This is a genomic window from Curtobacterium sp. CFBP9011 (assembly GCF_034045095.1).
Lineage (GTDB): Bacteria > Actinomycetota > Actinomycetes > Actinomycetales > Microbacteriaceae > Curtobacterium.
In genome coordinates, this window is the sequence record NZ_JAXCWN010000002.1 from 115344 (window position 1) to 171933 (window position 56590).

At 72.8% G+C, this 56590-nt stretch carries 54 protein-coding genes and 1 tRNA gene (2 of these 55 only partly in view); 25 read left to right on the forward strand and 30 right to left on the reverse strand.

What is annotated here, in order from left to right:
* Positions 1 to 784 carry the 3' portion of a glycosyltransferase family 87 protein gene (locus tag SOM35_RS04805; RefSeq protein WP_320514583.1) on the forward strand. 482 nt of this gene lie to the left of the window's left edge, so only the last 784 of its 1266 coding nucleotides appear in the window; the start codon falls outside the window, past its left edge; its stop codon occupies positions 782 to 784.
* Between the two features lie 40 nt (positions 785 to 824).
* Entirely contained in the window at positions 825 to 1133 is a 309-nt protein-coding gene (locus SOM35_RS04810; RefSeq protein WP_111075542.1) for a thiamine-binding protein, read from the forward strand.
* 11 nt (positions 1134 to 1144) lie between these two features.
* On the opposite strand, the gene SOM35_RS04815 is transcribed toward SOM35_RS04810, so the two are convergent.
* A complete protein-coding gene (locus tag SOM35_RS04815) occupies positions 1145 to 1711 on the reverse strand; it encodes a hypothetical protein (RefSeq protein WP_320514584.1) in 567 nt (188 codons plus the stop codon).
* Positions 1712 to 1739: 28 nt separating this feature from the next.
* A complete protein-coding gene (locus SOM35_RS04820; RefSeq protein WP_320514585.1) occupies positions 1740 to 2054 on the reverse strand; it encodes a hypothetical protein in 315 nt (104 codons plus the stop codon).
* 866 nt (positions 2055 to 2920) lie between these two features.
* Here SOM35_RS04820 and SOM35_RS04825 point away from each other — a divergent pair.
* Positions 2921 to 4189, forward strand: coding sequence for an MFS transporter (locus SOM35_RS04825; protein ID WP_320514586.1), 1269 nt, complete (start codon positions 2921 to 2923; stop codon positions 4187 to 4189).
* A 201-nt stretch (positions 4190 to 4390) separates the two neighbouring features.
* Here the strand turns inward: SOM35_RS04825 and SOM35_RS04830 are convergent, their stop codons facing one another.
* From SOM35_RS04830 to SOM35_RS04850, 5 genes are all read right to left on the reverse strand, one after another.
* The gene (locus SOM35_RS04830; protein ID WP_166778742.1) at positions 4391 to 5062 is read right to left on the reverse strand and encodes a response regulator transcription factor; all 672 of its coding nucleotides are present in this window, start codon (positions 5060 to 5062) and stop codon (positions 4391 to 4393) included.
* Between the two features lie 143 nt (positions 5063 to 5205).
* Positions 5206 to 6522, reverse strand: coding sequence for a hypothetical protein (locus SOM35_RS04835; RefSeq protein WP_111073669.1), 1317 nt, complete (start codon positions 6520 to 6522; stop codon positions 5206 to 5208).
* Positions 6519 to 7676: a sensor histidine kinase gene (locus SOM35_RS04840; RefSeq protein WP_320514587.1), complete on the reverse strand. Its 1158-nt coding sequence runs from the start codon at positions 7674 to 7676 to the stop codon at positions 6519 to 6521. Before SOM35_RS04840 ends, SOM35_RS04835 begins: the two co-directional genes overlap by 4 nt.
* 182 nt (positions 7677 to 7858) lie before the next feature.
* Complete coding sequence (gene metX, locus SOM35_RS04845; protein WP_320514588.1) at positions 7859 to 9058, reverse strand: homoserine O-acetyltransferase MetX; 1200 nt, start codon at positions 9056 to 9058, stop codon at positions 7859 to 7861.
* A gap of 172 nt (positions 9059 to 9230) precedes the next feature.
* A complete protein-coding gene (locus SOM35_RS04850; RefSeq protein WP_320514589.1) occupies positions 9231 to 10562 on the reverse strand; it encodes a bifunctional o-acetylhomoserine/o-acetylserine sulfhydrylase in 1332 nt (443 codons plus the stop codon).
* A 207-nt stretch (positions 10563 to 10769) separates the two neighbouring features.
* Between SOM35_RS04850 and SOM35_RS17390 the strand changes: the two genes are divergently transcribed.
* Positions 10770 to 11063 (forward strand): DivIVA domain-containing protein, encoded by a 294-nt coding sequence (locus tag SOM35_RS17390; protein WP_414648551.1) that lies wholly within the window; start codon positions 10770 to 10772, stop codon positions 11061 to 11063.
* A 44-nt stretch (positions 11064 to 11107) separates the two neighbouring features.
* Here SOM35_RS17390 and SOM35_RS04865 read toward each other — a convergent pair whose 3' ends face one another.
* On the reverse strand, positions 11108 to 12199 hold the full coding sequence (locus SOM35_RS04865; RefSeq protein ID WP_320514590.1) for an acyltransferase family protein: 1092 nt from the start codon (positions 12197 to 12199) through the stop codon (positions 11108 to 11110).
* A gap of 86 nt (positions 12200 to 12285) precedes the next feature.
* Here SOM35_RS04865 and SOM35_RS04870 point away from each other — a divergent pair, with 86 nt between their 5' ends.
* The 5 genes from SOM35_RS04870 (at position 12286) to SOM35_RS04890 (ending at position 15729) form a co-directional block, all read left to right on the forward strand.
* Positions 12286 to 13062, forward strand: coding sequence for an SDR family oxidoreductase (locus tag SOM35_RS04870; protein WP_320514591.1), 777 nt, complete (start codon positions 12286 to 12288; stop codon positions 13060 to 13062).
* Between the two features lie 99 nt (positions 13063 to 13161).
* Positions 13162 to 13692 carry a phosphoribosyltransferase gene (locus SOM35_RS04875; protein WP_181432864.1) on the forward strand — a complete coding sequence of 177 codons (531 nt, stop codon included), beginning with the start codon at positions 13162 to 13164 and terminating at the stop codon, positions 13690 to 13692.
* Positions 13689 to 14408 carry a Type 1 glutamine amidotransferase-like domain-containing protein gene (locus SOM35_RS04880; RefSeq protein ID WP_320514592.1) on the forward strand — a complete coding sequence of 240 codons (720 nt, stop codon included), beginning with the start codon at positions 13689 to 13691 and terminating at the stop codon, positions 14406 to 14408. Before SOM35_RS04875 ends, SOM35_RS04880 begins: the two co-directional genes overlap by 4 nt.
* A 2-nt stretch (positions 14409 to 14410) precedes the next feature.
* On the forward strand, positions 14411 to 15097 hold the full coding sequence (locus SOM35_RS04885; protein ID WP_320514593.1) for a uracil-DNA glycosylase: 687 nt from the start codon (positions 14411 to 14413) through the stop codon (positions 15095 to 15097).
* 23 nt (positions 15098 to 15120) lie between these two features.
* Positions 15121 to 15729: a GNAT family N-acetyltransferase gene (locus tag SOM35_RS04890; protein ID WP_111073660.1), complete on the forward strand. Its 609-nt coding sequence runs from the start codon at positions 15121 to 15123 to the stop codon at positions 15727 to 15729.
* Positions 15730 to 15753: 24 nt separating this feature from the next.
* On the opposite strand, the gene SOM35_RS04895 is transcribed toward SOM35_RS04890, so the two are convergent.
* Entirely contained in the window at positions 15754 to 16452 is a 699-nt protein-coding gene (locus SOM35_RS04895) for a FadR/GntR family transcriptional regulator (RefSeq protein WP_320514594.1), read from the reverse strand.
* A gap of 218 nt (positions 16453 to 16670) precedes the next feature.
* Here SOM35_RS04895 and SOM35_RS04900 point away from each other — a divergent pair, with 218 nt between their 5' ends.
* Entirely contained in the window at positions 16671 to 18188 is a 1518-nt protein-coding gene (locus SOM35_RS04900; RefSeq protein ID WP_320514595.1) for a GntP family permease, read from the forward strand.
* The gene (locus SOM35_RS04905; RefSeq protein WP_320514596.1) at positions 18185 to 18721 is read left to right on the forward strand and encodes a gluconokinase; all 537 of its coding nucleotides are present in this window, start codon (positions 18185 to 18187) and stop codon (positions 18719 to 18721) included. The genes SOM35_RS04900 and SOM35_RS04905 overlap by 4 nt, the downstream gene beginning before the upstream one ends.
* A gap of 21 nt (positions 18722 to 18742) precedes the next feature.
* Here the strand turns inward: SOM35_RS04905 and SOM35_RS04910 are convergent, their stop codons facing one another.
* From SOM35_RS04910 to SOM35_RS04920, 3 genes are read right to left on the reverse strand one after another with little or no spacing between them, the layout of a single operon-like run.
* Positions 18743 to 19366 (reverse strand): TetR/AcrR family transcriptional regulator, encoded by a 624-nt coding sequence (locus SOM35_RS04910; protein ID WP_320514597.1) that lies wholly within the window; start codon positions 19364 to 19366, stop codon positions 18743 to 18745.
* Positions 19363 to 20118 (reverse strand): DUF998 domain-containing protein, encoded by a 756-nt coding sequence (locus SOM35_RS04915; RefSeq protein WP_320514598.1) that lies wholly within the window; start codon positions 20116 to 20118, stop codon positions 19363 to 19365. Before SOM35_RS04915 ends, SOM35_RS04910 begins: the two co-directional genes overlap by 4 nt.
* Positions 20119 to 20153: 35 nt before the next feature.
* Entirely contained in the window at positions 20154 to 21104 is a 951-nt protein-coding gene (locus SOM35_RS04920; RefSeq protein ID WP_320514599.1) for an alpha/beta hydrolase family protein, read from the reverse strand.
* 105 nt (positions 21105 to 21209) lie between these two features.
* Between SOM35_RS04920 and SOM35_RS04925 the strand changes: the two genes are divergently transcribed.
* Positions 21210 to 21812, forward strand: coding sequence for a TetR/AcrR family transcriptional regulator (locus SOM35_RS04925; RefSeq protein WP_320514600.1), 603 nt, complete (start codon positions 21210 to 21212; stop codon positions 21810 to 21812).
* A gap of 18 nt (positions 21813 to 21830) precedes the next feature.
* Here SOM35_RS04925 and SOM35_RS04930 read toward each other — a convergent pair whose 3' ends face one another.
* Both SOM35_RS04930 and SOM35_RS04935 read right to left on the reverse strand, forming a co-directional pair.
* The gene (locus SOM35_RS04930; RefSeq protein WP_253467915.1) at positions 21831 to 22310 is read right to left on the reverse strand and encodes a tetratricopeptide repeat protein; all 480 of its coding nucleotides are present in this window, start codon (positions 22308 to 22310) and stop codon (positions 21831 to 21833) included.
* Between the two features lie 67 nt (positions 22311 to 22377).
* Positions 22378 to 24042, reverse strand: coding sequence for an ABC-F family ATP-binding cassette domain-containing protein (locus tag SOM35_RS04935; protein WP_320514601.1), 1665 nt, complete (start codon positions 24040 to 24042; stop codon positions 22378 to 22380).
* 102 nt (positions 24043 to 24144) lie between these two features.
* Between SOM35_RS04935 and SOM35_RS04940 the strand changes: the two genes are divergently transcribed.
* On the forward strand, positions 24145 to 25113 hold the full coding sequence (locus SOM35_RS04940) for an NAD-dependent epimerase/dehydratase family protein (protein WP_320514602.1): 969 nt from the start codon (positions 24145 to 24147) through the stop codon (positions 25111 to 25113).
* Here SOM35_RS04940 and SOM35_RS04945 read toward each other — a convergent pair.
* Complete coding sequence (locus tag SOM35_RS04945; protein WP_320514603.1) at positions 25110 to 25871, reverse strand: hypothetical protein; 762 nt, start codon at positions 25869 to 25871, stop codon at positions 25110 to 25112. The two genes, SOM35_RS04940 and SOM35_RS04945, sit on opposite strands and share 4 nt — an antisense overlap.
* Positions 25872 to 25960: 89 nt before the next feature.
* Between SOM35_RS04945 and SOM35_RS04950 the strand changes: the two genes are divergently transcribed.
* From SOM35_RS04950 to SOM35_RS04960, 3 genes are read left to right on the forward strand one after another with little or no spacing between them, the layout of a single operon-like run.
* Complete coding sequence (locus tag SOM35_RS04950) at positions 25961 to 26626, forward strand: hypothetical protein (protein ID WP_320514604.1); 666 nt, start codon at positions 25961 to 25963, stop codon at positions 26624 to 26626.
* Positions 26626 to 26841, forward strand: coding sequence for a helix-turn-helix domain-containing protein (locus SOM35_RS04955; protein ID WP_320514605.1), 216 nt, complete (start codon positions 26626 to 26628; stop codon positions 26839 to 26841). The genes SOM35_RS04950 and SOM35_RS04955 overlap by 1 nt, the downstream gene beginning before the upstream one ends.
* 9 nt (positions 26842 to 26850) lie before the next feature.
* On the forward strand, positions 26851 to 28290 hold the full coding sequence (locus tag SOM35_RS04960) for an amidase (RefSeq protein ID WP_320514606.1): 1440 nt from the start codon (positions 26851 to 26853) through the stop codon (positions 28288 to 28290).
* A 321-nt stretch (positions 28291 to 28611) separates the two neighbouring features.
* Here SOM35_RS04960 and SOM35_RS04965 read toward each other — a convergent pair whose 3' ends face one another.
* The 6 genes from SOM35_RS04965 to SOM35_RS04990 all read right to left on the reverse strand — a co-directional run bounded on the left by SOM35_RS04965 (position 28612) and on the right by SOM35_RS04990 (position 34705).
* Positions 28612 to 29412, reverse strand: coding sequence for an ABC transporter ATP-binding protein (locus SOM35_RS04965; protein WP_320514607.1), 801 nt, complete (start codon positions 29410 to 29412; stop codon positions 28612 to 28614).
* On the reverse strand, positions 29409 to 30209 hold the full coding sequence (locus tag SOM35_RS04970) for an ABC transporter ATP-binding protein (RefSeq protein ID WP_320514608.1): 801 nt from the start codon (positions 30207 to 30209) through the stop codon (positions 29409 to 29411). Before SOM35_RS04970 ends, SOM35_RS04965 begins: the two co-directional genes overlap by 4 nt.
* Positions 30206 to 31162, reverse strand: a complete 957-nt coding sequence (locus SOM35_RS04975) for an ABC transporter permease (RefSeq protein ID WP_320514609.1) — start codon at positions 31160 to 31162, stop codon at positions 30206 to 30208. Before SOM35_RS04975 ends, SOM35_RS04970 begins: the two co-directional genes overlap by 4 nt.
* On the reverse strand, positions 31159 to 32112 hold the full coding sequence (locus SOM35_RS04980) for an ABC transporter permease (RefSeq protein WP_320514610.1): 954 nt from the start codon (positions 32110 to 32112) through the stop codon (positions 31159 to 31161). Before SOM35_RS04980 ends, SOM35_RS04975 begins: the two co-directional genes overlap by 4 nt.
* Before the next feature lie 10 nt (positions 32113 to 32122).
* Entirely contained in the window at positions 32123 to 33622 is a 1500-nt protein-coding gene (locus tag SOM35_RS04985; protein WP_320514611.1) for an ABC transporter substrate-binding protein, read from the reverse strand.
* Between the two features lie 132 nt (positions 33623 to 33754).
* Positions 33755 to 34705, reverse strand: coding sequence for an alpha/beta fold hydrolase (locus SOM35_RS04990; protein WP_221850346.1), 951 nt, complete (start codon positions 34703 to 34705; stop codon positions 33755 to 33757).
* 63 nt (positions 34706 to 34768) lie between these two features.
* Here SOM35_RS04990 and SOM35_RS04995 point away from each other — a divergent pair, with 63 nt between their 5' ends.
* A complete protein-coding gene (locus SOM35_RS04995) occupies positions 34769 to 35680 on the forward strand; it encodes a siderophore-interacting protein (RefSeq protein WP_320514612.1) in 912 nt (303 codons plus the stop codon).
* Positions 35677 to 36492, forward strand: a complete 816-nt coding sequence (locus SOM35_RS05000) for an ABC transporter ATP-binding protein (protein ID WP_320514613.1) — start codon at positions 35677 to 35679, stop codon at positions 36490 to 36492. Before SOM35_RS04995 ends, SOM35_RS05000 begins: the two co-directional genes overlap by 4 nt.
* Positions 36493 to 37071: 579 nt before the next feature.
* On the opposite strand, the gene SOM35_RS05005 is transcribed toward SOM35_RS05000, so the two are convergent.
* The 5 genes from SOM35_RS05005 to SOM35_RS05025 form a co-directional block, all read right to left on the reverse strand.
* The gene (locus SOM35_RS05005; RefSeq protein WP_320514614.1) at positions 37072 to 37428 is read right to left on the reverse strand and encodes a Fe-S oxidoreductase; all 357 of its coding nucleotides are present in this window, start codon (positions 37426 to 37428) and stop codon (positions 37072 to 37074) included.
* A gap of 3 nt (positions 37429 to 37431) precedes the next feature.
* On the reverse strand, positions 37432 to 38832 hold the full coding sequence (locus SOM35_RS05010; protein ID WP_320514615.1) for a dihydrolipoyl dehydrogenase family protein: 1401 nt from the start codon (positions 38830 to 38832) through the stop codon (positions 37432 to 37434).
* Positions 38833 to 38911: 79 nt separating this feature from the next.
* Complete coding sequence (locus SOM35_RS05015; protein ID WP_111073636.1) at positions 38912 to 39733, reverse strand: arginase family protein; 822 nt, start codon at positions 39731 to 39733, stop codon at positions 38912 to 38914.
* 47 nt (positions 39734 to 39780) lie between these two features.
* Complete coding sequence (locus SOM35_RS05020) at positions 39781 to 40503, reverse strand: PspA/IM30 family protein (RefSeq protein WP_111073635.1); 723 nt, start codon at positions 40501 to 40503, stop codon at positions 39781 to 39783.
* A 49-nt stretch (positions 40504 to 40552) separates the two neighbouring features.
* Positions 40553 to 42544 carry a TPM domain-containing protein gene (locus SOM35_RS05025; protein WP_320514616.1) on the reverse strand — a complete coding sequence of 664 codons (1992 nt, stop codon included), beginning with the start codon at positions 42542 to 42544 and terminating at the stop codon, positions 40553 to 40555.
* A gap of 222 nt (positions 42545 to 42766) precedes the next feature.
* On the opposite strand from SOM35_RS05025, the gene SOM35_RS05030 reads away from it, so the two are divergent.
* Both SOM35_RS05030 and SOM35_RS05035 read left to right on the forward strand, forming a co-directional pair.
* The gene (locus SOM35_RS05030; RefSeq protein WP_111043803.1) at positions 42767 to 42970 is read left to right on the forward strand and encodes a hypothetical protein; all 204 of its coding nucleotides are present in this window, start codon (positions 42767 to 42769) and stop codon (positions 42968 to 42970) included.
* An 8-nt stretch (positions 42971 to 42978) separates the two neighbouring features.
* Positions 42979 to 43695 carry a 4'-phosphopantetheinyl transferase family protein gene (locus SOM35_RS05035; RefSeq protein ID WP_320514617.1) on the forward strand — a complete coding sequence of 239 codons (717 nt, stop codon included), beginning with the start codon at positions 42979 to 42981 and terminating at the stop codon, positions 43693 to 43695.
* Here SOM35_RS05035 and SOM35_RS05040 read toward each other — a convergent pair.
* From SOM35_RS05040 to SOM35_RS05055, 4 genes are all read right to left on the reverse strand, one after another.
* Complete coding sequence (locus SOM35_RS05040) at positions 43649 to 44965, reverse strand: M1 family metallopeptidase (RefSeq protein ID WP_320514618.1); 1317 nt, start codon at positions 44963 to 44965, stop codon at positions 43649 to 43651. The two genes, SOM35_RS05035 and SOM35_RS05040, sit on opposite strands and share 47 nt — an antisense overlap.
* 8 nt (positions 44966 to 44973) lie before the next feature.
* Complete coding sequence (locus SOM35_RS05045) at positions 44974 to 48963, reverse strand: Pls/PosA family non-ribosomal peptide synthetase (RefSeq protein WP_320514619.1); 3990 nt, start codon at positions 48961 to 48963, stop codon at positions 44974 to 44976.
* Between the two features lie 323 nt (positions 48964 to 49286).
* Positions 49287 to 49358 (reverse strand) — tRNA-Arg (locus SOM35_RS05050).
* Between the two features lie 198 nt (positions 49359 to 49556).
* The gene (locus SOM35_RS05055; protein WP_320514620.1) at positions 49557 to 50147 is read right to left on the reverse strand and encodes a hypothetical protein; all 591 of its coding nucleotides are present in this window, start codon (positions 50145 to 50147) and stop codon (positions 49557 to 49559) included.
* 73 nt (positions 50148 to 50220) lie between these two features.
* Here SOM35_RS05055 and argS point away from each other — a divergent pair, with 73 nt between their 5' ends.
* The 5 genes from argS to thrC form a co-directional block, all read left to right on the forward strand.
* Positions 50221 to 51891 carry an arginine--tRNA ligase gene (gene argS / locus SOM35_RS05060; protein ID WP_221850338.1) on the forward strand — a complete coding sequence of 557 codons (1671 nt, stop codon included), beginning with the start codon at positions 50221 to 50223 and terminating at the stop codon, positions 51889 to 51891.
* Positions 51892 to 51893: 2 nt separating this feature from the next.
* Entirely contained in the window at positions 51894 to 52664 is a 771-nt protein-coding gene (locus tag SOM35_RS05065) for an LmeA family phospholipid-binding protein (protein ID WP_320514621.1), read from the forward strand.
* An 89-nt stretch (positions 52665 to 52753) separates the two neighbouring features.
* A complete protein-coding gene (gene lysA / locus SOM35_RS05070) occupies positions 52754 to 54175 on the forward strand; it encodes a diaminopimelate decarboxylase (RefSeq protein ID WP_320514622.1) in 1422 nt (473 codons plus the stop codon).
* Positions 54176 to 54203: 28 nt separating this feature from the next.
* Positions 54204 to 55511: a homoserine dehydrogenase gene (locus tag SOM35_RS05075; protein ID WP_320514623.1), complete on the forward strand. Its 1308-nt coding sequence runs from the start codon at positions 54204 to 54206 to the stop codon at positions 55509 to 55511.
* A 107-nt stretch (positions 55512 to 55618) separates the two neighbouring features.
* Positions 55619 to 56590: the 5' portion of a threonine synthase gene (gene thrC / locus SOM35_RS05080; protein ID WP_320514624.1), read on the forward strand. It continues 108 nt past the right edge of the window; only the first 972 of its 1080 coding nucleotides appear in the window; its start codon is at positions 55619 to 55621; the stop codon falls past the right edge of the window.

The window sequence follows — 56590 nt, forward strand, 5'->3', positions numbered from 1 at the left end:
CTGGGTCAAGGTCTGGCCGGCAGCTCTGGTCGGCGTGCTGTTCGTCCTCCGTCGCGGGCGACGCGGCGAGGTCGTCGCCGGCGCCCTCACCGTCACCGGGCTCGTCGTCCTGGTCGACGTGCTGTTCGGCGGCGCAGCGCACCTGCTCTCGTTCATCGGCGAACAGACCGGCCGCGGGCTGCAGATCGAGTCACCCCTCGCCACGCCGTTCCTCTGGGCCGCCGCCGCGCACGTCCCCGGCGCGGCGGTCTTCTACGACCACGAGATCCTGACCTTCGAGGTCTCCGGTGCCGGCACCACCGTCGCCGCCGCACTGTCCACCCCGCTGATGGCGGCCGTCGTGGTCGTCGGCGTCGTCCTCGCCCTGCTCGCCGTCCGGACCGGGGCCCGCCGCACCCAGGTCGCCCCGGTGCTGGCGCTGCTGTTCGTCGCCGCCCTCATCGCCACGAACAAGGTCGGGTCGCCGCAGTACATCGGGTGGTTCGCCGTGCCGGTCGTCTGGGGGCTCGTCGCCGGGCGGGGGAGCGCCTGGCGGTTCCTGCCCGTCGCGGCCGCGATGCTGCCGATGGCGTTCCTCACGCAGCTCGTGTACCCGGGCTACTACGACCAGGTGCTCGCCGTGCAACCGTGGATCCTCGTCGTCCTGTCGGTGCGGAACGCCCTCGAGGTCGCGGTGCTGGTGTGGGCGGTCGTGGTGCTCGTCCGGATCTGGCGACAGGGGATCGCACCACGGGCCTCCCGTCCGGCCGACGACCCGACGCACGCGGACCCCGTCGCGCGCTGAGGCCGTCGCGCGCTCACGCGCAGCGGGGCAGGATGGAGGCATGATCGTCGCCTTCTCCATCGCCCCGTCCGGCGGCCCCGCCGCAACCGAGGACGGCTCCGTCCACGACGCCGTCGCCGCAGCCGTGCGGGTCGTCCGCGAGTCCGGCCTGCCGAACCGCACCTCGTCGATGTTCACCGAGCTCGAGGGGGAGTGGGACGAGGTCTTCGCCGTCGTCAAGGCCGCGACCGAGGCCGTCGCGCCGTTCGGCACCCGGGTCTCGCTCGTGCTCAAGGCCGACATCCGGCCGGGACACACGGGGGAGTTGGACGGCAAGCTCGAGCGACTCGAAGCGGCGCTCGGGGACTGAACGACGACCGGTCAGCGACTTCCCGACGGATCGCGGGTGAAGACGTCGTCCGGGCGGGGCGCATCGAGCGGCTGTGTCTTGGCGAAGAGGTAGTCGGGCTTCGGCTTGTCGATCGACCCGGTGTAGAAGCCGAGGGAGAAGGACTTGCCGAAGAAGCTGTCGAGATTCCGGTATGCCGTGCTGAAACTGAGGCCGTCACTGTCGAGCCACACGGTGCCCTGCTCTTCGTCCGGTATCGACCACGTCCCGGCGGCAGAGACTGTGTCGGGGTTCGAACGGCACGCGTCGATCTCTCGTCCTCCAGTCGACTGTCCGCACACGAGCACGGCCGGGAAGTCATGTGCCTCGAACGTCCCGTTGGGAGACAAGACCAATGAAGACGAGCCGCCATCAGCGCTCCTCGTCCAGGTCCCGATGTACTGATCGCGGAGGTCGCTTCCTCCGTCCCTCTGATCAGCGGTTCCCGAAGTGCAGGCAGCGAGCAACACCGAGATCGCAGCGATGGCGACGATCGCCATCGGTTTCATCCGGATCACCATTCCACTGTCTCCTTCCTTCCACGTGAACTCCTCGGTCACACGCGACGCTGGGCTGTCCTCGCCAGCCTCACGTCCGGCGGAACACGTAGTCGGGTCGTGGCGCCTCCACTGATCGCACGGAGAAACCGAGTTCGTCGCCGTCGCGGATCGCCCTGCGCACGAGGAAGTCGTCGTACTCCAGCCAGAGTTCGCGTGGGTTCCCGTCCGCCAGCCGCCACGTTCCGGCGAAACTCACCGAAGGGCTGCCGTCTCCGCAACCGGGAGGGCTTCCGGCGGCGATCTCGAGCCGACAGGCGAGTGCTCGCGGCAGGTCTTCTGCGGTGTACGTGTGGTCCGCTGCGATGGTGAAGCGCGCTGACGATGACCCGTTCTCGGCCTGCATCTGCCAGGAGCCCACGGAGTCCGTCGGGGCGGACTGGGACTGTGTGGTGCACGCGGTCAGGGACACGATGAGCGACGGGATCAGCGCCACCCACGCCGCTCGACGCCGGTTCACCATTGCACGTCAGCGGCGGAGCCGTCCGTGCGGTCGGGCGATGCGGATGCCGACAGGTCTGTTGGTGCAGTCACCGTTGTGTTCCCCCATGGAAAGCGGCGTGTTCCCCTGAATGTAACGCAGCCGTGACGACACCGTGCCCCGAGGACCGATCCGTGACGGCGAGGAACGGCCCGCCTGCGGCCGGAGTGCACCCGCCCGACACGCCGCCGACGTTCCGACGATGTCGGCGGTCGGGTGTGTGCTGGGTCCATCAGCCGGTGCACGAGCATCGACACCCACGACGGAAGGAGCCCGCTCATGATGCACGACGGATGGTGCCCGGACTGTGACCTCCCCTCGGCCGTGATCGACGTCTCCCACGACGGCCAGCACGCCTGGGCCAGCTGCGCGGAGTGCGGCACCGGATGGGTGCACCGCGACGAACTGCCGGAGGCGCGGACGACGTCCGGCACGTCGGTTCGGCGCCCGCAGCGGACGTCGGAGCAGCGCGCAGCCTGATCGGTGTGCGGCCGACGGCCCGCATCCCGTGGACGCGGCCGTACCGATCGGGAATCCCGGTCGGTACGGCCGCGTTCGTCGTTGTGTCGGCGATGCGCTCGGCGCCAGGTCGAATCGATTCGGCCCGGCCCTTCCACCGCCGTGTTGGAGCGGTCTACACTGATCCGGCACCCGTCCTGCCCGTGCTCGCCGACACCGTGCTGGCACCCACCCCGCCCGTCCCACCGTGCTCCGGCACGAGAACAGGTCCCATGTCCCAGCTCACGCCGGCCCGCCGAACGCTCGCCATCCTCGCCCTCGCGCTGGGTGGCTTCGCCATCGGCACCACCGAGTTCGTCGCGATGGGACTGCTGCCGAACATCGCCGAGGCCCTGCTGCCCGGCCAGTACGCCGCTGACCCCGACGGCGGGGTCGCCCACGCCGGCTGGCTCGTCAGCGCCTACGCCCTCGGTGTCGTCGTCGGCGCTCCGACGATCGCCGCGATGTCGGCGAAGTTCCCGCGCAAGGGCCTGCTCATGGTGCTGCTCGTCGGGTTCGCGGTCGCCACGGTCGCCAGCGCGGTGCTGCCCTCGTTCGGCCTGGTGCTCGTCGCCCGCTTCGTCGCCGGCCTGCCGCACGGTGCCTACTTCGGCATCGCCTCCATCGTCGCCGGCGACATCATGGGGCCGGGCAAGCGCGGCAAGGGCATCGCCCTCGTGCTCCTCGGTCTGTCCGTCGCGAACGTCGTCGGTGTGCCGGCCGTCACCTGGATCGGGCAGGTCGCCAGCTGGCGGATCGCCTACGGGGTCGTCGCCGCGCTGTTCGTCCTGACCTTCTTCGCCGTCTCGTTCTTCGTGCCCCGCAGCGGACGTGACGTGCACGCGACCATCGGCCGAGAGCTCCGCGCCTTCCGGGTGCCGCAGGTCTGGATCGTGATGAGCCTGGGTGCGGTCGGCTTCGGCGGGTTCTTCGCCGTCTACTCGTACATCTCGCCGCTCGTGCAGAACGTCACCGGGCTGTCGGAGTCGGCCGTGCCGCTGGTGCTCGTCGTGGTCGGGCTCGGCATGGTCGTCGGCGGGCTGCTCGGCGGGTTCCTGGCCGACCGCAGCGTCAAGGCCACCATCTTCGTCGGGCTCTTCGCGCTGGTCGGGGCACTGCTCGTGACCGTCCTCACCGCGCAGTGGGTCACCGGGCTCTTCATCGGCGCGTTCCTGCTCGGTGCCACGTCGTCCGCCATCCCGCCGGCCGTGCAGTCCCGCCTGATGGACGTCGCCGGTGACGCCCGGACGATCGCGGCGGCGCTGAACCACTCGGCGTTCAACCTCGGCAACTCCCTCGGCGCGGCCCTCGGTGGCGCGGTCATCGCGGCCGGGTTCGGGTTCGTCGCCCCGGGCTGGCTCGGCATCGGCCTGGCGATGCTCGGTGTCGTCGTCGCGGTGATCAGCTACGCGGTGGAGAACCGCACGAACCGACGCGCAGCGGCGGTCCGGACCGCGAGAGCCAGCACCGGCCCGATCCGCGAGTCCGTGTCCTCGCACTGACACCCGCCTGGCGGACGCGGCCCCGGGCCTCCCGGCCGGCCGACGCGCCCGTCGCACGCTGACCGCACCGTCGGGGCGCCCCCGAGGTCGCGCGACGTGCCGTCGGCGTCACGCCCAGGTCGCAGAACACGCCGCCCAGGTCAGACCTGAGCGGCGTGGTGTGCGACCTCGAGACGGGCTGCCAGCCAGCCAGCCCGGCCCCTACAACCCGTGCGGGGAACCGTCCTGGACGATGATCCCGTCGGTGATCGCACGCTTCCGCAGCGCCACCTTCGTGCCGACGTCGAACCCGGCGACCCGGTACTTCTCGCGGATGCGCTTGAGGTAGCTCTTCGCGGTCTCCTCGGAGATGCCGAGCTGGTAGGCGACGCTCTTCACCGGCTCGCCACCGCCGTACAGCGCCATCACGCGACGCTCCTGCGCGCTGAGCTTCGGCACCCCGCCGACGTCGCCGCTGTTGATGGCCAGGTCGAGTTCGGCAGAAACGTACTGCTCGCCGCGCTGCGCCGCGCGGATCGCCTCGACGATCATGGCCGCGTCCTCGCTCTTGACGAGGTAGCCGAGCGCACCGGCGCCCAGGGCCTCACGGACCACGTTCGGCTCGGAGTAGGTGCTCATCACGACGGTCTTCACGCCGGCGGTCTTCAGCGTCGAGATCTTCAGCGACACCGGGATCGAGTCCTTGAGGTCGAGGTCGAGCAGCACGACGTCGACGGGGAAGGCCGGGCTGGTGAGCAGCTCCGGCCAGGTGGTGACCGCGGTGACCATCGCGATGTCGTCCGCGGCGCCCCGGATCCACTCGGTCAGGGCGCTGAGCAGCATCCGGTGGTCGTCGACGAGTGCGAGTCTGATCGGTTCTGCTGGAGTCGCCATGCGCGAGGGTCCTTTCTGGTGGGTCCGTCCCGGGCCTGCTGATCCTAGGAGGATCGTCGGTCCGGTTCGGGGAGGCTGGCCATGGTGTCCGGTAGCGGCACTCGCGTCCGTCGGGGCGTCGCTGCCGGGAGGCTCGTGGTGCGTCACATCTGCGGGTGCCGGTTGACGACGCAGTGCGCCGTGACGTGCAGCACGCCCTCGCGGACGCTGTCGGTGTACGGGCCGATGCGCTGCAGGGCGGTCCACGCGGCCGGGCCGAGGCGACGGCGGGGGACCCCGCGCGACTCGATGACGACGGGCACGTCCATGGTGTCGTCGGTGACGGGGTGGCCGTCGCTGCCGACGGGGCCGAGGGTGACCGAGACGACGGGCACGCCGGGCTGCTGGGTGCGGCCGTCGCCGACCATCTGCCACAGCGCCTGGAGCAGACCGTCGCGCTGGGCGGGGGTCAGGTGTCCGGCGAGGGCGCTCGGGTCGGTGACGGCGACGGAGCGGCCGAGGTTGTCGGACTCCGTGATCGCGTGGTACAGCCAGGTCTCGCGGCGGCCCTCGATGAGGTGCAGGCGCAGTTCGGTGGCGAGGGACGCGGCGACCGAGGCGGACGCGTCGGACAACGGCAGCGGGTCGGAGCCGTTCGCGACGGCGTCGAGGAGCTTCTCGGCGGCCAGGTCCAGGCGGGCGAGTTCGTCCGAGGCGAGCATCCCGACGGCGAACTGCGGGGCGCCGACGTTGCTCTGTACGAGCACCCGGTCGAGTTCGCGCTGCACGAGCTGCCGGAAGCGGTGCACGACGAACAGGGCCACGGACGGCGGGACGACGGTGACCGCGAGCATCGTGACGATGCCGGGCAGGGTCTCGGTCGTCAGCGGGGTGGAGACCGCGGCGTAGACGACGAACGCCAGGCCCAGGGCGACGATGGCGGCGATCACCTCGCGGGCCGGCCGGAGGGTCGTGATCGGCAGGAGCGCGAAGCCTGCGGCCATCGACGCGGTGGCGAAGTGGCCGACGTCGTGCTCCGGCCAGATGCCGATGAAGTCGAGCGTGACGATGCAGGCGAGGACGACGCAGATCAACCCGAACGCCACACCGGTCAGGCGTTCGCCGTAGGTGAGGACGGTGGCCAGGACGCAGCTCGCGGCGACCACGAACAGCGCCCAGGCGGTGGCCGTCATCCAGGGGTTCGTGTAGTCGTCCCAGTGCACGAGGAAGAAGACGATCCCGCCGAGCGCCTCCAGTCCGGTGAGCACGGCGGCGCCGAGTCCCAGGTGGCCGGCTCCGAGCGAGGCGCCGGGCTGGGCCGCCTGCCGGAGCGAGCGGGCGCCGGTCGAGGTGGAGGGGAGGCCGCGCGCCTGTCGACGTTCGGTGCCCCGGTAGCGTTCGCGGGCCTCCCGGCGGGTGCGCGGTGCGGTCTGCTCGCCGGGGAGGCCGCGGCTCATGGTGTCCTCCGGGACGCCGCTCATCGGGGTGCCTCCAGGACGACGGTGGTGCCGGCACCGGGGGCGGAGAACAGGCGGGCGTCGCCCCCGACCTCGCGGAGGCGGTTCACGACGCTCTCCTTGAAGCCGAGCCGTTCGGCGCTGACGGTGTCGAGTTCGAAGCCGACGCCGGAGTCGGTGACCATCGCGCGGACCATCGCCTCGTCGTGCACGATCGTGACGTGCGCCTCGGGGACTCCGGCGTGGCGGCGGACGTTCTCCAGGCACTCGCCGAGCGCCAGCAGGAATGCGTCGAGCACGTTCTTCGGCAGCAGCACCTGCCCGGTGCCGTGCCAGGCGACCTCGAGGCCCATCCGGCCGAAGCGCTGCTTGACGGACTCGAGCGTCTGGCCGAGCGGCGACTCCTCGGTCCGGGTGAGCGAGTAGTCGCCGGACTGCTGCGGCTGCGGAGTGGCACCGAGGCGGAGGTGGCGGAGCAGCCGGGCGTCTTCGGCGGCCTGCTCCCGCATCGCGTGCTCGGAGACGCCGACGCCGGAGTGGGCCAGCAGGGTGAGGGTGGCGAGCACCGTGTCGTGCAGCAGCCGGGCGCCCTGGCGGCGCTGCGCCTCGGTCTCGCTGGCCTGGCGTTCGGCGCGGTGGGCGGTGCCGATGCTGTAGATGCGGCGGGCGACGCGGGGGATGCTCCGGCTGATCCAGACGGCGATGACCGCGATGAGGACCCAGCCGAGCAGGACGCCGCTGACCGGGGCGGAGAGGACGGTGCCGCTGGCCCAGCTCATCAGCACGAGCGAGACGACCCCGGCGCCGGCGGCCAGGCCGAGTCCGACGCGGTGGCCGCGCTGCGCCATCAGGAGCGAGGCGAGCCCGCCGCCGGCGAGCGGGACGAGGGCGCTGGCGATGACACCGCGGTCGTCGGGGGCGACGGCTGCGGTGAGGACGGTGACGGCGCCGAGTCCGCCGGCGACGGTGACGGCCGTCCACCAGGTGGACCCGTTGGTGCCGAACGCGACGAGGGCGCCGACCATGGCGGCGATGCAGGCGAACCCGGCGATGAGCGGCAGCACGGGCACGGCGAGGGACGTGGCCACGCCCACGACGCTGACGAGCGCGCAGACGATGCCCACGACACGGGTCGTCGACCGGAGGAGGCGGTCGCGTTCCTGTGCGAGGAGTTCCATCGTTGGTCCTGGCTGTTCCTGGTTCGGGAGAGCTGGTTGGTTCTCGGGGAACCGAGCACTGGTCGAGACCGTGCACTCTGCATCATTCCACGGGCGACACCCGTCGTGGGGTCTTCGGCGCGCGGGGGTCGACGGATCGGTCTGCGGTTGTCCCGTCTTCCGGGGACCGGCTTGCCCCCCGCTCAGTCGAGCAGACGCCGCAGGTGCGCCCCGACGGCCTCGTGTTCGATGAGGAAGCCGTCGTGGCCGAACTCGCTCGTGATCACCGCGGCGTGGTCGCCGTCCAGCGTGTCGGGCACCCCGGCGGCGATCCGGTGCTGGTCCTCGACGGGGAACAACCGGTCGCTGGACACCCCGACGACGAGGGTCCGCGCGGTGACCCGGGCCAGCGCGGCAGCCACTCCGCCACGCCCGGCACCGACGTCGTGGGAGTCCATCGCCTGGGTGAGCGCCACGTACGAGGCCGCGTCGAAGCGCCGGGTGAACTTGTTGCCGTGGAAGTCGAGGTAGCTCTCGACCGAGAACCGTCCGTCGTCACCGAGCGGGGACACGTCGCTCTGCCATGAGCGGGCGAACCGGCCGTTGAGCTCGTCCGACGCGCGGTACGTCATCATCGCCATCCGTCGCGCGAGTGCCAGGCCGCGGTGCGGGCCCTCGCCGGGCTCGGCGTCGTGGTGGTCACCGCCGGCGTAGCCCGGGTCCATCTGGATCGCGGCCCGCTGCAGGGAGTTCGCGGCGATCTGGTCGGCGGTGGTCTGCGCGGTGCTCGCCAGCACCGCGAGTCGGGCGACGCGATCCGGGGCGGTGATCGCCGCCTCCAGGGCGTGCATGCCGCCCATCGACCCGCCGACGACGGCGGCGAACCGGTCGATGCCGAGCCGGTCGGCCAGGCGCAGCTGCGTGGCGACCTGGTCGCGGATCGTGACGAACGGGAACCGGGAACCCCACTCGACCCCGTCGGGCGACAGCGAGGACGGACCGGTCGTGCCCTGGCAGCCGCCGAGCATGTTCGGGGCGACGACGAACCACCGGTCGGTGTCGATCGCGCGGCCCGGGCCGACGACGTCGCCCCACCAGCCGGCGGTCCGGTGTCCGGGCCCTGGCGGGCCGGCGACGTGCGAGTCACCGGTCAGGGCGTGGAACACCAACACCGCGTTGTCCGCGGCGGGGGAGAGCGTGCCCCAGGTCTCGTAGGCGACCCGGACGGACGGGATGCGGCCGCCCCGGACGAACTGCTCGCCGAGGGTCTCGAACCGTCGGGCGCCGGGCGGGTCGCCGGGCCGCCAGGCGCCGGTGACGGGCGGCTTGCCGAGGGTGCCGAGTTCGGCGCCGGGCACCATCGTGGACGGCACGGAGTCCTCGGGGGTCGTCTGCCAGTCCATCGTGCGTCCATTCTCGCGGCAGGCGCGCCCTCCCGCCGCCGTGTTACGTCGCCTCCTGCAGGGGGCGCCCCCGCAGAACGCAACCCGGGCGACTCGCCGCAACGGAGTACCGCTGCGAGGAGCCGCCCGGGTTGCGTTCCGCGAGTGCGTCAGCCAGGAGGCGCGTGGCGGGTCAGGCGCGCTGGCCCGCCTGGGCGACGGCGCGGGCCGCGGTGAGCCCGGCCTCGAGGTCGGCCTTGAGGTCCTCGACGTTCTCGATGCCGACCGAGAGGCGCACGAGCCCCGGCGTGACCCCGGTGGTGAGCTGCTGCTCCGGCGTCAGCTGCGAGTGGGTCGTGGAGGCCGGGTGGATCACGAGCGAGCGGACGTCGCCGATGTTCGCCAGGTGCGAGAACAGCTGCAGTTCGTCGACCAGGGCACGGCCGGCGTCGACACCGCCCTTGAGCTCGAAGGACAGCACCGCCCCGACACCACGCGGCGCGTACTTCGTCGCCGCCGGGTACCACGGGCTCGTCGGCAGTCCCGCGTACGCCACCGTGGCGACGTCCGGGTGCCGGTCGAGCCACTCCGCGATCTCCTGCGCGTTCGACACGTGCCGTTCGATCCGGAGGCTCAGCGTCTCGATGCCCTGCAGGAGCGCGAACGCCGTGTCCGGTGAGTTCGACGCACCCAGGTCACGGAGCAGCTGGACCCGGGCCTTCGTGATGTACGCCAGTCCGTCCCCGACGGCCTGCGAGAACACCGCCCCGTGGTACGAGGGGTCCGGTGTGCTGAACTCCGGGAACCGCTCGGCGTGCTCGGACCAGGCGAAGGTGCCGCCGTCGACGATGAGGCCGCCGATGACCGTGCCGTGCCCGCCGAGGAACTTCGTCGCGGAGTGCACCACGATGTCCGCGCCGTGCTCGAACGGCCGGATCAGGTACGGCGTCGCGATCGTGTTGTCGACGACCAGGGGGACCCCGGACTCGTGCGCGATGCCGGCGACGGTCTCGATGTCCAGCACGTTGATGCGCGGGTTGCCGATGGTCTCGGCGAAGAACAGCTTCGTGTTCGGACGGACCGCGCGACGCCACTCCGCCGGGTCGTCCTGGTCCTCGACGAACGTCGTCTCGATGCCGAGCTTCGCCAGCGTGTACTTGAACAGGTTGTACGTGCCGCCGTAGATCGACGACGACGAGACGATGTGGTCGCCGGCCCCCGCGATGTTGAGCACCGCGTAGGTCTCCGCCGCCTGGCCGCTCGACACGAGCAACGCCCCGGTGCCGCCCTCCAGCGCCGCGATGCGCTGCTCCACGACGTCGTTCGTCGGGTTCATGATCCGCGAGTAGATGTTGCCCGGCTGCGCGAGCGCGAACAGGTCACGCGCGTGGTCCGAGTTCTCGAACACGTAGGACGTCGTCTTGTAGATCGGCGTCGCCCGGGCACCCGTCGTCGGGTCCGGTGCGGCACCCGCGTGCACCTGCGTGGTCTCGAACCGCCAGGCGGCTGCGTCGTTCGTGGTCATCGGGATCTCCTGTCCGTCACCGTGTCCGTCGGGTCGACACGTGCATCGACATGCGCGCCGGCCGGGAGGACCGCCGCACCTGTGCGTCGACCGTCACGGTACGCAGACGGCCGGGCGGGCACCAGCGCGAGCGTCGTCAGACGTAACGCGACGACGACCGACCCGTGCCAGGATCGAGGGGCACCGACGCCGACCGAGGGGGACGACATGCGCGCACAGGACGTGGCGGACAAGCGGTTCATGCCGACGAAGTTCCGGAACGGGTACGACCAGCAGGAGGTCGACGACCTGCTCGCACGGATCCAGGTGACCCTGACCGTGGTCGAGGGCAGCCCGGTCCCGACCACCGGCCCCCTGGCGACCGCCAAGGCCCTCCGCGCAGCAGACGTGAAGAGTGCCCGTTTCCGGTCGACCAAGTGGCGCGAAGGCTACGACCAGGACCAGGTCGACGACTTCCTCGACGACGTCGTCAACGAACTCCGCCGACTCGGCCGCGACTAGGACTCGGCGAGAAGAGTACCCGGCGCGACGAGTACCCGGTGCGACTAGGCCGGATCGCGGCGGAACAGCCAGTCGACCTTCGGCTCGAGCAGCCACCGCATCCCGCGTCGCACGAACGGCTGCGCCAGGAACAGGCTCACCGCGCACGCCACCAGCACCATCAGCAGCACGAACGGCCACGCCGAGTGCTCACCCGCCAGCACGCCGGACTCGCGGATCGGGTAGAGCAGGAACGTGTGCAGCAGGTACACGTACATCGTCGCCGCACCGAACTGCGTCAGCCAGACGGTCCGCCGGGGGACCAGCACCAGGAACGACGCCGTCAGCAGCGTCGCCAGCAGCATCAGGCCGAACCGGACCGCCCCGGCCCACCAGGCATCCTCACCGAGGCCCGAGTACGAGTCGTCGTAGAAGAACCAGTGGTGCAGGTCGAACTCCTTGAACTGCGGGATCCACAGCGCACACGACACCGCCCACCCCGCGAAGACCGCTCCCGCAGCGACCCGCACCCGCACCACCGTGCGACGAGACGCCTCGTACCAGCGGTCGAACAGCCCCCACTGCTTCACCTGCCAGCCGAGCAGGAAGAACGGCAACAGGCTGATCGCCCGACCCAGGGACAGCGTCGAGTCCACGTTGTCGAAGTAGCCCACACCGATGCTCAGCACCACCGCCCACACCAGCGGCCACCGCAGCTGCACCAGGTACGGCAGGATCAGCCGGAAGATCCCCAGCGCCAACAGGAACCACAGCGTCCACGTCGGCTTCGTCGGGTTGAACTCCTTGCCGCCCTCCACCACCGCCTGCACCACGGTCCAGATCGTCTGCATGATGATGTACGGCACCACGATGTCCGTGAACGTCCGCCGCATCCGCTTCGCCGTCGGGGTGTCCGCCGACGAGAAGTACCCGCTGATCACCCCGAACGCCGGCATGTGGAACGCGTAGATGAACGTGTACAGCGCCAACGCGTGCTCACTGCCCGTGGTCTGCCGCTGGATCGCGTGCCCGATCACCACCAGCGTCACCGCCAGGAACCTGGCCGTGTCCCACATCGGGATGCGCCGCTGCAGTCGACCCGGATCGAGCGCCCCGGCCGGGGCAGAGGGCGCGGGAGGGGCGGCGTCCGTCGTCATCCTCCGCACGTTACCGTCCGGCGGCCACCCCCGTGTCGGTAGCGTGGCCTCCGCGCCGCCACCGTCGCCCGTCCACGAGGAGCACCATGAGCACACGTCGAGCCGTCGTCACCGGAGCCAGCTCGGGCATCGGCGCCGCCACCGTCCGCCTGTTCCGCCAGCACGGCTGGGACGTCCTCGCCGTGGCTCGCCGCGCCGACCGGCTCGAGGCGCTCGCCGCAGAGAGCGGCGCGGACACCCTGGTCGTCGACGTCACGGACGACGCCGACGTGACGGCGCTCGCCGCACGGATCGACGAACTCGGCGGTGTCGACGTGCTCGTCAACAACGCCGGGGGAGCGTTCGGGTCGGCCTCGGTCGAGCACGGCGACGTCGACGACTGGCGGGCGATGTTCGAGGTCAACGTGCTCGGCACGAAGCGCGTCACCGCGGCCCTCCTGCCGGCGCTCCGCCGACGAGCGGCCGAGGTCGGTGGCGCCGACGTGGTCACCGTCACGAGCACCGCGGGCTTCGTCGCCTACGAGAACGGCGGCGGCTACGTCGCCGCGAAGCACGCCGAGCACGCCCTGGTCGGGGTGCTCCGACTCGAGCTCAACGGCGAACCGATCCGCGTCGTCGAGATCGCCCCCGGCATGGTGAAGACCGACGAGTTCGCACTCGTGCGGTTCGGCGGGGACAGCGACGCGGCTGCCGCGGTCTACGACGGGGTGGAGGCACCGCTGGTCGCCGACGACGTGGCCGAGGCGATCGTGCACGCCGTCGAACTGCCGGCGCACGTCAACCTGGACCTGGTGACCGTCCGACCGGTGGCGCAGTCGGCGCAGCACAAGCTCGCGCGCGGACCGCTGACCCCGAAGGCGTAGCGACCGAGAGCGCGCCGACCCGGCAGCGTCCGGGTGGCGCAGCGCCCGGGTGGGCATCGCGGGTCGCGGGCGGAGCATCCCTGCCGGTACCGTGGGCGGATGCCGATCAGCAGCGAACCCGCGGAGTCTCCCGCCTCGTCGACCGTGACCGTGACGAGCGGACCGGAGGTGCTCGGCTGGCTCGAGTTCGGCGACGCCGCCCGGTTGCTCGCGAAGGACGTCCTGTCCGCCGGCTTCGAGCCCGAGGTCGTCGTGGCCGTCGCCCGCGGCGGGCTCATCATCGCCGGTGCCGTGGCCTACGCCCTCGGCACCAAGGAGTGCGGCTCGATCAACGTCGAGTTCTACACCGACGTCGAGCAGCGCCTGGAGGAGCCCGTCGTCCTCGCGCCGGCCCTCGACGCCCCGAGCCTCGCCGGCAAGCGGGTCCTGGTCGTCGACGACGTGTCCGACTCCGGCCGCACCCTGGCCCTGGTCGTCGACATCATCCGCACCGCTGGAGCCGACGTCCGCAGCGCGTGCCTGTACTCCAAGCCCGGCACCGTCCTCGAGCCGGACCACGTCTGGCGTCGCGTCGACGGCTGGATCACGTTCCCGTGGAGCGCCCTCGCCCCGGTGACGGCCGAGTCGTGAGCATCCACCTGGTCGGCGGCGGTCCCTTCGTCGCCGCGGACGCCGCCGCGGCCTTCACCGCCGAGGCCACTGCACGCTCCGCCGCCGTCGGGCGGACCGTGCCGCGCATCGCACTGCTCTCCGTCGCCGGCGCCGACGGGTCCTCGCCGTCCTCGACCGCCGAAATCGCCGAGGTGCTCGGCGGGTCCCGTGCCGCCGAGGTCCTGGTCACCGAGGTCGCCGCGGGCGGGGTCTTCGACACCACGGTCCTCAGCGACGTCGACGCCCTGGTCGTGAACGGTGGCCGGACCCCCGACTACCTGGACGCCGTCGCCCCGCTGGTCGACCAGATCCGCCTGCTCGTCTCCGACGGGCTGCCCTACCTCGGCTACTCCGCCGGCGCGATGATCGCCGCGGACCGCGCCCTGGTCGGCGGCTTCCGCATCGGTGGCGTCGAGGTCTGCCCCGAGTCCGCGTCCGAGGGCCTCGACGAGGTCGAGCTCCGCGAGGGGCTGGGACTCGTCGACCTGACGATCGACGTCCACGCGGTCCAGGCCGGCACCCTCGCCCGGCTCGTCGCCGCGGCCGAGGCCGAGTTCGTCACCGCGGGCCTGGCCATCGACGAGGACACCACGCTCGTCGTCGGCGAAGGCGCGCTCGAGGTCCGGGGGACCGGCAGCGTCTGGCGGGTGGTGGCGGGCGACGAGTCCGTCTCGGTCGCCACCATGGGCGCCTGAGCGTGCAGCCGAAGCCCCTCGCCGACCTGGTCGACCCGGGGTGGGCGGCTGCCCTCGCGCCCGTCGAGGACGACGTCCACCGGATCGGGGCCTGGCTCCGAGCCGAGACCGACGCCGGGCGACCGTACCTGCCCGCCGGTCCCGCCGTGCTCCGCGCCTTCGAGGACCCGTTCGACCGGGTGAGGGTGCTCGTCGTCGGACAGGACCCCTACCCGACGCCCGGGCACCCGATCGGGCTGTCCTTCGCCGTCGACCCGCACGTCCGCCCGGTGCCGCGCAGCCTGCAGAACGTCTACCGCGAACTCCACGACGACCTCGGCGTCATGCCGCCCCCGCACGGCGACCTGCGTGCCTGGTCCGAGCAGGGCGTGCTGCTGCTCAACCGGGTCCTCACCGTCGGCGTCGGCGAGCCCGCCAGCCACCGCGGCAAGGGCTGGGAAGCCGTCACCGAGCGGGCCGTCGAGGCGCTCGTCGCCCGCGACCGTCCGCTCGTCGCGGTGCTCTGGGGTGCCCAGGCCGCGTCGGTCCGCCCACTCCTCGGCGACACCCCGGTCGTGGCGTCGGCGCACCCGAGCCCGCTCAGCGCCTCACGCGGGTTCTTCGGCAGCCGACCGTTCTCGGCCGTCAACGACCTGCTGGTGGCCCAGGGCGCGGACCCCGTCGACTGGACACTGCCGACCGAGGTGTGACGGGCCTCCCGTAGGCTCGGGTCGTGCTCGAGGAGGAATACCAGCAGCGGCGGGTGCTGCCGCGGCACCTGCGTGCCCCGGCGCCGGTCGAGTCGGGGTTCGCCTACGCGATCCGTCCCGCCACCGCCGCCGACCTGCCCGAGGTCCGCGAGATCCACACCCACTACGTGCGGAACTCGTCGGTGACCTTCGACGCGGCGGCGTTCACCTTCGCCGCCTGGAAGAAGCGGTTCGACGAGGTCCAGCGCCGCAAGCTGCCGTTCCTGGTCGCGGAGAACCCGTCCGGCCAGGTGCTCGGGTACGCCCTCGTCGAGCCGTGGAACATCCGAGACCGGTCGAACCGGGTGGTCGAGGACTCGATCTACCTCGGTGCCGCGGCCGGTGGCAAGGGGCTCGGGCGGGCGCTGATGGAGGCGCTGCTCGACGCCTGCCGGACCGTCGGGGTGCGCGAGGTGATCGCGGTGATCGCCGACCGGTCCGCGGACGCCTCGATCCGGTTGCACGAGCGACTCGGCTTCGAGGAGGTCGGGCGGATGGGGCGCGTCGGCTACAAGTACGACCGGTGGCTCGGCACGGTCACCATGCGGCTGCGGCTGCGGACCACCCGCAAGCCGCTCTTCGGCGGCCGTTGACGAGACCGGCCGGCCAGCCGACGGTCAGCCGGCCTCGGCGACGAACTCGTCCCGCGTGGTGCGCACCAGGTCCGCCGTCGCGTCGGAGGCGACCCGTGCCTCCCGGTCGACGACCGCCCGACCGACGGCCGCGTGCCGGGCTGCTGCCTCGGCCGTCCACCCGGTGATCGTGTCGCGTGACTCGCTCGTCCGGGTGCGGAGCAGGGCCTCGACGGTGCCCGCGAAGTGGGCGAAGACGGTGTTGCCGGACCCGGTGAGCAGGGCGCGGTGGAAGCGGACGTCGGCGTCGAGGTAGGCGCGTCCGTCGCCGGCGGCCGCGGCGGCGACCATGTCCTCGGCGGCGGCCAGCACCGCGTCGGCCGCCGCACCACCGTGGTCGGCGGTCAGCCAAGCGGCGACCGGCTCGATGCCCAGGCGGAGCTCGAGCAGCTCGCGCTGCTGGGTGAAGTACGCGCCCGAGGCCCCGCGCCACCGGATCACCGACGGTGCCAGGAGCTCCCACCTGGTCGACGGCTGCACCTGCGTCCCGACGCGCTGCCGCGGTTCGACCAGTCCGAGCGACTGCAGGACGCGCAGTGCCTCGCGGACGACCGACCGCGAGACGCCGAACTCGTCGACGACGTCGTCGGGCCGCAGCACCGTGCCGGGGGCGAGGGTGCCGTCGACGATGCGCTGACCGAGCGTGTCGAGCACGTGGGCGTGCAGGCCGCCGGGTGTCGGCATCGTTCCTCCTCGACGGTCCTGGTCACGCGGATGTGTGACGCGGTGTCCATTGCAGCGGCAGACTGCGCCCAGGTCCGGGTGGCGCGCGGACGACGACGATGTAGTCTGATTAATCAGATTATTGCAGGAGTGATCGCGGGTGGGATCAGCACCCCGGTCGGCCCGGCACCAGCAGCAGGACGGCAGCAGCGCAGGAGCTGCTCCAGGAAGGGGCGCAGATGCCTCACCTCCAGACCACCGCAGTGCACCAGCTCGCCTCGGGCCACGTGCTCGCCGCGGGCACCGAGACGGTCGACCCGTCCGGACCGATCCCGCAACTCGTCATCGCCGCCCTCGTCGGCATCGTGGTGATCATCACCCTCATCACCTGGCTCAAGGTGCACCCCTTCGTCGCGCTGACGATCGGCGCGCTCGGCGTCGGCATCGGTGCCGGCCTCGCCCCGGAGAAGGCGGTGACGAGCTTCGGCGACGGCTTCGGCGCCACCATGACGAGCGTCGGCATCCTGGTCGGCCTCGGCTCCATGTTCGGCAAGCTGCTGGTCGACTCCGGTGCCGCCGACCGCGTCGTCGACACCCTGGTGCGCCGGTCCTCGGCCGCAGCGCTGCCCTGGACGATGGCCCTCATCGGCGCACTGATCGGCCTGCCGATGTTCTTCGAGGTGGGCCTGGTCCTGCTCATCCCGATCATCGTCCTGGTCGCCAAGCGCAGCGACGTCCCGATCATGAAGATCGCCATCCCCGCACTCGCCGGCCTGTCGACCATGCACGCGTTCGTCCCGCCGCACCCCGGCCCGCTCGTCGCGGTCTCGACGGTGGGCGCCGACCTCGGCACGACCCTGGCGTTCGGCATCGTGCTCGCCATCCCCGTCATCGTCCTGGCAGGCCCGGTCTTCGCCCGCTTCGCGGCGCGCTGGGTCGACATCCCCGTGCCGGACATCTTCGGCTCCCGCGGCGAGGACCCCGCACACCCCGGCCGGGAGGCCCGCCGCGGCCCCGCCACGCAGGACACCGCCTCCCTGCCCAACGGCAAGAGCGACTTCACCCGGGTGATCAGCGAGCCGCGCAGCCCGTCGTTCGCCGTCGCGCTGGTCGGCATCCTGCTGCCCGTCGTGCTCATGCTCGCGCAGGCGGTGCGCGAGGCCGCCGCCCCCGACGCAGGCGGTGCCTGGGTCGGCGTGCTCGACTTCCTCGGGACGCCGATGATCGCGATCGGCATCGCCACCGTCTACGCGATGGTGTTCTTCGCGATCGGCGGCGGCATGGACCGGTCCGCGGTCGCGAAGTCGCTCGAGAGCGCGCTGCCGCCGGTCGCCGGGGTGCTGCTCATCGTCGGTGCCGGTGGTGGGTTCAAGCAGGTGCTCATCGACACGGGCATCGGTGGTGTGATCGCGGACGCGGTGAAGGACTCCGGCATCTCGGTGCTCCTCGTCGCCTGGGTGGTCGCCGCGCTCGTCCGCGTCGCCACCGGGTCGGCTACCGTCGCGACCGTCACGGCGGCCGGGATCATGGCCCCGATCGCGCACGACCTGTCGTCGCCGATGACCTCGCTGCTCGTGCTCGCGATCGGTGCCGGGTCGGTGTTCCTGTCGCACGTCAACGACGCCGGGTTCTGGTTGGTGAAGGGGTACCTCAACACGACGGTGGGGCAGACGTTCAAGTCGTGGACGGTGCTCGAGTGCCTGATCTCGGTCACCGGGCTGGTCGGCGTCCTGGTCGCCGGGATCTTCATCCGATGAGCACCGCGCACGCCGGCGGCGAACCGGTCGACGCCCGTGTCCTCGTGGTGATGGGCGTCTCCGGGTCCGGCAAGTCCACCGTCGCCGCGATGGTCGCCGAGCAGCTCGGGTGGGCGTTCGCCGAGGGGGACGCCATGCACCCCGCGGCGAACGTCGACAAGATGCACGCCGGCACACCCCTGACCGACGAGGACCGCTGGCCGTGGCTCGACGTCGTCGCGGGGTGGATCCGTGGCCACCTGCAGGCCGGGACGAACGGGGTCGTGACCTGCTCGGCACTGAAGCGGTCCTACCGGGACGTGCTGCGGGCCTCCGGGGTGGTGTTCGTGCACGTCGCCGGTGACCGGGCGCTGCTCGAGAAACGGATGTCCGCGCGGTCCGGGCACTTCATGCCGACCTCGCTGCTGCAGTCGCAGCTGGCGACGCTCGAGCCGCCGCAGCCGGACGAGGCGCACGTCACCGTCGCCGCCGACCGGACCCCGGCCGAGGAGGCCGCCGAGGTCCTGGCACTGCTGGGGCTGCCTCGGGACTGAAAGGCCGACGCGGTCGGTGGGTCACGGAACCGGGGGAACGGCTCCCTCGTGTCCGAGCGTCGCCCAGCACACCGCGACGACGAGTGGGTGGGCGACCTCGGCGGTCGTCTCCCGCTCGTGGGTCAGCGCGAGGACCACGAGTGCGCCGAGCATCCCGGTCACCCGTGCGCGGCGCAGCAGGTCGGTGTCGACATGGATCCGGAACAGGTCGGACACCAGGGTGAAGACGTCCCCGAGTGCCGGTTCGAGGGTCGCGTCGGCGACCGGCGGCACCGAGGCCAGCACGAGTTCGGCCCATCCGCGGCGACGCAGTGCGAGGTCGACCAGGCCGGCCACCGCTGCGGCGTCTCGGTCGCGGGGTGCGGTGACGTCGTCGACCCGCTCGTGCACGTCGCGGGTGAGCCGGACGCACTGGTCGAGTGCGGCGGCGACGAGTTGCTCCTTGGTCGGGAACCGGCCGAGCAGACCGGTCTTCGAGTACCCGGTGGCGTCCGCGACCGCCTGCACCGACGTGTCACGGACCCCGCGGCGGGCGAGCAGCCCGGCGGTGACGTCCAGGACCGCCTCGTCGATCTCAGCGGCGGTCGGGCGGATCCGCGACGTCGGGACCGCTCCGGCCGCGGGGGTCCGGTCGCCGCCGGTCACGCTGCGGACCGTTCAGCGCGTCGACCGTTCGTGTCGGCGTGCAGGTGGGCTGCTCTACGCAAGCCGGCGGCGCGGATCACTGCGACCCCGGCGAGGAGCTCCCAGGCGAGGATCGCGTACACCGCGACCCGTTCCCAGACCCCATCGGGCAGCAGGTCGACGGCGGTCCAGGCCGGATCGACCACGAGCATCACCAGGCCGACCAGACCGACCGCCCCGAGCACGATGCTCAGCGCGCCCACCCATCGAGTCCCGCGGCCGTGCTGCTCCGGGGTGCGCCGGAGCAGCGCGACACCGGCGACGACGGCCGCGGTGTTGCCCGCGATGATCGCCACAGCGGCCCCGAGGACGTGCAGGACCACGAGGCCGTTGTCGACCGAGGCCTGGCTGCCGTGGAAGAGGCCGACCAGCACGATGCCGACGCCGTGCGCCACCGCCAGGACGATGAACCACCGCCGCGCGGCTGGTCGTCCCGGAGCCAGGCTCCCGACCGCCAGGTTCCGGGCGGCCAGCGCGGCCACGACGAACAGCACGCCGTGCAGCACGAAGGCGGTGTTCATGAGCAGGTGGAGCGGTGAGTCGATCGCCCGTCCCTGGAACACCTCCACGTCCGGCACGCCGAGGTCGCTGATGTAGTTCGTCGCGTACGAGTACCCCGGGAACGTACTGGCACTGACGGCCTCGGCGACCAGGTAGAGCGCTGCCGCACCGATCCAGCAGGAAGCAGCAAGGGCAGACTGTCTTGGTCGCATACCGACCAATCTAGTCGGTTGGTGTCAGGCGGTGGTCACCGACCCCGGTGTGCGATCGTCGCCGACGCGTCCGGACCCGTCGGCAGGGAGGCCCGGGCCCGCTCCCACGCGTCGTCACCGGCATCGAGTGCCGAGCGCAGGTACGCCGTGGTCAGGCGCTGCACCAGGGCGACGCGCTCCGGGTCCTCGTCGGTGGTCTCGGCGGCCTCGTAGCCCGAGATCCCGCCGAGGCCGTGCTCCCCACCGTGGAGGACGAGCAGGTCGGTGGCGCCGGGGCTCTGCGTGTAAGCGTCGGTGAACCAGTCCGGGCCGCGGGTCGACATCCGCGACTGGTCCTGGTCGCCGGCCACGACGAGCGTCGGGGTGGTCAGTTCGGCGAAGGACGGCCGCATGAACGGGAAGTGCTCGGCCGCGAACGGGACGAGGTCGTCGCCGGCCACGCCGGTGGCCGCGAGCAGGACGCCGGCGGTGATCCGGGCCTCCCGTCGGTCCTCGCCGGGCTGTCCGTCGTCGTCGAGGACCCGCGCGCCGAGCAGGCTCTGCACGCTCTGGCCACCCCAGGAGTGCCCGGCGGCGGCGATCCGGCTGCGGTCGACGCGGCCGGACAGCCCGGGCAGGGCGGCCTCGACGGCGTCGAGCTGGTCGAGCACGCGGACCAGGTCGGTGGTGCGCTCGGACCAGATCGTCGGGAAGAGCGGGTGGTCGAACCCGATGCCGTTGCGGCGCGAGTCGAGGTGCGTCGGCTGCAACACGACGAACCCGTGCGCCGCCCAGAACGAGACGAGGGGTGCGTACGCGTCGAGGTGCTGGCCGTTGCCGTGCGAGAAGAGCACGACGGGCAGGTCGGTGCCGGTCGCCGGGGCGGACACGCGGACCTGCAGGGGGAGCGGGCGGCCCGGTGCGTCGAGGGTGACGGGCGCGACGGAGACGACGGGCGCGCCGTCGCCGAGCAGGTGGTCCAGGGCGGGGGTGGTCGAGGTGGGCACGGTGTTCCTTCCGCAGGGGCGTCCGCTGCCGTACGATGAAACGGAGCGGTGTTCCGGACAGTACCGGAACGCTGTTCCACTTGCAACGACCATCGAGGAGTGGCCATGTCCGAGCCCGGTTCCGCCGCGTCCGACCCCGTACAGCGCAGCGACGCGCGCCGGAACCAGGAGACCCTGCTCGAGGCCGCCGCCCGGGTCTTCGTCCGCTCCGGCGTCGACGCTCCGGTGCGTGCCGTCGCGACGGAGGCCGGGGTCGGCGTGGGCACCGTCTACCGGCACTTCCCCACTCGGGCCGACCTCGTGCTCGCCGTCTACCGGCATCAGGTGGAGGCGTGCGCGGAGGCCGGCCCGCGCCTCCTGTCCGAGGCATCCGACCCGGATGCGGCACTGCGGCAGTGGGTCGGGCTCTTCGTCGACTTCCTGGTCACCAAGCACGGACTGCCCGTCGCCATGCACGGTGACGGCGTCGCGACGGATGCGCTGCACCGGTACTTCGTCGACCGGCTCGTGCCGGTGTGCACGGACCTGCTGACCGCCGCGCGGAGCGCCGTGCCGGGGCGGGCGACCAGCGCGGGGATCACCGGCTACGAACTGCTCCGCGGTGTCGGGAACCTGTGCATCGGGACAGCGGACGACCCGGACTTCGACGTCGAGCGGGCGGTCCAGGTGTACGTGTCCGGTGCGCTCGTCGGTGTCCCGGGCGAGTGAGCACCGCGCTCCCGGCGCTCAGTCCTCGGTGAGTGCTGCCGCGTAGGCGCGCACCGACCGGTTGTACCGCGGCAGGGCCGGTTCGATCGTCTCGACGGCCAGCCGCAGCGCCTCGTCGCTCCGCCCGGCACTGTGCAGGGCGAGCGCGAGGAACACCGCCGGAGCGTCGCCGATCGACGGGTGGGCGGGGGCTGCGCGGAGCATCGTGATCGCGTCCTCGACCCGGCCCAGGTTACGGAGCGTCGACGCGTGCTGGATCACCATCTGAGCGGCACGGATCGGGTCGACCGTCCCCAGCCCCTCCGCGGTGGCCCGGCTGTACTCGACGTCGGCCTCGACCTCGTGCCCGCCGGAGTCGTACGCACCGCCGAGCTCGAAGGCCCCGAGCGCCGGGTGCGGTGCGGCGTCGGCCAGCTCCCGCATCCGGACGATCCGCTGTTCGCCGTCGGCGTCGGGGTCGGCCCAGAGAGCGTCGACGTGCTGCTGCCACTCCGTCATGTCCACCGCGCCAGCTTAGGGGGCGCCCCGATCCCGGACCGTTGGCCCGTCAGCCTTCGGTGCCCCGTCAGGCCTCGGTGACCCGCCCGGCCTCGACACGCCACTGCCGGTCGAGCTGCACGGTGTCGAGCATCCGCCGGTCGTGGGTCACCAGCAGCAGGGTCCCCTCGTACGTCTCGAGCGCCTGCTCCAGCTGTTCGATCGCGGTGAGGTCCAGGTGGTTCGTCGGCTCGTCGAGCACGAGCACGTTCACCCCGCGGGCCTGCAGGAGCGCCAGTCCGGCCCGGGTGCGCTCACCGGGCGAGAGCTCACCGGCGGCGCGTCCCACGTGGTCGGCCTTCAGCCCGAACTTCGCCAGCAGGGTGCGGACGTCCGCCGTCGTCATCTCGGGGACCAGCCCCTCGAACACCGCCGCGAGCGGCTCCGCACCCGTGAACAGCGAGCGGGCCTGGTCGACCTCGCCCACGGCGACGCTCGACCCGATCGACGCGGTGCCGCTCGTCGGTTCCTGCCGCCCGAGCAGCGCCCGCAGCAGCGTCGACTTGCCGGCGCCGTTCGGGCCCGTGATGCCGATCCGGTCGCCGCCGTTCACCTGCAGCGACACCGGGCCGAGCGTGAAGTCGCCCTGCTCGTACCGGGCGTCGGACAGCGTCGCGACGACGGCGGAGGACCGCGGCGCCTGGCCGATCGTGAACTCGAGCTGCCACTCCTTGCGGGGTTCCTCGACCTCGTCCAGTCGGGCGATCCGCGACTCCATCTGCCGGACTTTCTGCGCCTGCTTCTCGCTCGACTCGCTCGCGGCCTTGCGGCGGATCTTGTCGTTGTCCGGCGCCTTCTTCATCGCGTTGCGCACACCCTGGCTGGACCACTCGCGCTGGGTCCGGGCACGCGAAACCAGGTCGGCCTTCGTCGCCGCGAAGTCGTCGTAGGCGTCGCGCTTGTGCTGGCGGGCGATCTCGCGTTCCTCGAGGTACGCGTCGTACCCGCCACCGAACAGGCGGTTCGAGGACTGCGCCAGGTCGAGTTCGAGGACCGCCGTCACCGAGCGCGCCAGGAACTCGCGGTCGTGGCTGACCAGCACGACACCGCCGCGGAGGCCGCGCACGAAGTCCTCGAGCCGGTCCAGCCCGTCCAGGTCCAGGTCGTTCGTCGGCTCGTCGAGCAGCACGATGTCGAAGCGTGAGAGCAGCAGCGCCGCGAGCCCCACACGGGCCGCCTGACCACCGGACAGCGACGTCATGAGTGAGTCCGCGGTGACCGAGCCGTCGGGTGCGTCGAGGGTCAGGCCGAGGTCGGCGAGCACCACCGGCATCCGCTCGTCGAGGTCGGCGGCTCCCGAGGCCAGCCACCGCTCGAGCGCCGTCGAGTAGCGGTCCGCGGCGGCGTCGCCGGCGTCCGGCTCGCCGAGGGCCAGGGCCGTCGCGTCCATCTCCGTCGCCGCCTCGGCACACCCGGTCCGGCGGGCGACGTACCCGGCGACCGTCTCGCCGGCCACCCGCTCGTGCTCCTGCGGCAGCCAGCCGACGAACGCGTCCGTCGGGGACAGCGACACGGTGCCGGCGAGCGGCTCGTCGACCCCGGCCAGCAGGCGCAGCAGGGTCGACTTGCCGGCGCCGTTCACGCCGACGACGCCGATCACGTCACCGGGCGCGACCGTGAGGTCGAGGGAGTCGAACAGCGTGCGGGCGGCGTAGCCGCCGGCGAGCCCCTTGGCGACGAGCGTGGCGGTCATCCCCACATCGTCCCACCTCGCCGGGCCGGGCACGCACCGGACGGGAGGCACGGTGCGGTCCGGTCCCGTGCCTCCCGCCCGGTGCGCTGCCAGACTGACGGCATGCGACGCGTGCTGGTGCTGGGCGGGACCGGGTGGTTGGGGCGGGCGGTCGCTGAGGCTGCGCTGCGGGACGGTGCCGAGGTGACGTGTCTGGCACGGGGCGCGTCGGGGGAGCCGCCGGCCGGTGCACGGTTCGTCCGGGCCGACCGCTCGGCAGACGACGCGTACTCCGGCCTGCGCGACACCTGGGAGGACGTCGTCGAGTTGGCGACCGACCCGGCGCACGTGACGGGGGCGCTCGACGCCCTCTCAGCCCGCGCCGCGCACTGGACGTTCGTCTCGACTGTCTCCGTGTACGCCCGCACCGACCGGGCCGGCGACGACGAGGACGCACCCGTCGTCGAGCCCGTCGACCCGACGCAGTACGCCGATGCGAAGGTCGCTGGCGAGCGAGCGACCCGGCGGGCACGGGGGACGGACGCGCTCGTGGTCCGCCCGGGGCTCATCGTCGGGCCCGGCGACCCGAGCGACCGCTTCGGCTACTGGGCAGCCCGGCTCGATCGCGGCGGCGACGTCGTGACGCCCGTCCTGGAGGACCGCGCCGTGCAGGTCGTCGACGTCACGGACCTGGCGGAGTGGATCGTCCGCGCCGGGCGAGCGGGCACGGTCGGGACCGTCGACGCCGTCGGACCGAGCACGTCGATGGGGGCGTTCCTCGACGAGGTGCGGTCCGTGACCGGGTTCGACGGGAGGCTCGTGGCCGTCGACGACGACACCCTCCTGGCGCAGGGGGTCGCGTACTGGGCGGGACCGGCCTCGCTGCCGCTGTGGATCCCGGTCGGCGAGGTGGGGTTCGCCCGGCGGGCTGGTCTGGCGTTCCTGGCGGCCGGCGGGACGGTCCGGCCGCTCGCCGAGACGGTGCGGCGTGTCGTCGAGGACGAGCGGGCCCGAGGGGTGGGGCGGGTGCGGCGATCGGGGCTCACCGACGCGGAGGAGCGGCGGGTGCTCGACGTGGTCCGTCTGGGCTAGCGCGCCTCGGGGGTGGGTCCGGGGGCCGGGGCCGGGGTCGGCGCCGGCGCCGGTCCTGCTCCAGGTTCGAGGGGTGCTGCCGAGTCGAACGCGACGGTGAGCAGGGGCAGCTCGTCGCGGGGGAGCACCGCCGTCAGGACCCGCCCGTCGTCGAGTACGGTCGCCAGGCCGAGCACGAAGGGGCCCGTGTCGAGGAGCAGGCCCGGGCGCTCGACGCCGTCGACCAGGACCGGATGCCCGGGCTGGACGCTGCGCTCGTCGACCAGCGTCGGCCAGGGGTGCTCGGTCGGGTCCGGGACGCCGTGTTCGTCGCGGTACTGGTTCATCAGGACGTACCGCACGTGCTGCACGAGGGTCTCCGCCGCCATGGGACGGGTCGTTCCGGGTGCGGACCAGTGCGTCTGGACTGCCTCCCACAGCATCGGATACCGCATCCGCTCGACCCCGGCGATGAGCCAGGCCGGGCGCGGCCACGGCGGGACCTCCTCGAGCGACCGCCGCCGCTCGTCATCCAGCACCGCCAGGTTCACCGGGTCGCTGCGGTCGTCGGGGTTCCGCCAAAGCGTGTACTGCCGGGACACGGTCGCACTCACCAGCACACCGTCGTGTTCGCTGGTCTGCACGCCGAGGGAGCCGGAGTCCTCGAGGTGCCGCTGCGCGCGGAGACCGGCGACGTCGAACCCGAGCGCACGGGCCGCGGCCCGCTGCTCGAGCTGTGGGTCGGGCGCGTCCGCGCCGAGCACTCCGACGAAGTCCATGCGGCGAGCTTGGTCACTCCGGAGGACCCGGTCAAGCACCACCGGTCCAGCAAAAGGCGCAGCGCAACGAAATTCGTTATGCTCGCCGCATGTCGATCCCCGATGAGCGAGCCGCTGCGCTCCGCCAGAAGAGCTCCGTCAGCTTCGTGTTCGTCGTCTCCCTCGGCATGATCCTGGTCGCTGCCGTCCGTGCCTGGTTCATCGTCGCCGGCATGATCGACCAGCTCACGCACCGGACGACCGGGATCGACTGGACCTGGACGCTCGAGATGCCGGTCGCCCGCCCGTCGGGGGCGCCTGTCGACGGTGCGAGGGTCGTGGCCGGGACGACGCCGGCGGTGACCGAGATGGTCGGACGGGTGCAGGACCTCCCGGCCTCGACGATCGTGCTGCACGACCTGAGCGACCTCGTCACCGTCCTCACCGCGGGCGGGATCGCAGTCTGCCTGCTGCTCGTGACCCGCAGCATCGGCGACGGGCGTCCGTTCGCCCGGACCTGCTCACGCGCGCTCACGACGCTCGCGGTCATCGTGTTCGCGGGGTTCGAGGCCGCCTCGGTCCTGCAGACCGCCAGCGAGCTGACGCAGCCGTCGATCGCCGGGGCGCTGCCCGAGTTCCTCGGCACGTACACCGGCCACGGCGGGGACCTGGGCGCCCCGTTCTGGCCGCTCGTCGCCGCAGCCGGACTGTCCGCCCTCGCGGCGGTCTTCCGGACGGCCGCCGGGTACCGGGACGACTCGTCCGGACTGGTCTGATGGCGATCGTCTGCCGACTCGACGAACTGCTGCTGGCGCGCGGGATGACGCTCGTCGACCTCTCCGAACAGGTCGGGGTGAGCACCGTGAACCTCTCGATCCTCAAGAACGGGCACGCGAAGGCGGTCCGCTTCAGCACGCTCGAAGCGATCTGCGTGGCACTCGGCTGCCAGGTGGGCGAGCTGCTCACGCAGGTGCCGGACGCGTCGGCCTAGGCTCGGTCCGTGTTCGAACTCCACCACCTGTCGGCGCAGGAACTCTGGGACTGGATCCGCCGCGGCGACACCACCGCCCGCGAGCTCACCGACCACTACCTCGCCCGCATCGAGCGGCTCGACCCCGAGCTCGGCGCGTTCGTGGCCGTCACCGCCGAGGCCGCGCGTGCCCGGGCCGACCACCTCGGCGACCTGGTGCCGACGTCGCGGCCGTTGTGGGGCCTCCCGTCCGCGGACAAGGACCTGACGGACCGACGCGGGGTGCCCACCCGGTCCGGGACGCTCGCCCTGCCGGGGGACCCGGCGGCGGCCGACCATCCGCTCGTCGCGGCGCTCGACGACGCCGGGGCGATCAGCCTGGGCAAGACGGCGACCCCGGAGTTCGGCATGTCGTCGTCCTCCGAGACGCGCTTCGGCACCACCCGCAACCCGTACGACACCACGCGGGCCCCGGGCGGGTCGTCGAGCGGCGCCGCAGTCGCCGTCGCGGCCGGGCTGCTGCCGGCGGCCGTCGGGTCGGACGGCGGCGGCTCGGTGCGGATCCCGGCGGCCGCCACGGGCCTGGTGGGACTGAAGCCGAGCCGCGGTCGTGTGCCGTCGATGCCCGGGCGTGCCGGACTGGGCGGACTCGCCGTCGCCGGACCGCTGACCCGGACCGTCGCCGATGCCGGGATGCTGCTCGACGCCCTCGTCGCACCGACCGGGGTGCCGGAGCGGCAGCCGTACGCGCTCGTGACGCCCGACGTCGGCGACGGGCCCTTCACCGCGGCGGCCGTCCGAGGCGAGGGGCGCTTCGTCGTCGGTCTGCTCGAGGGCTCGCCGTGGGACGACTTCGTGGACGTGGTCGTCGACCCGGCCGCGCGGGAGGCCGTGGACACCGCCGTCCGCGTGCTCGGCGAGGTCGGACACGGGGTCGAGGACGTGACGATGCCGCGCCTGCCGTACGCCGAGCCGTTCCAGGTGGCGTGGGAGTCCTCCGGCGCCGGCATCGCCCGGATCCCGGGGATCGACCTGTCGGCCCTGACACCGCTCGTCGCCTGGCTGGTCGAGCGCGGGCGGTCGCTCACGAGCACGCAGGTGCTCGACGCGATGGCCGGACTCGACGCGTTCTCGGTCGCGCTGATCCGGGCGTTCGACCGGTTCGACGCCGTCCTCACCCCGACGCTCGCGATGACCCCGCGGCCGCTCGGCTGGTACGGCGACGACCCGGAGGAGGACTTCCGGCGCCAGTGCGCGTACTCGCCCTGGACCTCGATGGCGAACGTGTCGGGGCTGCCTGCCATCACGCTGCCCGTCGGGGTCACCGGCGAGGGGCACCCGGACGGCGCAGGGCTGCCGATGGGCGTGCAGCTCATCGGGCGCCCGGGTGGGGAGCGGGTGCTCCTGGCGGTCGGGGCGCAGCTCGAGCGCCGGCTGCGCTGGCAGCGGCGGCACCCGGCCGGCTGGTAGCGCGGGCGGCCGGACTGCGTCTGTCGGGCGCGCCCGGGTGCTGCCGCCGAGTGGCCACGACTCGTCGTTCTGGGGCGGAGTTGCCGACGGTTCGTGACCGGTCGGCGGAGGTGAGCGGGGTGTCGTGACCGGTCGGCGCTGGGGGTGCGGGCTGCGCCGTTACTCGCGCCGTCGGCCGCGGGTGCTGTCCGGCGCGCCCGGGTGCTGCCGCCGAGTGGCCACGACTCGTCGTTGTGGGGCGGCGTTTCAGACGGTTCGTGACCGGTCGGCGGAGCTGAGCGGGGTGTCGTGACCGGTCGGCGAACCCCGCCGCCCCCGGCCCTACGGCAGCGTCGGCGCCGCCGCGACCAGGGCCCGCGTGACCTCGTGCGTCGGCGCGTCGAGCAGGGACACCGGGCCGTGCTCGACGATCCGCCCCGCCGACATCACCGCGACGGTGTCGCACAGCCGCTGCACCACGCCGATGTCGTGCGACACGAGCACGAGCGTCGCCCCGAGGTCGTCGACGAACGAGCGGAACAGGTCGATCACGCGGGCACGGACCACGACGTCGAGGGCACTCATCGGTTCGTCCCCGAACAGGATCCGCGGCCGGTGCACCACCGCGCGGGCGATCGCGATCCGCTGCCGCTGCCCGCCCGAGAACTCGTGCGGGTACCGGTCGGCGGCGTCCGCGGGCAGGTCCACCCGTTCCAGGACGGCAGCCACCATCGCCCGGTGGTGGCCCGCGACCCGGAGCGCCCGGAGCGGTTCGGCGACGATCGCCCCGACGCGCATCCGCGGGTCGAGTGAGGCGACCGGGTCCTGGAACACGATGCCGGTCTCCCGACGGAACCAGCGCGAAGACGCGGCCGATGCCCGCGCGTCCACGGGGCGGCCCGACGCGTGCACGGTGCCGGTGGTGGGAGCCTCCAGTCCGGCGAGGAGACGGACGAGCGTCGACTTGCCGGACCCGGACTCGCCGACGATCCCGAGCCGTGATCCGGCCGCGACGGTCAGGTCGACGCCGTCGACGGCGGTGCGGACCGCGCCCGGCTCGAACGGGCTGCGACGGGGGAGTCGGTACGTGCGGCGGAGGTCCGCGCCGACCAGTGCCGGCGCGGTGGGGTCGGGGTCGGTCACGAGGTCCTCCTGGCGGTGGCGCGCGCCGCCTCGACGAGCGCCACGGTGGCGGGGTGCCCGGGCGTGGCGAGCAGGTCGGCGACGCGGCCCTGCTCGACGACGCGCCCGGCCTCGAGGACGACCGCCGTGTCCGCGATCCGCGACAGCACCGCCAGGTCGTGCGTCACGAACAGCATGCCGGTGCCCCGGGAGACCGTCAGCGACTCGAACAGGTCGAGGATCCGGGCCTGCGTGGTCACGTCGAGCGCCGTGGTCGGCTCGTCCGCGACCAGGAACGCCGGCTCGCCGGCCATCGCCATCGCGATGCAGATCCGCTGCCGCTGCCCACCGGACAGTTGATGCGGGTACTGCCGGAGCAGCAGTTCCGGGTCGGGCAGGCCGACGTCCCGGGCGAGTCCGACGGCGGCCTCGGCAGCGGCGCGCCGGTCCAGGCCGCGGTGCAGCCGGAGCGGTTCGACGATCTGCTTGCCGACCCGGCGGAGCGGGTCGAGCGCGGTGCCCGGCTCCTGGAACACCATGCCGATCGCCGCACCGCGGGTCCGGGCACGCTCGCGGTCGGGCAGGCCGACGAGCTCCCGGCCGTCCAGGCGGATGCTGCCGGTGACCGTCGCCCCGGCGGGCTCCAGGCCCATCAGGGCGAGCGAGGTCATCGACTTCCCCGACCCGGACGCGCCGATCACGCCGACACGTCGGCCGGGAGGCACGGCGAACGTCACGTCGTCGAGCACCGTCCGCTCCGCGATCCGGACCGTCAACCCGCGGACGTCGAGGCCGGGCGCTGCCGTCTCGTCGCTCATGCGATCCCCTCCGTCCCGGCGACGGTGCCGGTGCTGGGGCCGGTCGTACCGGAGGTGCCGGTGCCGGTTGTACCGGTGGTGCTGGTGCTGGTGCTGGTGGGGGTCGCCGCGTCCGGCCCCCGCCGGCTCGTCGTCAGCCGCGGGTCGGTGGCGTCCCGGACGGCGTCGCCGAGCAGCGACAGCGCCATCACGACGATCGCGATCGCCGCTCCCGGCCAGGTCGCACTCCACGGGTGCACGCCGATGTAGGTCTGCAGGTCGGACAGCAGCCGGCCCCACGAGGCCGTCCCCGCGTCGGCGCCGTAGCCCAGGTAGGACAGTCCGGCCTCGGCGAGGACCGCGGTCGCCATCGCGAGCGAGAGCTGCACGGTGAACAGCGGCGCGGCGTTCGGCACGAGGTGGCGGAACAGCACGCCGAGCGGGCCGACCCCCGACGCCCGGGCCGCGACGACGTAGTCGCTGCGGGCGATGCGGCGGATCTCGCCGCGGGCGACACGGGCGATGGTGACGCCGAACGCCAGCCCGACGGACACCACGACGACGCCGAGCGACCCGCCGTACACCGCGGTGAGGAGCATCGCGGTGAGCAGGGTGGGGAACGCGACCAGGACGTCGAGGAGCACCGCGGTGGCCTCACGGACCCAGCGGGCGGTGAGCGAGCCGATCGCGGTGAGGACGATGCCGACGACGCTCGCGATGACCCCGGCGCCGACCGCGACGACGAGCGTGGTCCGGGTGCCGGTGAGCAGGTAGCTGGCGATGTCGCGGCCGACCCCGTCGGTGCCGAACCAGTGTGCGGCGCTCGGACGCTCCCACTGGTGGAACGGGTCGGTGCGGAACGGGTTCTCGGGCGTCCAGACGAGCGACACCGCGGCCAGCACGACGAGCAGCCCCAGGACGACGACGGCGAACAGTCCGGTCGGGGTCCGGAGCAGTCGGCGGAGCGCGGTCACGACGCGGCCTCGCGCTGCCGCGGGTCGAGCACACGGTGCAGCACGTCGACGGCGAACCCGACGAGCAGCACGAGTCCGGTGAGCACGAGCAGCTCGGACTGCACCTTCGTGATGTCGCGGCGGCCGACGTCGGTGACGAGCATGCGGCCGACCCCGGGCAGCGAGAACAGCTGCTCGACGACGACCGCGCCCACGAGCAGTCCGGCGATCTGGACCCCGAGGACGGCGAGCACCGTGAGTGCGACGCTCGGCAGCCCGTGGCGGAGGAGGGCACGGTTCTTCGTCAGGCCGATCGCCGCCGCGGTCCGGACGTGGTCGGCGTCGAGGACGGACAGCGTCGCGGAGCGGGTGAAGCGGAGGATCACGGCGCCCTCCACCGCGCCGATGGTCAACGCGGGGAGCACGAGGGCGGCGAACGCCCGGTCGGGGGTGTCCCAGCCGTCGAGCGGGAAGCCCTGCACGGGCAGCCAGTGCAGGGTCACCGCGAACAGGGCGACGAGCAACATGCCGGCCCAGACGACCGGGATCGCAGCGACGGCCTGCGCGGCGGCGGAGATCACGGCACCGCCCGGTCGACGGCGGAGCACCGCAGCCAGGACCCCGAGTGGGACGCCGATGACCAGGGCGGCGGCCAGGGACATGCCGGCGAGGGGCAGCGTCACCGCGAGCTTCTGCGCGATCTCCGGGGCGACCGGGCCCCGGGTGACCAGGGAGTTGCCGAGGTCACCGCGGAACAGGCCGCCGATCCAGTCGAGGTACTGCAGCACGACGGGACGGTCGAGCCCGAGCTGCTCACGGAGCGCGGCGATCTGGGCGGGCGTCGCTTCGGCGCCGGCGACGACCTGCGCGACGTCGCCGGGGAGCACACGGAGCGTCGCGAAGACGATCAAGCTCGCCACGAGCAGTCCGACGGCGAGCAGGAGCACCCGCCCGACGAGGAATCGGGTCACGAGTCCGATGCTACGAGACGGCGAGGTCCGCCAGGTCCAGGCGGGTCGTGGTGCTGTCGAACGGGAACCCGGTGACGCCGTCGCGGATCGCGGTCGTGGTCGTCGCCGTGTACAGCCACTCGGCCGCGGCGTCCTCGCTGACGATCTTCGCCGCCTGCTGCAGGGCCCGCACCTTCTCGGTCTGGTCGGTGGTGGCGACCGAGGCCGCGTAGAGCCGCTGGACCTCGGCGTTGTCGTACCCGAAGTAGTAGTCCGGGTTCGCCCAGTTGCCGAAGTCCCGCGCCTCGGTGTGGTTCACCATGCTGAGGTCGAAGTCCTTCTTCTTGAAGACGGAGTCGAGCCAGGTCGCGAAGTCGACGCGCTGCACCTTCAGCGTGATGCCGACGTCGGCGAGTTCGGAGGTCAGGACGTCACCGATCGCCGTCGGGTACACGTTGGCGTAGGTCAGGGTCAGCGTCGGCTTCGTCACGCCGGCCTGCTGCAGGAGCTTCTTCGCCGCGGCCGGGTCGTACGCGTCGACGTCGGTCAGGTCCTGGTAGCCGGGGTCGAGGGCGGGGATCGGACCGCCCTGCTCCACCCCGCCGCCACCGATGGCCTTGATGACGGCCTTCGGGTCGATGGCCTGCCGGATCGCCCGGCGGACGCGGACGTCGGTGAACGGCGCCTGCTGGTCGTTGAAGGCCAGCGTGTACTTGTCGGTCGTCTTGCCGGTGTGCAGCGTCACGCCGGAGGTGCCCTGCAGCTGGCTCTTCAGCGTGCCGTCGACCGCGGTCTCGACGTCGAGGTCCCCGCCGGCCATCGCGTTGACGGCCGTCGACGGGTCGGTGATGTACCGGAAGACGACCTTCGCCACCTTCGCCTTCGCGCCCCAGTAGTCCGGGTTCCGGCGGAAGGTGAGCGAGTCGCCCTGCTTCCAGCTGGCGACCTCGAACGGCCCGGTGCCGTTCGCGGTCTTCGTCCGGTCGTTGCCCGCGGCCTGCTCGAGGACCAGCCCGGCCCGGCCGGTGAGGTTCCAGAGCAGGTCCGAGTCCGGCTTCGCCAGGGTCAGCGTGACGGTGTCGTCCCCGGTCGCTGCGACGGTCTTCACCGACGCGAGGTCGTCCGCGTCGACGTAGGACTCGTGCGCCTTGACGTCCTCGAGCGACCAGACGACGTCCTTCGCGGTGACCGGCTTGCCGTCCTGGAACGTCGCCCCGTCGCGGAGCGTGAACGTGTAGGTCAGGCCGTCGCCGGAGACCTGGTGCGAGGACGCCAGCACGTCGCGGACCTTCCCGTCCGCGGTCCGCCCGACGAGCCCCTGGTAGACGTTGTCGATGAGCACCTGGTCCAGGGCGTTCCCGCTCTGGGTGCGGATGTCGAGGCTCGTCGGTTCGAGCACCAGGCCGACCCGGACCGTCGCGTCGGCGCCGCCGCGGGTGTCGTCGGAGCCGCCGGAGCAGCCGGCCAGGGCGACCGAGGTCGCGACGGCGAGGGCTGCCGCGGCGAGGGCGGTGCGGTGGAGCGGACGCATGCTGGGTTCCTTCCCGGAGCCGACCCCGTCGGGGGCCGGATCGATCCGGTGCAGGGCCGGATCGGAGGCGCCGGGACGACGGTCGTCGGCGGCGCTCGGACGAGGCTACCGGGCGCTCGGGCGTCGGCGGTGTCAGGTCTCGGACGAAGTCGCAGGGGGTTCTTCGACGCCATCCAACAACGCGTGCGTACTCGCCCATTCCCGGATCGCCCGGGCGAGCGGCAACGGAGCCTGCGTCTGCACGGCGTGCCGAGACTCCACGGTGACGATCGTCGCGTCCGGCAACCGCTCGGCGAACGCCTGGTGCAGCTTGGGGGAAACGTACCCCCGGTCGCCCCGGACCAGCAGCAGCGGCACGTCGAGCTGCTCGAGGTCCGGCCACGCGTCCGCGAACCGCCCGACGGACGACATCCGGCCGCCGAGGTGCGGGAAGTGGTGTCGCCGGACGAGTCGACCGTCGGCGCCGACACGCGTGGAGTGCCGTGCCTCGCGGCGGAGAGTCGCCTCGTCCCCGCCGACCCGGGCCGCGATCGCCCGTTCGACGACCTCGTCGAGACTGCCGAACGACTCCTCGGACTCCAGCGCCCGGGCGATCCGGTCGACCGCCCGCTGCGCGAAGTCCGGCGACATGTCGACGAGCACGAGGCCGGTGACCCGCTCCGGCGCGAGGGCAGCCAGTCGTGCCGACAGGATCGCGCCGAGCGAGTGTCCGACGACCAGCCCCGGCGGCACGTCCAGGGCGTCCAGGGCGGCGAGGACGGTCGGTGCCGTCGCGGTCGCCGCGTAGTCCGCGTCCGCCCGCCAGGCCGACCGGCCGTGCCCCGGCAGGTCCAGCGCGACGGCCGGCTGGTCGACCGCGATCGCGGTCTGGTCGAAGCTGTGGGCGTCGATGCCGAGCCCGTGCAGGTAGGTGATCCGGGCCTCCCGTCCGGCCGCCGGCGGAGGGGTCCGCGACCAGCGGATCGCGGAGACCGTCCCACCGTCGGTCGGGACCTCCTGCCGGGAGGCGCGGAGCGGCTCGGTCACGCCGCTCGCGGCCGCCAGGGCGGGGACGTCGGCGAATTCGTCATCGTGCTCGGACACCCGTCCAGTGTCGCAGTGCGACGCGCCCTGTTCTCCTTAGGTTAGGCATGCCATACTCGAGGGGTGGCAGCCCGGTACCGCGTCTTCTCCGTCCGTGTGGCAGCCGTCTCGTCGCTCACCCCGCACTTCGTCCGGGTGACGCTGACCGGTGACGAGCTCGCGGACTTCTCGGCCGTCGGTCTCGACCAGCGCATCAAGGTGCTGCTGCCGCTCGACGGGCACGGGTTCTCCGACCTGCCCGAGGGCGAGGACTGGTTCGCGGCGTGGCGTGCCCTGCCGGACGCAACGCGCAACCCGATCCGCACCTACACGGTCCGCTCGTTCCGGCCGGATGCCCACGAGCTCGACATCGACTTCGTCGCCCACGGCGACGCCGGCCCGGCGTCCCGCTGGGTGTCGGCCTGCCGTGTCGGCGACGAACTGCGGATCGTCGGCCCGAGCATGCCGGAGTCGCCGGCCGACCTGCCCTCCGGTGCCGCCGAGTTCTCGCCCGGGTCCGCGAACCGGATCCTCCTCGCCGGGGACGAGACCGCCGCTCCCGCGATCTGCGCGATCCTCGAAGCGCTCGACGTCAGCGCCGTCGGCCACGTGTTCATCGAGGTCCCGACGGACGCCGACCGGCTGCCGGTCTCCGCGCCCGCCGGGGTCGAGGTCCGCTGGATCGCCCGGAACGGCGCCACGCACGGAGCCCGGATGACGGACCACGTGCACGCCTGGGCCTCGACCGTCGCCCCGGACCCGCTCGTCGTCGCCGGCCGTGCTGCCGCCGGCGCCGAACTGGCGGACGTGGACGTCGACCAGCAGGTGCTCTGGGACGTCCCGCGCGAGGACGACGACCTGCCGGTGTACGCCTGGATCGCGGGGGAGGCCGGCTGCGTCAAGGAGCTCCGCCGTCATCTCGTGCGGAGCGTCGGACTCGACCGCAAGCAGGTCGCGTTCATGGGGTACTGGCGGCACGGCAAGGCGGAGTGTTGAGCCCTGCCTCGGTGCTCACCCCGGAGGCCCCCGTCACGGCGCTCGGTGCCCGCGGACTCCGGCTCGGCTACGACGACCGCGTGGTCGTGCACGACCTCGACGTGGACGTCCCGGACGGCGAACTGACCGTCATCGTCGGGCCGAACGCGTGCGGCAAGTCGACGCTGCTCAAGGCACTGGCGCGGACGCTCAAGCCGTCGGCCGGCACCGTGTACCTGGACGGCCGACCGATCACGTCGTACCGCCCCAAGGCCGTCGCCCGGCGGGTCGCGATGCTGCCGCAGACGCCGATCGCCCCGGACGGCATCACCGTGCGGGACCTGGTGTCGCGCGGACGGTTCCCGCACCAGGATCTGCTGCACCCCTCGAGCGGAACCGATCGGCAGGTCGTGCAGGCTGCCCTGGCGCAGACCGACATCGTGGGGCTCGCCGACCGTGGCGTCGACGAGCTCTCGGGCGGGCAGCGGCAGCGGGTCTGGATCGCGATGGTGCTCGCGCAGCAGACCGACATCGTGCTGCTCGACGAGCCGACGACGTTCCTCGACATCGCGCACCAGTACGACGTGCTCGAGTTGGCGTCCACGCTGCACGCCGCCGGGCGGACGGTCGTCGCGGTGCTGCACGACCTGAACCAGGCGGCCCGGTACGCGACGCACATGATCGTGATGCGTGACGGCGTCATCGTGGCGCAGGGGACGCCGGAGTCGGTGGTCACCGAGGAGCTCGTCGCCGACGTCTTCGGGCTGCCGTGCGTGGTCGTCCCCGACCCGGAGACCGGCACGCCGCTGGTCGTCCCGCGCCGCGCGCGCTGAGCCGGGCTGCGCGGGCTGAGCCGGGCTGCGCGGGCTGAGCCGGCGCGTGCTGAGCCGGCCCGCCGCGCCCGGCCGGAGTCCGTCGAGCGGTCACACATCGTCGTTCTCAGCGCCGCGGATCGACGGAACATGACCGCTCGGCGGATCGGTTGCGGGGTGTCGTGACCGTTCGGCGCGAGGACGATCGCCGGTCGTGCCGCGCCGCCGCGGCTGAGCTGGCCCGCCGCGCCCGCTGAGCCTGGCGGCCGCGTCCGCTGAGCCGGGCCGGCACGCCCGGCAAGAGTTCGTCGAGCGGTCACACATCGTCGTTCTCAGGGCCGCGGAACGACGGAACGTGACCGCTCGGCGGATCGGGGGCGGGGTGTCGTGACCGTTCGGCGCGAGGAGGGTGGCCGGTCGTGTCGCGCCGCGCCGCGGGGGCCGAGCCGGCCTGGCGCGCCTGCTGGACTGGATCGGCGGCGCGGATCGGCTCCGCACAACAGGAACCGGCTCGAACCACGGGATCGCGTGGTTCGAGCCGGTTCCTGTTGTGCGTGTCCGGCTGACGCCGGGGGCCGGGGGCCGGGGGGCCGGCGGGCGTCAGCGGTAGCCGCCGTCCTCCAGCCCCGCCTCGACCTCGAAGCGGTTGCGCAGCGGATCCCGCCCGGCGACGCCGTACAGCAGGGGCATGAGCATGCCGTACCGGCGCCACTGCTCGACGTGCACGCGCTCGTGCCGGAGGACCCGGTCGCCGTCGTTGTCCCGTGTCAGGTAGACCGAGCCGACGCAGGTGCCGCCGCGCCGGAACACCCAGCGGGGCAGCCCCCGGCAGACGATCAACCCGTCGTAGACCCGGACCTGGCCGGTCGACAGGGGCAGCCCGATCGCCAGGCCGACGGCGGTCGCGAAGAGCCACCCGGCACGGGACACCGGCGAGGCGACGAGCGGGTTCCGCACGGGCTACTCGGGACGGCCGTAGGTCTCGAGCAGGCGGAGCCAGATCTCGTTCATGGTCGGGTAGGCGGGGACGGCGTGCCAGAGGCGCTCGAGCGGGACCTCGCCCACGACGGCGACGGTGGCCGCGTGCAGCATCTCGGCGACGTCCTGCCCGACGAAGGTGACCCCGACGACGACCCCGCGGGACTCGTCGACGACCATCTTCGCGCGGCCGGTGTAGCCGTCCGCCTGCAGTGCCGAGCCGGCGATGCTGCCCAGGTCGTACTCGACCGCGCGGACGTCGATGCCCTGCTGACGGGCCTGCTCCTCCGTGAGGCCGACGCTCGCGACCTCGGGGTCGGTGAAGGTGACCTGGGGGACCGCGGCGTGGTCGGCGGTGGCGACGTGGGCGCCCCACGGCTCGGCGTGCACCGGACGGCCCTGGACGCGTGCCGCGATGACCTCGCCGGCCGCACGGGCCTGGTACTTGCCCTGGTGGGTGAGCAGTGCGCGGTGGTTGACGTCGCCGACGGCGTACAGCCAGTCGGTGCCGGTGACGAGCATGGTGTCGTCGACGTCGAGCCACTCGCCGTCGGTCAGTCCGACCGAGGACAGTCCGAGGTGCTCGGTGCCGGGTGCGCGGCCGGTGGCGGCGAGGACCTCGCTGGTGACGAGGGTCGTGCCGTCGTCGAAGGTGGTGGTGACGAGGCCGTGCTCGTCGCGGTCGACGCGGGTGGGGTTCACGCCGGTGCGGACGTCGATGCCGAGTTCGCGCATGCCGTCGGCGACGAGTTCACCTGCGAAGGGCTCCATCCCGCCGAGCAGACCGTGGCGGGCGGCCAGGGTGACCGTCGCGCCGAGGGCGGCCCAGGCGGTCGCGAGCTCGGAGCCGGCGACGCCGCCGCCGATGACGAGCAGGCTCTCCGGGACCTCCTGCGCGCTGGTGCCTTCGCGGGTGCCCCACGGCTTCGCCTCGGCGAGGCCCGGGACCGGCGGCAGGGTGTGCACCGAGCCGGTGACCAGGGCGATCGCGTGCGCCGTGTACGCGGTGCCGCCGACCTCGATGGTCTTCTCACCGGTGATCGTGGCGCGGCCGCGGATCAGGGCGATGTCGGCGGACTCGAGCCACTGCACCTGTGAGGCGTCGTCCCAGTTGCTGGTGAACGAGTTGCGTCGGGCGAGCACGGCGGCGGCGTCGACGTCACCGGTCACGGCTTCCTTCGCGCCACCCAGGCGCTTGGCGGCCGCGACCGCGTGACTGCTGCGCAGCAGGGCCTTCGACGGCATGCAGGCCCAGTAGGAGCACTCACCGCCCACGAGTTCGGCTTCCACCACGGCGACCGACAGGCCGCGCTTGTGGGCGTAGTCCGCCACGTTCTCGCCGACAGCGCCGGCTCCGATCACGATGAGGTCGTAGTCCGTCATGCGGCCGAGCGTAGCCGCCGACGGGCGGGCATCAACCGGGAGCGGTGCGCTGTGTGGAGGACCCGTCGCGTCGGACCGGTCAAGCCGTGCGTGCCGCGGTGGACAGGGCGCCGACGACCCGCAGGATGACGCCCATGTCCTCGACTGCGCGGCTCGGGTCGACCGGGGCGAACCCGGTCAGGGCAGCGCCGACCAGGCGTCGTCCGGCCGTGGCCGCCTGGACGAGGGCGACGAGGGCAGCGCCGTCGATGCCGAAGGGGACCGGCTCGAGCAGCCCGTCGACCTCCGACGGGTCGAGCACGTCGAGGTCGACGTGCACGAACACGCTGTCGGCGCCGGTGCGCTCGACCGCTCCGCGCAGGGCGTCCGGCGTCGCAGCGTCGACGTCGAGGTGCGTGATGCCGGCGCGGTCCAGTGCCGCGGCCTCGGCGGACTCGGTGCCGCGGGTGCCCGCGACCACCACCGAGGCGGCCCGGACGACGGGCAGGTCCGGGAACAGGTCGGCGGGGCGGTCGACCAGGAGGCGCAGGGCGGCCGTCTCCGCAGCCACCGGTTGGGCCCGGTTCAGCGCCCGGAACCCGCTGGACCCGGAGAGCCGCACGACGGCCGTGTCCGGTCCGACGAGGACGGAGGCACCGAGCACGCTGGACCCGTCGCCGCCGATCACCAGGACCGGTTCGGTCGCGACCGCGGCTTCCTCGGCGACGGAACCCGAGACGGTGAGCACCGAGGTGTACCGGGCGACCGCCGTGTCCAGTCGGTCGCCGGCACCGGTCGGGACGTCGATCGTGGTGGTCGCCGTCCGGGGCAGGTCCGCTGCGACGGCGGCTGCTCCGTCCGCGAGCCGCATCGCACGGGACGACGCCGAACCCTGCCACTGACCGACCACGATGAAGCGCATCGTGTCAGTCTGTCAGGCGGGTCCGACGTCGTCCGGTGCAGTCGCGGTCAGACCGTCGGGCCGCCGGACTTCAGCGCGGCGAGACGGGCCTCGACCTCGGCGTCACGGCCGACGTCCTCGAGGCTCTCGAACTGCGCGTCGAGGCTCGACGCCTGCAGTTCCTGCTGCCCGATGACCTTGGCCTCTTCACGACGGACCTTCTCCTCGAAGCGGGCCAGGTCGCTGGTCGGGTCGGTGATGTCGATGTTGCCGAGGGCGTCGTTGACCTTGGACTGGGCTTCCGCCGTCTTGGCACGGGCGACCAGGGTGTTCCGCTTCGAACGGAGTTCTTCGAGCTTCTGTTCCATGCCGGCCAGACCCTGCTTGAGCTTCTCGACCTGCTCGTTCTGGGTTGCGAGCGGTGCGGCGTTGTCCTTGACCTCCTGCTCGGCGGCGATCTGCTTGCCGATCGCGATCTTGGCGAGGTTGTCGAACTTGTCCGCGTCGGCGGCCTTGCCCTCGGCGCGGTACCGGTCCGCCGCGGTGGAGGCGTTCGCGGCCTTCTGGCCCCACTCCTGGGCGGCGCGGACGTCTTCGTCGTTGTCCTGTTCGAGCAGGCGGAGGTTGCCGATGGTCTGCGCGATGGCGCTCTTGGCGTCCGCGATGTTGTTCGAGTAGTCACGGACGAGCTGGTCGAGCATCAGCTGCGGGTCCTCGGCGTTGTCGATGAGCTGGTTGATGTTCGCCCGGACGAGCGTGGAGATGCGGCCGAAGATGGACTGCTTTGCCATTGCTGGTTCCCTTTCGTGGATGGATCACTGGTGCGTTCGAGTGGTCTGGTCAGAAGCGTCCGCCGCCGGAGAAGCCCCCGCCGCCGCCTCCGCCGCCCCCGCCGCCGGAGAAGCCCCCGCCACCCCCGCCGAAGCCGCCGCCGCCCCCGAAGCTGCCGCCGCCGTAGCTGCCGCCGCGCCCGCCGAGCAGGCCGCCGAGGACGATGCCGGTGACGAGGCCGCCGAGCTGGGCACCGCCGCGCCCGCCGCCCATGCCGCCGCCGGCCCCCGGCCAACCGCCCATGTCGTCGTTCGCTTCGTCGATGGCTGCGGCGGCGTACTGCTCGGCTGCGCGGGCTGCCTGCAGGGCGCGCTGTGGGTCGGTCGTGGCGAGGTCGAGGGCGTCGTCGAGTGCCCGTTCGGCCTCGGACAGTCGGGTCCGGGCGGTCGAACCGACGCCGCCGCGGTGCGCGGTGACGTACTGCCGTGCCTGCGTGATCCGGCTGCGGGCGTCCCGCAGGGCGGCGTCGAGGGCCTGGGTCGCGCGGCGGTGCTGCTCCTCGGCGGTGCGGGCACTGGCGAGGGCGGCGTCGATGTCGGTGTTCGCCTTCGTCAGCGCGTCGACGGCCCCGACCGGGTCGCGCGGGTCGACGTCGGCGCGGAGGACCCGCTGTGCCCGGGCGACGGCGGCGGCGAGGTCGGGCCCGCCGGTGCGCAGCGTGCCTGCGGCGGCGAGGTCGCCCTCGATGTCGGCGCGCATCGCCTCGGCGCGGGTGGCGGCGTCGGCGAAGGTGGTCTCGGCTGCCGTGACGGCACCGGTGAGCTGCTGGACCTGGGCGAGTGCGTGTTGACCGTCCCGCACGGCGACGACCGCTTCGCCGCGGTCACCGGCGGCGAGGGCCGTCCGGGCTGCGGCGGCACGCTCGTCGGCGTACTGCAGGACCTCGGCCGCCTGGTCGACGTTGTCCGCCACGGTCGCGAGTGTCCGGCCGGTGTAGGCGCTCCGGACACGCTCGAGGGCGGCGCGCGCGGCGTCGACGGCCGCCGGGGCCGCGGCGAGCGAGGTCGTCAGCTCGGCGGAGGCGGTGTCCACCGTGTTCTCGAGGGCGCGGAGCTGGTCGAACGCCTCGGTCTGTGCCTCGAGCGCCGCGTGGGCCTGCTCGCACGTCGTGATGATCTGGTTCGACCAGTCGACGCGCTGCTGCGGGGTGTCCGGGACCTCGTCGTCGAGCTGCTGCTGCAGCGCGAAGGCCTTGCGGACCTCCCGCTTGGCGATCGCCACGGTGTCGGCGAACGGCTTCGCGGCGTCCTCGCCGAACTGCGCCGAGGCGAACCCGACCTCCTGCTCGGCGGTGCGGATCTCGTCGTCGATCGTGACGAGGGCGCCGCCGGCTCGACGTTCGAGTTCGGCGAGGGTCTGTTCCTGCTGCGCGCGCGTCGCAGCGGCCCGACGCTTGTTGCGGCTGCGGATCACCAGGACCGCGATGACGGCGGCCAGCACGGCGAGGCCGAGCAGGATCCACAGCCAGGTCAGGTCGGCGGGCTGCTGGCTCTGTTGCAGGCCGCTCGCGAACCCCGTCGCCGCCCCGGCCCAGTCACCCTGCTTGAGACGGGGGAGCAGGGCGTCGTCGACGGCGTTCTCGACGTCGCTGGAACTGATCGTGGTCTCGTTCGTCTGCTGGACGTCGTAGTTCCGCTCGTCGACCGCGACGGAGAGCAGGATGCCGTCCGTCTCGATCTGGTTGCGCTGCATCGTCGCCGCACCCCAGGCCGTGTGGTCGCTCGGGTCCGTGAACGACGGCACGAACACGACGTAGAGCTGGGTCCCGGTGTCCGTGTACAGCTGCTGGACGGCCCGTTCGACCTCGGCCTGCTGGGCTCCGGTGAGAGCGTCGGCGTCGTCGACGACGTAGGCGCTGCCGATGTCGACCGGGGCGGTCGCCTGCGCTCCGGCTGCGGGGAGCACGACGAGCGCCACTGCCGCCACCGCCGCGACGATCCCCGACACCAGGCGTGCCAGCCTCGTCGTCCCGGGGTCAGTCCTGCCGTCGACCGCGCGCATCCGTCCTCTTTCCGTGGTCCTGTCGACCGGGTCCGTGGCCGTCGCCCGGAGTCTATCCAGGGGTCCGCTGGGTGGACCGGGGCTGTGGACGACCCGATCTGCTGTGGACGGGATGTACCCCGTCCGGCTGCGGTCGACCCACGCAGGAAGCGGACAAGCCGAGAGGGGTGTCCCCCGAAGCGGGGTATGGTGAGTCCACGTCAACGAGGAAGGGGTCCAGCAATGGAGCGAGCGACCACCGCAGAAGTCGTCCCACTGGAGGACGGGTACCACCGCGTGTCGACACCGCTGAGCGGTGTGATCGGGTTCGTCCGCGAAAGTGACGGCCGGTACGAGGTCCTCCGTGGCCGCGTCCGGCAAGCGACCCGGTCCGAGGGCAAGTACGCGACCATGAACGTCGCGCTCATCGCCCTGACGCACGCCTGAACGCCGCCGTGTCGGACGGCGTCGTCGTCCGTGTCCTGTCCGGACGCGGGTCACGCGCCGCCGACCGGGAGGCGCTGGTCGCCCTCGTCACGGACGTCACCGACACCGCCCCCGCGCTGGTGCGCGTCGTCCGTCGCTGCCCGCACTGCGGAGCGGCCGACCACGGCCGACCGACAGCCGTCGCGGACGGTCACGACCTCGGTGTCAGCCTGTCGCGGACGACGGGGGTCCTGGCACTCGCCGTCGGCCCTGGCCCGGGCATGATCGGCGTCGACGTCGAACGTCCCTCCCGCGTCGCAGCCGCCGAGCTCGACGCGTTCACCCCGGGGGAGCGTGAGCGTGCCGCACGATCCGGGGCCGCCGCCGTCCACCGCACCGCGTGCTGGGCGGTGAAGGAAGCCGTCCTGAAACGCGACGGTCGGGGCCTCCGCGTCGACCCGACCGCGGTCGACGCCGTGCTCGACCACGGGATGCTCGACCACGCGATGCTCGATCACCTCGACCTCCACCACGCCACGTCCGTGCCCGCCCGGCACACCGCTCGACTCGACGGGCTCGTGCACCCGGTGACGGTCCTCCGGCTCGACGAGGACCTCGTGCTCGCCGTCGCGGCCGACGGCGCCCCGGTCACCGTCCAGGACCGACGCCACCGGACCGACGGAACCCGACCGACAGGCCCTACGGCAGCGCCGGCACCCCGGGCTCGTCGATCCACGGTCCGGTGACGAGCAGCACGTCGCCCGGGGTGCTCCCCGCGGCGGCGGCGAACGCGGCGACGACGTCGGGCGTCGTGACCGTGCCGTACCGGTGCCGCTCGGTGACGGTCCGGAGCCCGGCGGTGAAGGCGTCGTCGCCGATCGTGCGACGGAGGGCGTGCAGGGCGAGGGCTCCGCGCTTGTAGACGCGGTCGTCGAACATGTCCCGGGCGCCGGGGTCGGCGACGACCAGGTCCTGCGGCTGGTCGAGCAGCCCGGCGCGGTACTGCGCGGCCAGGTCGTCCGCCGAGTCGCCGCCGCGGTGCTCGGACCACAGCCACTCGGCGTAGCAGGCGAACCCCTCGTGCAGCCAGATGTCGCGCCACTGCCCGAGGGTCACCGAGTTCCCGAACCACTGGTGGGCGAGTTCGTGGGCGATGAGCCGGTCGGTGCCGTGTTCGCCGTCGACGTGGTTCCGGCCGAAGACCGCCAGGCCGTGCGCCTCGAGCGGGATCTCCAGCTCGTCGTCGGTGACCACGACGCCGTACTCGGCGAAGGGGTACGGGCCGAAGCGGTCGGTGAACAGGTCGATCATCTCCGGCACCCGTCCGAAGTCGGTCTTCGCCGCCGCGGTCAGGTCGGCCGGGTGGTGCAGGGTGACCGGGACGGCCCCGCCGCGGATCGTCGTGGTGCGGTAGCGGCCGATCTGCACGGTCGCCAGGTAGGTCGCCATCGGCTCGGTGACGGCGTAGGTCCACCGGGTACCGCGGGCGGTGCGGTCGCGGCCGAGCAGCTCCCCGTTCGCGACGACGTCGTAGCCGGCCTCGCAGGTGAGCTCGATGCGGTAGGTGGCCTTGTCGTCCGGGCGGTCGTTGCACGGGAACCAGGACGGGGCGCCGATCGGCTGGCTGGCGACGATGACGCCGTCGGTCAGTTCCTCCCAGCCGAGCGTGCCCCACGGGCTCCGGAGCGGTCGGGGTGCGCCGCGGTAGCGGACGTGCACGGCGAACTCGGCGCCGGCGGCGATCGGGGTCGCGGGCGTGACGGTGGTCTTGTGCGTCCCGACCGAGACCTTCTTCGCGCGCACGCCGTCGACGTCGACCCGGTCGACCGACAGCCCGTGCAGGTCGAGGACGACCTTGTCGAGCGGTTCGTTCGCCACCGCGGTGAGGGTGGCGGTCGCGTCGAGGCGGTTCGTGGCGACCCGGTAGTCCAGGTGCAGGTCGTGGTGGCGGCTCGACCAGCGCCGGTCGCCGCTGTGCGGGGTGTACGGGTCGGTGGCGGGATCGGTCTGCTTCACGGTGCCGGTCAGTCTGTCACGGCCCCGACGGGGGCCTGGGCGTCGGCGCGCTTCCCGTCCACGGTCCCGGTGGTGCCGTCCGGCCGGGAGGCACCACCCGGCTCCGACACGTCACCCGCCTCCGCCTCGACCACGTCCCGCCACGGCGGGTGCTCCCACGGCGAGATCGGGTTGCCGGCCCAGAGCGTGCCCGCGGGGACCTGTTCGCCGCGCATCACGAGGGAGGCCGGCCCGACGGTCGCACCGGGGCCGATGCCGGCGGCGGGCAGGACGACGCCGTGCGGACCGAGCGTCGCTCCCGCGTCGAGGGTGACGGTGTCGAGCTGCATGACGCGGTCGTGGAACAGGTGCGTCTGGACGACGGTGCCGCGGGCGATCGTCGCACCGTCGCCGATCGTGACCAGGTCCGCCTCGGGCAGCCAGTAGGTCTCGCACCAGACGCCGCGGCCGATCGTCGCGCCGAGGCTCCGCAGCCACGCGGACAGAGCGGGCGTACCGATGGCCTGCTCGGCGAACCAGGGGCGTGCGACGGTCTCGACGAAGGTGTCCTGCACCTCGTTCCGCCACACGAACGAGGACCACAGGGGGTGCTCGGTCGCGGTGATGCGTCCCACGAAGGCCCACTTCGCCAGGGTCGACACCGCGGCGGCGACGGCTCCGGCGACGATGAGCACCGGGCCGGCGAGCAGCACGGTCCACCCGATGCCGACCGTGCTCCAGAGCGCCAGGAGGGTCGTCGCGACACCGAGGCCGATGCCGGCGGAGACCATCGGTGCAACCAGGCGCAGCAGCTCCCACGCGCCGCGGGCGACCTTGAGCCGGGTCGGTGGCCGGAAGGTGCGTTCCTCGTCGAACTGCGCGGCGGCGCGGCGCAGGCGGACCGGCGGGCTGCCGAGCCAGGACGAGCCGCGTTTGGCCTTCTTCGGCACGGCGGACAGCACGGCGACGAGTGCCTCGCGGGGGACCGAGCGACCGGCGCCGGTCATCCCGGAGTTGCCGAGGAACGCCCGACGTCCGACCTTCGAGCGACCGATCTTCACGCGGCCGCCGCCGAGCTCGTACGTGGCGACCATCGTGTCGTCGGCCAGGAACGCCCCCGAGGCGATCTGCGTCAGCGCCGGGATGAGCAGCACGGTCGAGATCTCGGTGTCCCGGCCGACCTTCGCACCGAGCAGCCGGAGCCACAGCGGGGTCACCAGGCTGGCGTACAGCGGGAACAGCAGCGTCCGCGCGGCGTCGAGGATCCGCTCCGTGCTCCACACCTGCCAGCCGGTCCGGGAGCGCACCGGGTGCCGACCCTCGACCAGGCCGAGCCCGAGCAGCCGGACCGCGGCGACGACGAGCCCCGCGTACACGACGCCGGCGACGACGGTGGCCAGCGGCACCGCGAGCAGCGCCGGTCCCACCGCGGCGCCGAGCGACCCCGGGCGTCCGACCACCGCGGCGGCGACCGCGAGCCCGGCCGCGACCCCGACGACGGGGAGCCCGGCGACGACGACCGAGCCGACCCCGTACGCGAGCAGCCAGCGCTTCGGGGAGGCGGGGCGTGCCTCCCGGCCGTGGCGTGCCGAACCGACGCGCTCGGCGGGCGACCCGGCCCACCGCTGCCCGTCGGGGACGCGTCCCGCGACGGCGGACCCGGCTTCGACCTCGGCGCCGTCACCGACGTGGGCGCCGGGCATCAGCGTCGAGCGGCTGTGCACGACCGCGTCCGCACCGACGTGCACCGGACCGAGCCGGAAGACGTCGCCGTCCACCCAGTGCCCGGCCAGGTCGACCTCGGGCTCGATCGAGGCGCGCTTGCCGATCGTCAGCATCCCGGTGACGGGCGGCAGGGTGTGCAGGTCGACGTCACGGCCGATCGTCGCCCCGAGGGCCCGGGCGTAGTAGCTGATCCACGGCGCCCCCGCGGTGGAGGGGCCGTCGACCGCTTCGGCGATGCGCTCGGCCAGCCAGACCCGCACGTGCACCGACCCGCCACGGGGGTGGTCACCGGCACGGACACCGGCCAGCAGCAGCCGGGCAGCGACGACGGTGAGCGTCATCTTCCCCGCGGGGGTGACGAACAGCAGCAGGCCGACCACGAGCGCCGGCCAGGGCAGCACCGGCAGGAACGGCATCGTCGTGGTGTGCAGGACCTGCGCGACCAACGCCGTCCAGCTGAGCAGCCGGAGCCCGCGGATCACCTGGAGCGGCAGCCCGAGGAGCGTCAGCAGCGCCCCGGTCGCCGGTGGCACGGGCACCACGTGCCGGGAGGCCGCAGCCACCGGACCGGACTCGTCCAACGCGTCCGCGAGGGCGCCGATGCGCGGGTGGTCGTACACGTCGGCCACCGTCGTCGTCGGGTACCGCTCGCGGATCGCCGAGACCAGCTGCGCGGCGGTCAACGAACCGCCGCCGTGCGCGAAGAAGTCGTCGTCGACGTCCGCCACCGGTACCCCGAGGATCGCCGACCACCGCTCCGCGATCCACGCGACCGTCGGCGGCAGGTCCGTGCCCGTCGCTCCGGCGAGCGGCCAGGGGAGCGCCGCACGGTCGACCTTGCCGGACGTGCGGGTCGGCAACACGTCCACCACCGCCAGGAGCGGCACCAGGGCGGCGGGCAGCTCCTGCCGGAGCCGCTCGTTCGCGGCCGACGTGTCGATGGTCGCACCCGCGACGGGGGCCACGTAGCCGACGAGGACCTGGTTGCCGGCCGGGGTCCGCTGCACGACCGCGGCACCACCGGCGACGTCGTGCAGCGCCTGCAGCGCAGCGTCGATCTCACCCAGCTCGATGCGACGACCGCCGAGCTTCACCTGGTCGTCCGCACGCCCCTGGAAGACGAGGCCCTCCGGGTCGTACCGCACCAGGTCACCGCTCCGGTACGCCCGCTCCCACCCGAGGGTCGGGAACGACGCGTACTTCTCTGCGTCCTTCGCCGGGTCCAGGTAGCGGCCCAGCCCGACGCCGCCGATCACCAGCTCACCGACCTGGCCCGGTGCGACCCGCTGCCCCTCGGCGTCCACGACGGCCAGGTCCCACCCGTCGAGCGGCAGCCCGATCCGGATCGGCGTGCTGCCGTCGAGCAGCGCCCCGCACGCCACGACCGTGGCCTCCGTCGGCCCGTAGGTGTTCCAGACCTCCCGGTCGCGCGACGCGATGCGGGCGGCGAGCTCGGGCGGGCAGGCCTCACCGCCGAAGATCACCAGACGCACCGACTCCAGCGCGTCGTCCGGCCACAGCGCCGCGAGCGTCGGCACCGTCGACACGACGGTGATCCCGTGCGCGATGAGCCACGGCCCGAGGTCCACACCGCTCTTCACCAGCGACCGGGGTGCGGGGACCAGGCAGGCACCGTGCCCCCAGGCGAGCCACATCTCCTCGCACGAGGCGTCGAACGCGACACTGAGCCCGGCGAGCACCCGGTCCGTCGGCCCGAGCGGTGCCGACTGCAGGAACATCCGCGCCTCGGCGTCGACGAACGCGGCCGCGGAGCGGTGGGTGACGGCGACGCCCTTCGGCACCCCGGTGGACCCGGACGTGAAGATGATCCAGGCGTCGTCGTCGATCGTCGGGGGCTCGGCGCTCGCCGCGGGGTCGGTGACCGGCAGGGCGCTGCCGTCGCGGCTCCGGAGGACCCCGCCGGCACCGATGACGCCGACGACGTCCGCTTCGCCGAAGACGAGGGTGGCGCGTTCCTCGGGGTCGTCGGCGTCGACGGGGACGTAGGCGGCGCCGGCGGCGAGGACGGCGAGGATCGAGACGGACAGGTCGCGGCCGCCGGAGGGGATGCGGATCCCGACCCGGTCGCCGCGGTGGACGCCGTGCCGGGCGAGGTCGTCGGCGCGCTCGTGCACGAGGGCGAGGAGGGCCCGGTAGTCGAGCGGCCCGTCGGGGGTCTCGAGGGCGAGGGCGTCGGGGTGCGTCTCGGCGGTGGCGGCGAGGACGTCGAGCAGGGTCCTGGCGGGCGTCGCGCGGCTGCCCCGGTCGAGTTCCTGCTGCGTGGAGTGCGTCACGCCGCGTGATCCTAGAGCCCCCAGGTGTCCACCCCGGAAACCCCGCCGCACGCGCACACGTCGCAGCCTCACGACGAGTCGCCCCGACCTGCCGGAGTCTCACGGCTTCAGTCGCCGACGTACCGGAGTCTCACGACGAGGTGCGCCGACCTGCCGGAGTCTCACGGTTCAGTCGCCGACGTACCGGAGTCTCACCACGAGCCGAGCGGACCACCGGAGTCCCCACGGGGGATCAGTCGGCGAAGCCGACATCGCGCGCTGCCGACCGAGCGCAGCGAGGACGTCAGCTTGCGCGGGGATGTCACCGTGCGGGAATGTCACTGTGCCCCCAGGAGGATTCGAACCTCCGCCCCTGCCTCCGGAGGGCAGTGCTCTATCCCCTGAGCTATGGGGGCCCGGGGTGTCACCAACCGTAGCAGGTCCGGACCGGCCCCCTGTACGCGTGTCGGGCCTCCGGGCGTGCCGTCGGCGGACGGGAGGCGCGTGCCGGCCCCGCCCCGCGCCTCCCGTCCGCTGATGGTCCGGTGACGGCCCAGCGACGCTCCCGGCGACGGTCCGGCCGCCACGCCGGCGACCGTTCCCCGGCAGCATCGTCAGGGTGTCGGTGCGCTGCTCTCTGGGGCGCGGGCGTCGGGCGCGACCGCGGCGCGGACCGCGTCGACGACGGGCTGCGCGGCTCCGGGTTCGGTGAAGAGGGTGGACGAGGTGTGGATCCAGTAGGGGTCGGCGAACGCGTCGGCGCGGCCGGTCTTCCCGCTCAGGGTGAAGTACCCCTCGACCGTGTAGGTGGGGACGGAGCCGCCCTGTTCGAAGAGGGCGTCCTTGAGCTGTGTGAGCTGCTTCCCCGGCAGGTGTGCGACGGCGACGGTCACGGTGACGTCGTCGTCGGCGGTGGAGCGCCAGGTGCAGACGCGGCCGTCCTGGGCGGCGATCTGGGCGACGGGGGAGCCCTTGGTCGGCTTCGGGGCGCGGACCCGTTCGAACTGCTGCCCGTAGACGCTGAACGTGTCGGTGGGGACGAGTTCGGCGCAGGTCTGGCTGACCGGCCGTCCGACGACGCCGGCGGTGGCCGTGCCGGAGGCGGTCGCGCGGTCGCTGCCGCCGCCGGAGCAGCCGGCGAGGACGAGGGCGGCGGGGACGACGAGGGCGGCGATGCTGATCGCCCGGAGGCTGCGGGAGGTCATGACCGACCATCCTGGTGCATCGGCCCCGGCGTGGTCCGGGCGCTTGCTGGGTGTCCCGGTAGACTCGTGCGCCGTGACTCCTGCCGAACTCTCCGAAGCGTACCTGTCGATCCTCACGGGCATCGTCGAGCGACGCGGTGCTGCCGACACGGTGACGATCGAGCAGTCGCACGTGGCGTTGGAGCGGCCGAAGAACCGCGCACACGGTGACTGGGCGTCGAACGCGGCGATGCAGCTCGCGAAGCGCCTGGGCACGAACCCGCGCGAGCTCGCGACGGAGATCGCCGGCGAGCTGACCGAGCTCGACGGTGTGGCGTCGGTGGACGTCGCGGGTCCGGGCTTCATCAACATCACGCTCGAGGCGGCTGCGGCCGGCGAGGTCGCGCGCACCATCGTCGACCAGGGCGAGTCGTTCGGCCACGGCGACCTGTACGACGGCGTCCGCATCGACCTGGAGTTCGTCTCGGCCAACCCGACCGGTCCGATCCACATGGGCGGTGTCCGCTGGGCCGCGGTCGGCGACAGCCTGGCCCGTGTGTTCCAGGCGCAGGGCGGCCTGGTCACCCGCGAGTACTACTTCAACGACCACGGCAACCAGATCGACCGGTTCGCCCGGTCGCTGCTGGCGTCCGCGCTGGGCGAGCCGACGCCGGAGGACGGCTACGGCGGTGCCTACATCGGCGAGATCGCGGCCCGGGTGCTCGCGACGCTCGAGCCGGGTCTCGACGTGACGGACATGCCGCGCGACGAGGCGCAGGAGCTGTTCCGCCGCGAGGGCGTCGAGTTCATGTTCACGGACATCAAGCGCTCGCTGCACGACTTCGGCGTGGACTTCGACGTCTTCTTCCACGAGAACTCGCTGCACGAGTCGAAGGCCGTCGACCGCGCCATCGCCCGGCTGCAGGAGCAGGGCCGGATGTACGAGGCGGACGGCGCACTGTGGCTCCGGACGACGGACTTCGGTGACGACCGTGACCGGGTGGTCATCAAGTCGGACGGCGAGCCCGCGTACATCGCCGGCGACCTGGCGTACTACCTCGACAAGCGCGAGCGCGGCTTCGAGCGGAACCTGATCATGCTCGGCGCGGACCACCACGGCTACGTCGGCCGGATGATGGCGATGTGTGCCGCGTTCGGTGACGAGCCGGGCAAGAACCTCGAGATCCTCATCGGGCAGCTGGTGAACCTGCTCAAGGACGGCCAGCCGCTCCGGATGTCGAAGCGCAACGGCACGGTCGTGACGATGGAGGACCTGGTCGACGCGGTCGGTGTCGACGCCGGTCGGTACGCCCTGGTCCGCTTCGCGAGCGACACTGCGATCGACATCGACCTCGACCTGCTCACCAAGCGGACGAACGACAACCCCGTCTTCTATGTGCAGTACGCCCACGCCCGCACGCAGTCCGTCGCGCGGAACGCCGCCGCGTCGGGTGTCGACCGTTCGGTGTTCGACGCGTCGCTGCTGACGCACGAGTCGGAGAGCTCGCTCCTCGGTGCCCTCGCCGAGTACCCGCGGGTGCTCCGTCAGGCCGCCGAGCTCCGTGAGCCGCACCGCATCGCGCGCTTCATCGAGCAGCTCGCCGGGCTGTACCACCGCTGGTACGACTCCTGCCGTGTCACCCCGCTCGGCGACGAGTCGGTGACCGACCTGCACCGCACCCGCCTGTGGCTGAACGACGCCACCGGCCAGGTCGTCCGCAACGGTCTCGGGCTGCTCGGCGTCAGCGCGCCCGAACGGATGTAGCGGTGTCGTCCGCAGCGGCTCCGGCAGCGGGTCGACGCCCGAAGCGCCGCGGCCGGACGGTCGCGATCGTCCTGGTCGTCGTCCTCGTGGTGCTGGCCGTGCTGGTCGTCGTGGCGGAGTTCGTGCTCCGCGGCGTGGTCGACCGGACGGTCGCCTCGCAGGTCGAGCAGTCGCTGCCGGACGGCTCGACGGGCACCGTCGACGCGCACGTGTCGGGGGTCGTCATCCCGCAGCTGCTCCGCGGGACCCTCGACGACGTCCGGATCACCTCCGACCGGCTGACGGTGGAGGGCATCCCGCTCGCCGCCGACGTCACGGCGCACGACCTGCCCGTGGACGGCAAGGGTGCGGTGCACGACGTCGACGGCACGGTCCGACTGGCCTCCGGAGCGGTCAAGGAGCTGTCGAAGTACTCGCCGCTGTTCGAGCGTGTCCGGCTCATCGACGGCGGGGTCGAACTGCGCGGCAGCGCCACGGTGCTCGGCTTCCGCATCGGGTACGCGGCGGACGGTTCGGTGACCGCGCAGTCCGACGGGCGCGGGGTGACGATCACGCCGAAGACCGTGCGGATCACGAACTCCTCGCTCGGGTTGAAGGTCGATGACATCCCCGGCGTCTCGGACGTCCCGGTGCCGGTCTGCACGGCGCAGTTCCTGCCGGAACAGCTCCGTGTCCGGTCCCTCCGGGTGACCTCGGCGGCGGCGGCGGTGCGGATCACGGCCGACGAACTGCCCCTCAACGAGGCGGGTCTGCGCACCACCGGTCGCTGCTGACCGGGCGCGTGGTGCCGTCTCCGACGGCCGTCCACAGGCCGGCGTCAAATGGCCGGGAGGCCCGCTCGGGCCGGATAGGATCGGGTCCCGTGAGCGAGAACCCCCTTGCGCCGCCGCGACTGCGGTTCCCGGCGGACGCCTCCGAGCTGGTGAGCCGCATCTGGCCCGCGTCCGCGACGCGGACCGACGAGGGCATGCTCGCCGTCGGCGGGGTCGCTGCCGACGAGCTCGTCGCCCGGTTCGGTTCCCCCCTCTACCTCGTCGACGAACGGGACGTGCAGTCCCGTGCCGTCCGCGTGCGGGACGCCTTCACCGACGCGTTCACCCGGATCGGCACGCGGGCACACGTCTACTACGCCGCGAAGGCCTTCTGGACGACGCACGTCGCCCGGTGGATGGCCGACGCCGACCTCCGTCTCGACGTCTGCACGATGGGCGAGCTCGCCGTCGGGCTGGCTGCCGGCGTCGACCCGGCACGGATGGGCTTCCACGGCAACGACAAGTCGGACGCCGAGATCGAGCGCGCCGTCGCGGTCGGCCTCGGCACGATCGTCCTCGACAGCCACGAGGAGATCGGCCGCGTCGCCCGGATCGCCGCCGCCGCCGGGGTCACCCAGCGGGTCCGCATCCGGATCAACAGCGGGGTGCACGCCTCGACGCACGAGTTCCTGGCGACCGCGCGCGAGGACCAGAAGTTCGGCATCCCCCTGTCCGAGGCGGTGCAGGCCGCGACCGCCGTCCGTGCCGAACCGTCGCTCGCCTTCGTCGGGTTGCACTCGCACATCGGCTCGCAGATATTCGACGACAGCGGGTTCCGCGAAGCCGCCCGTCGACTCATGGACGTGCACGCCACGCTGGTGCAGTCCGGTCCGGTGCCGGAGCTCAACCTCGGCGGCGGCTGGGGCATCGACTACACCGAGGCCGATTCCGCCCTCGAGCCGGAGGACGTCGCGGACGCCCTCGCCGCGATCATCGCCGACGAGTGCTCCGCCCGGGGCATCCCGGTGCCCGAGATCGCGGTGGAGCCCGGCCGGTACATCGTCGGTCCGCCCGGCGTCACGCTGTACCGCGTCGGCACGATCAAGCCCGTCTCGGTGGACGCCGAGGACGGCACCGCGGCGACCCGCACCTACGTGTCGGTCGACGGCGGGATGAGCGACAACGTCCGGCCGGCGCTCTACGGCGCCGACTACACGGCACGGCTCGCCCGCGCCTCGGACGCCGACCCGGTGCTGACCCGCGTGGTCGGCAAGCACTGCGAGAGCGGTGACGTGGTCGTCCACGACGAGTACCTGCCCGGCGACGTGCACCGCGACGATCTGCTCGCCGTGGCCGCGACCGGTGCCTACTGCTGGAGCCTGGCGAGCAACTACAACCACCTCGGTCGCCCGCCGGTCGTCGCGGTCGCCGACGGGGCAGCCCGTATCCTCGTGCGGGGCGAGAGCGTCGACGACCTCCTCGCCCGAGACACGGGCGTCGTGCCGGTACCCGAGACCGGTCCGGACGCCTGAGAACCCGACCCGGAGAGACCCCCACCAGATGATCGAATACCGCAACGTCCGCGTCGCACTGCTCGGAGCCGGCTCGGTCGGCTCCCAGGTCGCACGACTCCTGCTCGAGCACGGACCGGAGCTCGCCACGCGAGCCGGCGCCGGTCTCGAACTCGTCGGGATCGCCGTGCGCGACGTCGACGCTCAGCGGGACGTCGACCTGCCGCGCGAGCTGTTCACGACGGACGCCGGTTCGCTCATCCTCGGAGCCGACATCGTCGTCGAGCTCATCGGCGGCATCGAGCCCGCCCGCACCCTCGTGCTGCAGGCGCTGCAGTCCGGCGCCGACGTCGTCACCGGCAACAAGGCGCTGCTCGCCACGCACGGCCCGGAGCTCTTCGCCGCGGCCGAGCAGGTCGGCGCACAGCTCTACTACGAGGCAGCCGTCGCCGGGGCGATCCCGATCATCCGACCGCTGCACGACTCGCTGGCTGGTGACCGCATCGAGCGGATCATGGGCATCGTCAACGGCACCACGAACTTCATCCTCGACCTGATGGACAGAGAGGGCGCGACGTTCGCCGACGCCCTGGCCACCGCGACGGAGCTCGGGTACGCCGAGGCCGACCCGACCGCCGACATCGAGGGCTACGACGCCGCACAGAAGGCCGCGATCCTGGCGTCGATCGCGTTCCACACCTCGGTCCCGCTCGCCGCCGTGCACCGCGAGGGCATCACCTCCGTGACGATCGAGCAGGTCCGAGCCGCGCGCAAGGCCGGCTACGTCGTGAAGATCCTCGCGACGTGCGAGCGACTCACCGACGCCGACGGCCGCGAAGGTGTCAGCGCCCGGGTCTACCCGGCCCTGGTGCCGGAGTCGCACCCGCTCGCCAGCGTGCACGGCGCGAAGAACGCGGTGTTCGTCGAGGCCGAGGCCGCCGGCGACCTGATGTTCTACGGCGCCGGAGCCGGTGGGGTTGAGACGGCCTCCGCGGTCCTGGGCGACCTGGTGTCCGCCGCCCGCCGCCACGTCATCGGTGGCCCGGGTGTCGCCGAGTCGACCCGGTCGGCGCTGCCGGTGTTCCCGATCGGGACCGTCCGCACCCGCTACCAGATCTCCCTGCACGTGTCGGACGCACCGGGTGTGCTCTCGGCCGTCGCCGGGGTGCTCGCGGCCCACGGCGTCAGCGTCGAGACCGTCGAGCAGACCACCACGGGTGCCACCGAGGGGACGGCGACGCTCGTCATCGGCACGCACCTGGCGAGAGAGGCCGACCTGGCCGACACCGTCGCCGCGCTCCGCGGTGAGGACGTGGTCCTGGACGTGACCAGCGTCCTGCGGTTCGTCGGCGTCTAGCGCGACCACGCGCCTCCCGGCACCGGACCGACCACCCGCACCACCCGCACCGTTCCACACAGCCCGATCCGACCCAGACCGACCCACCGGACAGAGAGAGAAGCCTGATGGCCCACCAGTGGCAGGGAGTCCTGCGCGAGTACGCCGACCGACTCGACGTGACCGACGCGACCCCGATCGTGACGCTCGGTGAGGGCGGGACCCCGCTCATCCCGGCCCGTCGGCTCTCCGAGCGCACCGGCGCGACCGTGTACGTGAAGTACGAGGGCATGAACCCGACCGGTTCCTTCAAGGACCGCGGCATGACGATGGCGATCTCGAAGGCCGTCGAGCACGGCGCGAAGGCCGTCATCTGCGCCTCGACCGGCAACACCAGCGCCTCGGCCGCCGCGTACGCCACGCACGCCGGCATCACCGCCGCGGTGCTCGTGCCCGAGGGCAAGATCGCGATGGGCAAGCTCAGCCAAGCCGTCGCCCACGACGCACAGCTGCTGCAGGTGCAGGGCAACTTCGACGACTGCCTGGACATCGCGCGCGACCTGTCCGCCAACTACCCGGTGCACCTGGTCAACTCGGTGAACAACGACCGCATCGAGGGGCAGAAGACCGCCGCGTTCGAGGTCGTCGACGTCCTCGGTGACGCACCGGACTTCCACTTCCTGCCGGTCGGCAACGCGGGCAACTACACCGCGTACTCCCGCGGCTACCGCGAGGACGTCGCCTCGGGCCGCTCCACCAAGATGCCGCGCATGTTCGGCTTCCAGGCCACGGGCTCGGCCCCGATCGTGCACGGCGAGGTCGTCCGGCACCCGGAGACCATCGCCTCCGCCATCCGCATCGGCAACCCGGCGTCGTGGAAGTACGCGCTGGAGGCCCGCGACGAGACCGACGGCTACTTCGGTGCCATCTCGGACGAGGCGATCCTGGCGGCGCACCACCTGCTCTCGGCCGAGGTCGGCGTCTTCGTCGAGCCGGCATCGGCCATCGGTGTCGCCGGGCTGCTCGAGCGCTCCGACGCGGGCGTCATCCCGAAGGGCGCGACGGTCGTCATCACGGTGACCGGCCACGGCCTCAAGGAC

Bases quoted from the DNA above. Each gene is read 5' to 3' on its own strand.
- SOM35_RS04875 (WP_181432864.1), top strand. From the start codon at position 13,162: ATGCCGATCAGCAGCGAACCCGCGGAGTCTCCCGCCTCGTCGACCGTG.
- SOM35_RS04840 (WP_320514587.1), bottom strand. From the start codon at position 7,676: ATGGAACTCCTCGCACAGGAACGCGACCGCCTCCTCCGGTCGACGACC.
- SOM35_RS04900 (WP_320514595.1), top strand. From the start codon at position 16,671: ATGCCTCACCTCCAGACCACCGCAGTGCACCAGCTCGCCTCGGGCCAC.
- SOM35_RS17390 (WP_414648551.1), top strand. From the start codon at position 10,770: ATGCGCGCACAGGACGTGGCGGACAAGCGGTTCATGCCGACGAAGTTC.
- metX (WP_320514588.1), bottom strand. From the start codon at position 9,058: ATGGACTGGCAGACGACCCCCGAGGACTCCGTGCCGTCCACGATGGTG.
- SOM35_RS05010 (WP_320514615.1), bottom strand. From the start codon at position 38,832: ATGACGGACTACGACCTCATCGTGATCGGAGCCGGCGCTGTCGGCGAG.
- SOM35_RS05025 (WP_320514616.1), bottom strand. From the start codon at position 42,544: ATGCGCGCGGTCGACGGCAGGACTGACCCCGGGACGACGAGGCTGGCA.
- SOM35_RS04850 (WP_320514589.1), bottom strand. From the start codon at position 10,562: ATGACCACGAACGACGCAGCCGCCTGGCGGTTCGAGACCACGCAGGTG.
- SOM35_RS05030 (WP_111043803.1), top strand. From the start codon at position 42,767: ATGGAGCGAGCGACCACCGCAGAAGTCGTCCCACTGGAGGACGGGTAC.
- SOM35_RS04830 (WP_166778742.1), bottom strand. From the start codon at position 5,062: ATGGCGACTCCAGCAGAACCGATCAGACTCGCACTCGTCGACGACCAC.
- SOM35_RS05015 (WP_111073636.1), bottom strand. From the start codon at position 39,733: ATGCGCTTCATCGTGGTCGGTCAGTGGCAGGGTTCGGCGTCGTCCCGT.
- SOM35_RS04985 (WP_320514611.1), bottom strand. From the start codon at position 33,622: ATGCGTCCGCTCCACCGCACCGCCCTCGCCGCGGCAGCCCTCGCCGTC.
- SOM35_RS04940 (WP_320514602.1), top strand. From the start codon at position 24,145: ATGCGACGCGTGCTGGTGCTGGGCGGGACCGGGTGGTTGGGGCGGGCG.
- SOM35_RS04930 (WP_253467915.1), bottom strand. From the start codon at position 22,310: ATGACGGAGTGGCAGCAGCACGTCGACGCTCTCTGGGCCGACCCCGAC.
- SOM35_RS05055 (WP_320514620.1), bottom strand. From the start codon at position 50,147: ATGACCTCCCGCAGCCTCCGGGCGATCAGCATCGCCGCCCTCGTCGTC.
- SOM35_RS04835 (WP_111073669.1), bottom strand. From the start codon at position 6,522: ATGAGCGGCGTCCCGGAGGACACCATGAGCCGCGGCCTCCCCGGCGAG.
- SOM35_RS04925 (WP_320514600.1), top strand. From the start codon at position 21,210: ATGTCCGAGCCCGGTTCCGCCGCGTCCGACCCCGTACAGCGCAGCGAC.
- SOM35_RS04915 (WP_320514598.1), bottom strand. From the start codon at position 20,118: ATGCGACCAAGACAGTCTGCCCTTGCTGCTTCCTGCTGGATCGGTGCG.
- SOM35_RS04825 (WP_320514586.1), top strand. From the start codon at position 2,921: ATGTCCCAGCTCACGCCGGCCCGCCGAACGCTCGCCATCCTCGCCCTC.
- SOM35_RS04870 (WP_320514591.1), top strand. From the start codon at position 12,286: ATGAGCACACGTCGAGCCGTCGTCACCGGAGCCAGCTCGGGCATCGGC.
- SOM35_RS04955 (WP_320514605.1), top strand. From the start codon at position 26,626: ATGGCGATCGTCTGCCGACTCGACGAACTGCTGCTGGCGCGCGGGATG.
- SOM35_RS04865 (WP_320514590.1), bottom strand. From the start codon at position 12,199: ATGACGACGGACGCCGCCCCTCCCGCGCCCTCTGCCCCGGCCGGGGCG.
- SOM35_RS04950 (WP_320514604.1), top strand. From the start codon at position 25,961: ATGTCGATCCCCGATGAGCGAGCCGCTGCGCTCCGCCAGAAGAGCTCC.
- SOM35_RS04970 (WP_320514608.1), bottom strand. From the start codon at position 30,209: ATGAGCGACGAGACGGCAGCGCCCGGCCTCGACGTCCGCGGGTTGACG.
- SOM35_RS04935 (WP_320514601.1), bottom strand. From the start codon at position 24,042: ATGACCGCCACGCTCGTCGCCAAGGGGCTCGCCGGCGGCTACGCCGCC.
- SOM35_RS04945 (WP_320514603.1), bottom strand. From the start codon at position 25,871: ATGGACTTCGTCGGAGTGCTCGGCGCGGACGCGCCCGACCCACAGCTC.
- SOM35_RS04810 (WP_111075542.1), top strand. From the start codon at position 825: ATGATCGTCGCCTTCTCCATCGCCCCGTCCGGCGGCCCCGCCGCAACC.
- SOM35_RS05075 (WP_320514623.1), top strand. From the start codon at position 54,204: ATGATCGAATACCGCAACGTCCGCGTCGCACTGCTCGGAGCCGGCTCG.
- SOM35_RS04905 (WP_320514596.1), top strand. From the start codon at position 18,185: ATGAGCACCGCGCACGCCGGCGGCGAACCGGTCGACGCCCGTGTCCTC.
- SOM35_RS05020 (WP_111073635.1), bottom strand. From the start codon at position 40,503: ATGGCAAAGCAGTCCATCTTCGGCCGCATCTCCACGCTCGTCCGGGCG.
- SOM35_RS04895 (WP_320514594.1), bottom strand. From the start codon at position 16,452: ATGCCGACACCCGGCGGCCTGCACGCCCACGTGCTCGACACGCTCGGT.
- SOM35_RS04820 (WP_320514585.1), bottom strand. From the start codon at position 2,054: ATGCAGGCCGAGAACGGGTCATCGTCAGCGCGCTTCACCATCGCAGCG.